Consider the following 54,440-nt stretch of genomic DNA (forward strand, 5'->3'; position numbering starts at 1 on the left):
GGCAGCAGCGCGGGGGCGAGCGCGCGCGCGGTGCAGGGCGGCGCCTGGAACGCCAGCTCGCCGCCAGCGCTGCGCTCGATCTGCACCAGGCCGACGCCGCATTCCTGCACGATGCGCGCGCCCTTGGGCTGCATGCCCGCGTCGAGCAGGGCGTGCGCCGTGCCCAGGGTCGGGTGGCCGGCGAAAGGGAACTCCATCTCGGGCGAAAAGATCCGCACGCGGTAGTCGGCCGCCGGGTCGCGCGGCGCCAGCACGAAGGTGGTTTCCGACAGGCCCGTCCAGCGCGCGATGGCCTGCATCTGCGCGTCGCCCAGGCCATTCGCGTCGAGCACCACGGCCAGCGGGTTGCCCATGAATGGCACCTTGCTGAAGACATCGACTTGCCTGAATGGGCGTGCTTGCGGCATGGCGGCTCCTTGTTCTGGTGTCAGGCCTGGCATCAGGCTTCGCGCATGCGGCGCAGCGACAGGCGGTTCAGGTACCAGGTCAGCAGCACGGCGGCCACCGTCAGGCCCGTGACGAGGCCGATCCAGAAACCGGCAGCGGCCATGGGCTCGGCCGGCGACCAGGGGAAGCCGGCCGGCGCCAGTCCCAGCACATAGCCGATCGGCAGCGAGAAGCCCCAGAAGGCCAGCAGCTGGATCAGCATCGGCTGGCGCGTCACCTTGTAGCCGCGGATCGCGCACGACGTCGCCACCTGCGTGGCGTCGGACAGCTGGAACAGGGCGGCAAACAGCAGCAGCTGCGCGCACAGCGCCTGCACCTGCGGGTCGGACGTGTAGGCTTGCGCAATCTGGTGGCGGAAGACGGTGATGACGGTGGCCGAGACGATGGCCGCCGTCAGCGACATGGCCACGCCCACCCACGAAATGAAGCGGGCCTTGCGCAGGTTGGCTTCGCCCACCGCATGGCCCACGCGCGTGACCAGCGCGATGCCGAAAGTGAGGGGCACCATGAAGACGACGGACGAGAAATTGAGGGCGATCTGGTGCGCCGACACCTGGATCACGCCGAAGCGCGCCACCAGCAGGCTGATCACGCCAAAGGCGCTCACTTCGGCAAAGTAGGTCACGCCGATGGGCAGGCCCAGGCGCAGCATGGGGCCGATGGACGACAGCTGCGGCCATTCCCAGTGCGTGAACGGATACGTGGCGCGGTAGGCGGGGGCAATCTTGATCCACGCCAGCATGGCCAGCAGCATCATCCACACGCAGCAGGTGGTGGCCACGGCGCAGCCCACGCCGCCCATCTTCGGCATGCCCCAGTGGCCGTAGATCAGCAGGTAGTTGACGAGGATATTGAGGCCCAGCGCGGCCAGCGCGATGACCATCACGGGCTTGGTCTGGTTGATGCTGGTGCTGTAGCCGTACAGCGCGCGGTAGGCGGCGAACGGCGGCAGCGCGCAGCTGATGATGTGCACGAACAGCTTGGCCCTGGATGCCACGGCGGGCTCCAGCATCAGGTGGTCGAACACCAGCGCCGCCATGTTCGTCAGCAGGCAGGCCACCAGGCCGACGAACAGCGCCTTCCACAGCGACTGGCGCACGATGTGCGGCACCCGGTCGTGGCGCGCGGCGCCGATTTCATGCGCGACCAGCGTATTGATCGCCATCATGACACCGCTCACGGTGACCAGCACGATGGACCAGATGGCGGCGCCCAGCGACACGGCCGCCAGTTCCTCTGGAGACGTGTGGCCCGTCATCGCCACGTCGGCCGCGCCCATGCCGACGGTGGCCAGCTGGCCGATCAGGATGGGCCAGGCCAGCTTCCACAGCGAGGACACTTCAGTGCGGATGGCGGGCAGGGTGAACGAGGTAGTGTGTGGCATGGGCGGAAAGCTTGACTAAACACAAGATTCTACCGGCATTCGCCGTGCTTGTCCGCCGCTGGTCCCGGGTGCCTGGCCCCGGTAATCATTTGTTACAGCTAAGAATGCCAGTCGCGGATAGACTGCGCGCTCTATTTGGCAAGATGACCAAATAGTCACACCGTACCATCCTGACTATGGAGTAAGACCATGTTGAAGAAAGCCTTGAACTGCGCCCTGCTGCTGGGCGCCGCCATGACGGCCGAACTGGCCGCCGCCGGCGAACTGACCCTGTATTCGCGCGACGATTATATGGGCCGCTCGCAGACCGTGCGCGACGCCGTCGCCGACCTGGACGATGTCCGTTTCAACGACACGACGCAAAGCATCCGCGTGCGCTCGGGGCGCTGGGAGGCGTGCGAGGACGCCGATTTCCGCGGCGCCTGCTTCCTGCTCGAACCGGGCGACTACCCGTCGCTCGATGGCCGCGCCAACAAGATCACCTCGCTGCGCGAAGTGCGCGGCTGGGGCGGCGGCTACCCGGGACGTGACCGGGATTGGGGCCGCGACCGCGAACGCGAACGCGAGTGGGACGGGCACCGGGAGCGTGACCGCGAGCGCGGCCACCTGCCGGGCCGCGCGCTGGGCGGCGAACTGACCCTGTACACGCGCGACGATTTTGCCGGCCGCAGCCTGACCGTGCGCAATGGCGCGCCCGATCTGCGCGAACGCGACTTTAACGACACGGCGCAGAGCGTGCGCGTGCGCGCCGGGTACTGGGAAGTGTGCGAGGACGTGGACTTCCGCGGCCGTTGCCGCACCCTGGGGCCCGGCGAATACGCGAACCTGGAGCGCCTGAGCAACCGCATCTCTTCGGTGCGCGAAGTGCGCTGACGCTGGGCAGCGCGTCAGCCAAACGGCAATAACCGGCCCCCGCAGGGCTGGTTATTGCTTTTGGTAACAATTTGTTGTCCTTTTCCCATACTTTGTTACACCGTTTTTTCTACGGATGGCTACACTGGCATCAGTTGTCATGTCGATCACTTACTTTTGCCGCCACCGGAGACCGCCCCATGAATCGCCCGTTCGCTTTTGCCCTGCTGTGCGCCAGTTCGCTGTTTGTCCACCTCGCGGCGCAGGCCGGCGAGATCCGCCTGTACACCGACGATAATTTCAAGGGCAGGGTAGTGGTCTTGCGCGATACCACCGATGATCTGTCGCGCGTCAATTTCAACGACACCGCGTCGAGCATCCAGGTCGAGTCGGGCAGCTGGGAAGTGTGCACGAATTCCGATTTCAAGGGCGATTGCAAGACGCTGGAACGCGGCGACTACCGCTCGATGCCGGGCATGAACGACAAGATTTCATCCGTGCGCGAAATCGGCAGCGGCGGCAGCGGCAGCGGCAGCAGCGGCGGCCGGCGCGCGGCGCTGGAACTGTATGCGGACGGCGGCCAGCGCGGCGCGTCGGCCGGCATCAACGCGGACCGCGATGACCTGGTCGACATCAGCTTCAACGACCGCGCCAGCAGCGCGCGCATCGAATATGGCTACTGGCAGCTGTGCAGCGACTCCAACTACCGCGGCAGCTGCCGCGTGTTCGGGCCTGGCACCCACGACGACCTGGGCAGCCTGAGCGGGCGCGTGTCGTCCGCGCGCATGGTCGATCCGCGCGAAGAGAACCGTCCGCAAAACAACGAGGGACTGGTGGTGCTGTACGGCCGCGCGTTCCTGGATGGACCCGGGCTGCAGGTGAACCGCGACGTCAACGACCTGGTGCGCCTGAACTTCAACGACCAGGCCGCCTCCATGGCCATCAACGAAGGCACCTGGGAAGTGTGCACGGACTCGCAGTTCAACGGCACCTGCGAGCGCATGGGACCGGGCAGGTATGAAACCCTGGGCACGACGCTGGAAAAGCGCATTTCCTCGCTGCGCCGCCTGTACTGAGCGCGCGATCGGGCCTTCGCCGAGGCCTTGTATTTGTTACAATAACACCCTGGCGCAATCGCCAGGCGTATCATCACCAAAGAATGAAGAATGGAGTTAATCATGACGGGCCCTTTCAAACACGCGCTGGCATGCGCCGCGACCCTGCTGCTGTCACTGGCGGCCCACGCCGGTGCCCATGCGGGCGAAATCACCCTGTTCGAGGATGATAATTTCCGCGGCCGCGCCGTGACCCTGCGCGAGACGACGGACGACCTGTCGCGCATGGGCTTCAACGACAAGACATCGAGCATCATGGTGCGTTCGGGCACTTGGGACGTGTGCACGGATGCCGGCTTTCGCGGCAATTGCCGCACCCTGGGACCAGGCGAATACCGTTCGATGCCGGGCATGAACGACGCCATCAGCTCGGTGCGCGAATCGGGGCGCGGCGACGGCTACAATCCGGGACGCCCGGGGCGCGACCCGGATCGGGGTAACGGCGGCTATGGCCGCGGCGGCGTCCTGGAAGTGTATTCGGGCGCGGGCCAGAATGGCGGCTCGGCGCGCCTGAACCGCGACACGAACGATTTCGTCAGCATCGGTTTCAACGACCGCACCACCAGCATCGTCATCTACAACGGCTACTGGCAGCTGTGCAGCGACGCGAACTACGACGGCGTGTGCCGCATCTTCGGCCCCGGCCGCCACGACGACCTGGGACGCGGCCTCGATGGGCGCGTCTCGTCGGCGCGCATGGTGGACGAGCGCGAAGCGCGCCGCCAGCAGCAATACGAGCGGCCGCAGTACGAGCAGCCGCAATATCCGCAGTACCAGCAGCGCGGCGCCGTCCTGCTGTTCCCCGAAGCGGGCATGCGCGGCGAACCGCTGGCGCTGGACCGCAATGCGGAAGACCTGGTGCGCTATAACTTCAATGACCGCGCCTCGTCCATCGTCGTCAACGAGGGCCAGTGGGAAGTGTGCAGCGATTCGAACTTCCGCGGCCGCTGCGAAGTGATCGGGCCGGGCGAATACGGGCGCCTGAACGGCATGGAAAACCAGATTTCCTCGCTGCGCCGCGTGCGCTGATGCCGCCTTGACGCGGTACTGACAGGCCGCCTGCCGGGTTGATCCCGCCAGGCGGTTTTTACATTCCCTGCCGTGTGCTGACATTTGCTTTCCCTTTGTTACACTCGCCCCCTGCCGCCTGGACTACACTGGCGAAAATGTAATCAGTATTGGAGTTGTCATGGTTCGATCTTTCCGGCCCGCGCTGCTGTGCGCCGCCACCTTCCTCGCCCCCCTTGCCGCATCCGCGGGCGAAATCACCCTGTTCGAGGATGCCGGCTTCCGCGGCCGCCCGGTCACCCTGCGTTCCGATACGGGCGACCTGTCGCGCATGGGCTTTAACGACAAGACCTCCAGCATCATCGTGCGCTCGGGCACCTGGGAAGTGTGCAAGGACGCCAATTACCGTGGCAACTGCCGCGTGCTGCAGCCTGGCCGCTACGACACCATGCCGGGCATGAACGACGCCGTGTCTTCCGTGCGCGAAGTGGGCCGTCCGGGCCATGGCGGCGGCGATCACCGTCCGTATCCGCCCCGTCCTCCGCGTCCGGAGCCCGATCGTCCCTATCCCGGCTATCCAGGCCATGGCGGCGGCCACCGTCCCGACATGAACGGCGCCGTGCTGATGTTCCCCGATGCGGGCATGCGCGGCCGGCCCGTGCGCCTGGACCGCGAAGTGCGCGACTTGAGCCGCTATGGCTTCAACGACCGCGCCGAATCGATCGTCGTCAATTACGGCCGCTGGGAATTCTGCGTCGACGCGAACTTCCGTGGCCGCTGCATGGTGATGGGGCCAGGCAGCTACGGCCGCCTGCACGGCGGCTTCGACCGCCGCATTTCCTCGCTGCGCCGCGTGCGCTAGGCGTTTCCGCTTCCCTGCCGCCGCCCGCGCGACCCGAGTCCCGCGGGCGCTGTTGTATTGTGCGCACGCGCCATCGGCGCCAATTCGTGTACTCTTCCCACAGGCGGTTCAACCATGGGGAGCAAGCACGGTGGAATACAAGGACTACTACAAGGAACTTGGCGTCGAGAAGACGGCGACCGAGGCCGAGATCAAGAAGGCGTACCGCAAGCTGGTACGCAAATACCATCCCGACGTGAGCAAGGAGCCGGACGCCGACAAGCGCACCAAGGCCCTCAACGAAGCCTACGGCGTGCTGGGCGACGCGGAAAAGCGCGCCGCCTACGATGAACTGGGCCGCAACCAGGGGGCGCAGGGCCAGCCCTTCCGGCCGCCGCCGGACTGGGGTTCGGGCTACGAATCGTCGGGCGCCGACGACAGCGATTTCTTTGCCGACCTGTTTGCCCACGTGGGCGGACGCCGTCGCGCCAACAGCAGTTTCCAGATGCAGGGCGAGGACAGCCACGCCGCCATCACCATCGACCTGCAGGACAGCTACCAGGGCGCCAGGCGCCACATCGTCATGCGCGTGCCGGAGGCGGATGCCCAGGGCCACGTGGTGACGCGCGAGCGCACGCTGGAAGTGACGATACCGAAGGGCGTGACGGAAGGCCAGCAGCTGCGCATGAAGGGCCAGGGCCATCCGGGCAGCGGCGGCGCGCCGGCCGGCGACCTGTACCTGGAAATCCGCTTCCAGCCCGATGCGCGCTACAAGGTGGAAGGGCGCGACGTGTTCGAGACGGTGCCCGTCACGCCATGGGAGGCGGCGCTGGGCGGCGAGATCGACGTGCCCACGCCATCGGGCACGGTGGCCGTCACCGTGCCGCCCAATTCGCAGACGGGGCGCAAGCTGCGCCTGAAGGGGCGCGGCATTCCCGCCGCCCAGCCGGGCGACCTGTACCTGCTGCTGGAAGTGGTGCTGCCGCCGGCGAACGACGACAAGGCGCGCGAACTGTATGCAACCATGGCGCGCGAGATGGCTTTCAATCCGCGCCAGAAGCTGGGAGGGTAAATCATGACAAACAAGGTAATTGGCGAATTGCTCGAAGACCGTGCCCTGAGCCTGGAAGAACTGGCGCGCGCCTGCGCCGTGGAGCCGGACTGGGTGGTGCAGCATGTGCAGACAGGCGTGCTGCTGCAGAATGGCCCGCCGGCGGGACAACTGACGGCCTGGCGCTTCACCAGCCTGGACCTGGTGCGCGCGCGCCGCCTGCACGAAATCGAATCCGTGTTCGACGCGAACGCCGAACTGGCCGCGCTGGTGGTCGATCTGTCGGAAGAAGTGGCGCGCCTGCGCCGCCGCCTGCACGTGCTGGGCGTCGACTAGGCCTTATGCCGGCTCGCCGTGGCGCGCCACGGTGAGCCGGGAAATATAGAACTGCCCGTCGACGACCACCCGGTGCGGAATGCCGGCCACGTCGAAGCCGGGGCCGCCGTCCTCCATCCATTCCTGCGCCAGCGAATCGAACTGCTGCGGCGTCATGCGCAGCATCTGCGCCGTGATGACGAAGCGCGCGCCAGGTTTTTGTTTGTTGACGAAGTCGTCGATGCCGGCCATGGGAAATCTCTTCAAGGTTGTGTCTGAAATTGGGGTCAGACCCCCGGAAACGTTGGCCCTAAGCTTTACGTTGGCGGTGTTGAGGGTCTGACCCCAGCATTTGTTTGGGGTTTGTTGAGGCATGATACCCGCCCGTGCGCGATTCTAGAGGATCTGCACCAGCAGCGGCAGCTGCTCCGCAAAACGCTCCGTCAGCCATTTGCCCGCCTGGCCCGGCGGCGTGTCGGCGCGCTGGATCAGGTAAATCGGGTAATTCTCGCCCTTGTCGACGGCCAGCGGCAGGTGCACCAGGCGTCCGGCCTGCAGGTCGTCGCGCACCATCGCTTCGGGCATATTGCCCCAGCCCAGGCCCGCGCGCAGCAGCGCGTGCTTGGAACCGAGGTCGCCCAGGCGCCAGTTGCGCAATCCCAGCACGCCGAAATCCTGGCCCTGCGTCAGGTCGCTGCGGTCGCTGAGCACCAGCTGCACGTGTTCGCGCGCCACGTTCGATGCGATCGGTCCTTCCAGCTGCGCCAGCGCGTGGCTGGGGGCGGCCACGGGAATCAGGCGCACATGGCCCACGGCCAGGCGCTCGAAGACGCTGGCCGTGGCCGTCATCCAGCCACCGAGGCCGATGTGGCAGCTGCCATCCATTACCAGCTGCGCCACGGCGCCCATCGCTTCGATGCGCAGGCGCAGGGCGACGGTGGGAAACTGCGCCTGGAACGCCTCGAGCACGCGCACCAGCACGCAGGTGGGGAACATCACGTCGACCACCACCGATACTTCCGCCTCCAGCCCGCCGGCCAGCGCCTTGGCGCGCGCGCGCATGCCGTCGACTTTCAGGGCCACGGCGCGCGCATCGGCCAGCAGGGCCTTGCCCGCATCCGTCAAGGTGGGCTTGCGCTTGCCGCGGTCGAGCAGCACCACGTTCAGCTGTTCCTCCAGGTTGGCGATGGTGTAGCTGATCACCGATTGCGTGCGGTGCAGCTGGCGCGCCGCGTGGGCGAAACCGCCCGCGTCGATGACGGCGACAAACACGCGCAACTGGTCGAGCGAAGGCTGGCCCGGTTCTCTCATGGCGACTCCATATCTAAAAATTCGATGCTAATCATTTATATTTACACGGTTTCATCGATGGTAGACCCGAACTATGCTGTGTGCAAGGGCTGCGATGCGGCCCATCCCCATCCCCGTTTTCACAGGAGCACTTCATGAGCAAGGTCTTATACATTAATAGCAGCGTGCGCAACAGCGGTTCCCTGTCGCGTCAATTGTCCGGCGAATTCGTCGCCAAACTGGCGGCGCAAGGGGCCAGCGTCATCGAACGCGACCTGGCCGCGCAGCCCGTGCCGCACCTGACGGAAGAGATGATGGGCGCCTTCTTCACGCCGGCCGACCAGCGCAGCGCGCAGGCGGCTGCGGCCGTGCAAGTGTCCGATACCCTGGTCGATGAATTGCTGGCGGCCGACGTGCTGGTGCTGGCCGCGCCCATGTACAACTTTTCCGTGCCTTCGACCCTGAAGGCGTGGATCGACCACGTGGCCCGCGTGGGACGCACCTTCCAGTACACGGCGACGGGCCCCGTTGGCCTGGCCACGGGCAAGAAGGCGGTTATCTTCACGGCCAGCGGCGGCGTGTACAGCGAGGGCCCCGGTGCCGCGTATGACTACCTGAGCACCTATCTGCGCACGGCGCTGGGCTTCATCGGCATCACCGAGATCGAGTTCGTGCAGGCCGAAGGCGTGGCCATGGGCGACGATGCCGTTGCCAGCGCGATCGCCAAGGGCCGCGCCTCGATCGAGGCCTTGGCCGCCTGAGTTTGCTTCAAGCCTAGTTCGGATGGGGGATTGCCAATCTGCCATGGTTGACATAAGCTTGCCGGCGGCGCGCCCCGTGCCAGCCCGGCGAGCGGTTCGCCATGAAAGTCCCCCATGCACAAGCTGGCAAGCGCAGTACTGTTCGGATGTTCCCTGTTGGCGGCAGGCATTGCGCAAGCGCAAACTGCGCCCGTGGCGCCGCCCCACGTGGGGCGCCACGCCTCCACGCCTGAAGACATCCGCGCCATCGAAAAAGTCGTCGCCGACTTCCAGGCGGCGCTGATCGCCAAGGATGTCAAACTGCTGTCGTCGCTGATGCTGCATACGAACATCCTGTTCGCCTCGCCCGCCGACGACGGTTTCATCAAGAAAATGCGCGACACGACGGATGTCCATTTCGACGGCGTCGCGCCGGCAGGCTACATTGCTTTCGCCAACTTCATCAAGCGCGAACCCCTGCGCACGGAAGAAAAATTCTACAACGTCAAGATCACCCAGGACCGCCATGTGGCATGGGTCAACTTCGACTACGAATTTCTCGTCGACAACAAACTGTCCAACTATGGCGTGGAAGCCTGGCAGATGGTCAAGCGCGACGGCGAATGGAAGATCCTCAGCGTCGTCTGGTCCATGCATCCCGCGTCCGAGGCGGGAAAATAGGGGCCAGCCACGCCGCGTCAGTCGCGCGGCAGCTCGCGGATTTCCACCGTGCCACCAGCGTTCAGTACGGGGTTGCCCACCAATAATTTTTTTGCATCGTCTATACTTTCAGCTTGCACATGTATATAGCCTGACAAGTGTGGCGTGACGGGCCTGGCCTGGCCCGACCGGTGCACGCAGATACCGGGCCCGATGGAACTGCCACCGCAGAAGCGGCCACTGGCCTTGAGCATGGCGAAGTAGTCTGCCCAGGCGGACGTGGCGATGTCCATCGGTACCTGCGTGTCGTCATGCATGAAGATGATGTAGTCATTCATCCTTTTTCTCCTGTGCCGCGTGATAAAAACAGAGAGCCGCATCGAGTATTCCGAGCAGGCGCGAGCGCATGGTTTCACCTTTTTACCGTGTCAGTCCGTAGAGACAAGCTGTCCGGCCATGTCATTTTTGGAGCGAACATCGTGCCGATAAAGTATGTTGATTTTTATGAGGTGAATTACACGGCGGAACCCTTGCGGGGCTGCAAGCTGTGGGGCGCCTACGTCGCCATCTATGCCCCGTCGCGCAACCCCATGCACCGGGTGAACCTGGTGAAGAAGCGCAGGGTCTCGGCCGATCACCAGTTTACATCGGAAGCGGACGCCGTGGCGGAAGCGGGCGAAGTGGCCGTCAAGCTGGTCGAGCGGCGCCGGCGCCGCTACGTCTTTCATCCCTGAAGCGCCGCGTGGCTTGTTCCGGCGCGAGTTATTGCGAATGAGCACGGTCCGGGCGTAGCCGGTGCGGGCGCACCGGCGCTGTTGCCCGTATCATGCAGGATATCACCACGCCTGAGGACCGCCATGAAACGCCAGTTGCACCTGCTCGTCATCGACCCGCAAAACGATTTTTGCGACTTGCCTGCCGCCTGGCTGCCGCCAGATGCCGCGCCGGCGCTGGCCGTGCCCGGCGCCCACGCCGACATGCTGCGCGTGGCAGAGCTGATCCGGGAAGGGGGCGGCGGCTTGACGCAGATCAGCGTGACGCTCGACGCCCATCACCGTTACGACATCGCCCACCCCGCCTTCTGGCGCACGGGCGATGGCGGCCCCGTCGCACCGTTTACGCAGATCGCTGCGCAGCAGGTGCGCGACGGCCTGTTCCTGCCCGCCGCCAGCGGCGCCTTGCCGCGCGCGCTGGCCTACCTGGATGCCTTGCAGCAAGCAGGGCGCTACCAGCTGATGGTGTGGCCCGTGCACTGCGAGATCGGCAGCTGGGGGCAGAATATCCATGCGGCCGTGCGCGCCGCCTACAACGGCTGGGAAGTGGCGCGGCTGCAAGTGGTCGCCAAGCTGAGCAAGGGTTCGAATCCCTGGACCGAGCATTATTCGGCCGTCATGGCGGAAGTGCCCGACCCGCAGGACGCGGCCACCCAGCTGAACCTGGACTTCCTTGCCACCCTGTTGCCGGCACAGCAGATTTATATCGCCGGCGAGGCGGGCAGCCATTGCGTGAAAGCCAGCACGGAACACATCGCCGACTACCTGCAGGCGCAGCAGGGACCGCAGGCGCTGGCGCGGCTGGTGCTGCTGACGGATTGCATGAGTCCCGTCACGGGCTTCGACGCGCAGCAACGCGACTTTCTTGCTGCCATGAAAGCGCGCGGCGCGCGGCTGGCCACGTCCGCCGACGTCTTGCCCGAACTGCGGGCGAACGCGATTGCCTGAGCCATAGTCGATCATGTCCTGCTGAAATGCTTGCGGTGGCGTACTATTCTGGCTTCAGGAAGTTGGAGAAAACACACATGACCCCGATAGTGCGCAGTTTGCTGGAAACCGATCTGTATAAATTTACAATGTGGCAAGCATTGCTGCACGGTCATCCGAACACCCATACCGAATACGAATTTGTCTGCCGCAACGCGACCGCCTTTCCCCTGGCCGAACTGAAGGGCGAACTGGAAGAGCAGCTCGACCATTTATGTTCGATGTCGTTTGCCGACGACGAGCTGGCCTATTTGCGCACCCTGCGCTTCATGAAGAGCGATTTCGTCGACTTTCTGACGGTGTTCCGCTTCCAGCGCAAGTTCATCGAAGTCAGCACGGACGGCGGCACCTTGCTCGTGCACGCGGCCGGGCCGCAGGTGCATGTGATGGGCTTTGAGATTTTCGTGTTGTACATCATCAATGAATTGTATTTCCGCCGTTTCGACCGCGATGCGGCCATGCGCGAAGGGCGCCACCGCCTGGGCTTGAAAGTGGCGGCCGTCAAGGAATTCGGCAAGCTGCCGCGGCGCAAGCATCCATTTGAATTTTCCGATTTCGGCGTGCGCCGGCGTTTTTCCGGCGCCTGGCACGACGAGGTGGTGCAGCGCCTGGCGCGCGAAGTGCCCGAGTATTTCAAGGGCACGTCGAATGTGTACCTGGCGAAAAAGCTGGGCATCGTGCCGATCGGCACCATGGCGCATGAATACATGCAGTCGTTCCAGTCGTTTGGCGTGCGCCTGCGCGACTTCCAGAAGGCGGCGCTGGAGGACTGGGTGCAGGAATACCGGGGCGACCTGGGCATCGCCCTGACGGACGTGGTGGGCATGGATGCGTTCCTGGCCGATTTCGACCTGTATTTCGCCAAGCTGTTCGACGGCTTGCGCCACGATTCGGGCGACCCCGTCGAGTGGGGCGAAAAGGCGCTGGCCCATTACGCGGCCCTGCGCATCGACGCCAATACCAAGCGCCTCGTGTTTTCGGACGGGCTGGACCTGGACAAGGCGTTCGCCCTGTACCAGCACTTTGCCGACCGCATCATGACGGGCTTCGGCATCGGCACCAATTTCACCAACGACGTCGGTTTGACGCCGCTCAACATTGTCATGAAACTGGTGCGCTGCAATGGCCAGTCCGTGGCGAAATTGTCGGATTCGCCGGGCAAGACCCTGTGCAAGGATGAAACCTTCCTCGCATATCTGCGGCAGGTGTTTCACCATCCCGCCGTCCAGGCACCGGTCTAAGCAGGTCCGATCAGCGCGGCAAGGCCGCGCGTAATCGGACTAGCTGAGCGGACACAGCACATCACCTGGTGGCCGGCAAGGCGGACGGGAATGCAGTGGCATGTCCCGCCATGTGTGCCGGGTTCACCGCAGCAGCCGTCTTAAAACCCCGTCACCACCGTGTTCATGTGCTCGACCTGGGGCGGGGCGGCGAAGAATTCGCCCACCAGGGCGCGCCAGGCCTGGAAGTCGTCGCTGCCGCGGAAATGCACGGTGTGGTCTTCCAGGGTGCTCCAGCCCACGACGAGGCGGTAGGCGTCGCCGTTTTCGATCGAGCGTTCCAGGCGCATCGATTCGCAGCCCCGCGCGCGCTGGAACAGGGGCACGGCCTGCGTCACGGCCGCCTCGAAGGCAGCATGCGTGGCCGATTTGATCTGGATATGGGCAATTTCAAAAATCATGGCAAGTTCCACTGTGGAATGAAGGAAGCCTGATCTTGCCATAATTCGGCCGCGCGGGGGAGAGCGCCTCAGCCGGCGAGCGCCGCGGCGCCGGCGCGCCGGCTGCCCGCGTGGCTGGCCGTGCGCTGTTCGATATCGCAGCCGTGACACGCTTGCACGATGGCGTGCGCCCGTTCCCGTTCCTGTGCATTGCCGATGGCGACGACGAGGCGGAACATGCCGCGCCACGCGGCCTTGCCCTGTACGGGGACGGCTTCATCGTCGACCGTATCGAGCTGCACGGCGTGCGCGGAAAAACCGTCGTCCAGCAGGGCGCTGCGGGCCTGCTGCGCATAGGCAAAATGGTCGAAGATACGGATCAGGGCAGGCGCAGCGAGGGGGCTGGTGGAAGGGCTCATGGCCAGGCTTTCAGGTAGGGGCATCCGAGTTGGACCTGCGAGCCTGTAAAAAATTCTGCCTCAGCCTGTAAAATCCTCGATCAAGGCGCAAAAGTTTGATAAATATCCAGTATGGCTGCCAAGTCGCGCTAAGATACGCCTTGCGGTGCGTCTTGCTGGCAGGGACGCGGGATCAATCTTTCATAGGAGAACTAAATGGCAGCGAAGAAAATTCTGTTTTTGACCGGCGATTTTGCAGAAGATTATGAAACGATGGTGCCGTTCCAGGCCCTGCTGATGCTGGGCCATACCGTGCATGCCGTGTGCCCCGGCAAGAAAAGCGGCGAGACGATCAAGACGGCCATCCACGATTTCGAGGGCGACCAGACCTACACGGAAAAACCGGGCCATTTGTTCGCCCTGAACGCCAGCTTCGACGAGATCGACCCGGCCCACTATGACGCCGTGATGATCGCCGGCGGCCGCGCGCCCGAATACCTGCGCCTGAACGAGAAAGTCATCGCCGCCGTGCGCCATTTTGCCGACGCGGGCAAGCCTGTCGCGGCCGTCTGCCACGGCGCGCAATTGCTGGCCGCCGCCGACGTCATCCGCGGCAAGCGCATTTCCGCCTATCCCGCCTGCGCGCCGGAAGTGAAACTGGCGGGCGGCACGTATGCCGACATTGCCGTCACGGACGCCGTCACGGATGGCCAGTTCGTCACGGCGCCCGCCTGGCCCGCGCATCCGGCCTGGCTGGCGCAGTTCGTCAAGCTGCTGGGCACCGAGATTCATTTGTAACCTTTACCAGCCCGGCAGGCCGCAGCGCTTGCCGGGCGCACCACTTTTCAGATTCGAGTTCTTCATGCATGCGCCGCGCAGTCAACCTTCCCGCAAACAACTTCCAGCATCGCGCTGGCGCCAGCGCCGGCTGGCGCAAGCCGCATCGGGCCTGAGCGCCGCGCAGGAACGCCAGCTGGCCACCCTGCATGACATTTCCACCCTGCTGGCGGGACAGCACGCCATCGATGCGCTGTGCCGCGGCTTCCTGCGCCACGTGATGCAGTTCGCGCAGGCGGAAGGGGGCACCGTGCGCATCCTCGATCCGCAGCAGGACACCGTGCACATCATCGTGCACGAAGGCATTTCCGACGCCATGGTGGAAGAGGAGCACTGCATCCGCAACAACGATTGCCTGTGCGGCGCGGCCGTGGCGCAAGGCGTGATCCAGATCCGCGATTTCCGCCAGGCCGATGCCTTGCAGCGCTACCGTTGCCAGGACGAAGGGTTCATCGCCATCGCCGTCTTTCCCATCCTCGCGCGCGAACAGGTGGTGGGCAGCTTTTCGCTGCACTTTGCGCGGCCGCAAGCGGCCCACGCGCAGCAGCAGGGCTGGCTGGAAACCCTGGGCCAGAGCCTGGGCATCGCCATCGAAAACCAGCGCCTGATCGCGCGCGAGAAGGAATTTGCCGTGGCGCGCGAACGCAGCCTGCTGGCCGAAGGCTTGCACGACAGCATCGCGCAAAGCCTCAATTTCATCAGCCTGCAAGTGCAGATGCTCGACGATTCCGTGCGCCGGGGCCAGCTCGACGAAGCGGCCGAAGTGCTGCCGCTGATGCGCATGGGCGTCGAGCAAAGCTACCAGGACGTGCGCGAATTGCTGGTCAATTTCCGCACGCGCTGGCATGGCAGCGACCTGGAAAGCAAGCTGTCGGAAGTGCTGGCCAAGTTCGAGCTGCAGACGGGCGTCGTCGGCACCCTGGACATGAGCGGCAACGGCGCGCCGCTGGCGCCCGAGCAGCAGTTGCAGATCCTGTTCATCGTGCAGGAAGCGCTGTCGAATATCCGCAAGCACGCGCAAGCCGGCAACGTGGCGCTGCGCGTGGAAAACGGGCGCGATTTCGCGCTGCAGGTGCGCGACGATGGCGAAGGCTTTGCCGCCAACCTGCGCGACAAGAAAACGGAATTGCAGATCGGCTTGCGTATCATGCAAGAAAGAGCCGAGCGGCTCGGTGCGCAATTTGCCATCGACAGCACGCCCGGCGGCGGCACGACGATCTCGCTGGCCTTGCCGGCAGCGCGGCGCCAGGCCGCGTAACAGTGAATTATTCCTATCAGGCAGAAGAAACAAATACGTGAACGCTCCAATCAAAATCCTGCTGGTCGACGACCACACCTTGCTGCGCAGCGGCGTCAAGCTGCTGCTGCAGCGCAATCCTCTGTTCCAGGTGGTGGGCGAGGCATCGAACGGCCTCGACGGCGTGCGCCTGACGGCCGAACTGCGGCCCGACGTGGTGCTGATGGACTTGAACATGCCCGGCGTGTCCGGCGTCGAGGCGCTGCAGCTGATCTTGCAGGACATGCCGCAGATGGTGGTGCTGATGCTGACCGTGTCGGAAAACGCGGCCGACCTGGGCGCGGCCCTGCGCGCGGGCGCGCGCGGCTACTTGCTGAAGAATATCGAAGCCGAGCAGCTGGGCCAGGCCATTTGCCGCGCCGCCGCCGGCGAGTCCGTGATCGCCGACGCCATGACGGCCAAGCTGGTGTCGCAGTTCCGCGCGGGGCAGAACGCACCGCAGGCCGACTACGACAAACTGACGCCGCGCGAGCGCGAAGCGATGGCCTGCCTGGCACGGGGCCAGAGCAACAAGGAAATCGCGCGCCAGCTGGACGTGGCGGAAAGCACGGTGAAAATCCACGTGCAAAACATCCTCAAAAAGCTTAAGCTCAGCAGCCGCGTGCAGATCGCCGTGTATGCCGTCGAGCGTGAGTTAGGCAAATAAAGATCAAGCAAAGCGCAAAAACCGTGCTAAAAAGCCACAAGGAATGCGCGATTGTTTGATCTGCATGGCGTTCCGGCCTAGACAACCCTAGTTCCTTTGACGTATGGCCTTGACCGTGCCTGCGCATTACACTCTTAGTCATTCGCTAATCTAATAAGAGAGTGTCATGCATAAGGTCAACGTCGATGGCTTGCTATCGAGCCAGGCTCTGTTCCGCCATATTTCCCCTTCGCAATTAGAGCAATTGCGCCAGGATGTCGTGCGTGTTGAAGTGGAAAAAGGCAAAGTGCTGTTCCGCAAGGGCGAAGTGGCGGAAGGCGCCTACGTGGTGGTTTTCGGCCTCGTCAAGCTGAGCGTGTTTTCCATGGAAGGCACGGACAAGGTACTGGAACTGATCCGTCCGGGCCAGAGCTTCGGCGAAGCCATGATTTTCCTCGATGAACCGTATCCGTTCTGCGCCGAGGCGCTCGAGCACTGCCTGCTGCTGCGCATCCCGCCGCACGCACTGCTGCGCCTGCTGGACCAGTCGCCCCGTATCGCGCGCCAGATGATGAACAGCCTGTCGCACCACCTGATGGGCTTTATCCGCAACGTGGAGCGTTGCTCCGTGCAGAACGCCACCCAGCGCGTGGTCGAGTATCTGCTGCAGGCCTCGGACCAGCAGCGCTCGAACGAAGTCAAGCTGGACCTGAAGAAAAGCCTGCTGGCCTCGTTCCTGAACCTGGCGCCCGCCACCCTGTCGCGCGTGCTGCACCAGCTGACGGACTTGCACCTGATTAAAGTCAGCGGTTCGCTGATCCAGATCCAGCCCGACGCGCTCAAAACCTACCGTCATGGTTCCGCCACGGCCATGCTGAACTAAGCTTTTTCAGCAGGCAAGGTCAGCCGCCAGAACAGCAGGGCGAGCAAGCTGACCGCCGCGCCCAGCGCGCATACCCCATGCCAGCCCGCCAGCGCATACACGCTGGTGGCGGCAATCGCTCCCGCACCGCTACCCACCGCATAAAACAGCATATAGCACGCCACCAGGCGGCTGTGCGCATCGCTGTCCTGTTTGAAAATCAGGCTCTGGTTGGTCACGTGAATGGCCTGGCCCGCCAGGTCCAGCGCGATGATGCCGACGATCAAGGGCCACAGGGCCGCGCCCGCAAAGCCGAGCGGCAGCCACGCAGCCAGCAACAGCAGCAGGGCCGCGCCCGTCGTCCATTGCGCGCGTCCAGCGTCGGCCAGCGCCCCGGCGCGCGCCGCACCCAGCGCCCCCACCACGCCCACGAGGCCGAACGCGCCGATGGCCGCATGGCTGTAGCCTTGCGCCGTCAGGGGCAGCACCAGGGCGCTCCAGAAAATATTGAACACGGCAAACATCAGCAGGGCCAGCATGCCGCGCACGCGCAGCACCTTGTTGTGCCTCAGCATGGCCAGCATCGAGGCGAGCAGGGCGCCATACGCCAGCTGCCGGCTGGCCGGCTGCGCGGGCGGCAGCTTGCGCCACAGCAGCAACAGCAGGGCGCACGCCATGGCCGCCGAGACAAAATACACGGCGCGCCAGTCGGCCGCATCGGCCACCACGCCGGACAGGGTGCGCGCCAGCAGCAAGCCGATCACCACGCCACCCTGCGCCATGCCGACGACTCTTCCCCGCTCGTGGCTGGCCGCCGCGCTGGCCGCGTAGGCGATCAAGCCCTGCGTCATGGCCGTGCCCAGCAAGCCGACCAGGAGCATGCCGCCCAGCAAGGCGGCCGTGGAGCGGGCGCATCCCAGCGCGGCCAGGGTGAGGGCCAGCAAGCCCAGCTGGATCAAGGTCAGGCGGCGCCGGTTCAGCATGTCGCCCAGGGGCACCAGCAGCAGCAGGGCCAGCGCGCAGCCCATCTGCGTGGCCGTGACGACCATGCCGCTGGCCGCCTCCGGCATGCCGAATTCGTGCGCCAGGGTGGCCAGCAAGGGCTGGGCGTAATACACATTGGCCACGCTGAGGCCGGCCGCCGTGGCGAACAGCCAGACGAGGGAGGGGGCAAGTGTCGCTTGGCTGGGGAGGGGAGTCGTGTCGCGCATGGTCATTTATGTGGTTTCAAATTAAAACTAGTTGGAGTCTACGCGGAGAAGTTTTAAAATGCAACCAGTCAATCCTGGAGCATGCCCGTGGCCAAACGCAAGAGCCTGAAAACCGACCCCTGTCCCGTGGCGCGCGCGCTCGACGCGATCGGCGAGCGCTGGTCGCTGCTGATCGTGCGCGACGCCTTCGACGGCATGCGCAGGTTCGGCGAGTTCCAGAAAAGCCTGGGCGTGGCGAAGAACATCCTGGCGGACCGCCTGCATACCCTGGTGGAAGAGGGAATTTTTACGGTCGCGCCCGCCTCGGACGGCACGGCCTACCAGGAATACGTGCTGACGGCCAAGGGGCTGGCGCTGTTTCCCGTCGTGGTGGGCTTGCGCCAGTGGAGCGAGGCGCAGCTGTTCGCGCCAGGCGAGGCCCATTCCACCCTGCGGCAGCGCGGTTCCGGCTTGTCCGTGCGCCGCATGCAGGTGTTGGCGCCCGATGGCAGCGTGCTGCAGGCGGGCGATACCGTCGTGCACAAGGTGTCGCCGCAATGAAACGCGTCGCTGTGCTGGGCGGGGGCATTACGGGCGTGACGACGGCGTATGCGCTGGCGAAACGGGGCGTGGACGTGACCCTGATCGAGCGCCACCGCTATGCGGCCATGGAAACGTCGTATGCAAATGGCGGGCAATTGTCGGCCTCGCACGCGGAAGTGTGGAACCACAAGGCGACGATATGGAATGCGCTGAAATGGATGGCGCGGCGCGATGCGCCCCTGCTGCTGCATCCCTGGCCCAGCTGGCACAAGCTGAGCTGGTTTGCGGAATTTCTCGCCGCCATGCCCGACTACGAGCGCAACACCATCGCCACGGCGCGCATGGCGATTGCCGCGCGCGAACACCTGTTTGCGTGGGCGCAAGCAGAAAACATAGCCTTCGATCACCGCCGCGCCGGCATCCTGCACGTCTACCGCGAGCGTGCCGGCTTCGAGCGGGCGGCCCGCGTGTCGCGCCTGCTGGCGCAAGGGGGCTTGCAGCGGCGCGCCGTGACGCTGGCGGAAATGCGCGCCATCGAGCCGGCCTTGCAGGGCGACTTTTACGGCGGTTATTACACGGACAGCGATTCCACGGGCGACATCCACAAATTCACCAGCGGCCTGGCCGACGCCTGCATGCGCCTGGGCGTGGCGTGCCGCTATGGCGCGCAGGTGACGGCGCTGGCGCGCGAACACGGCAAGGTGCGCGTCGCCACGGGCGAGGACAGCACCCTGTTCGACGCCGTCGTCGTGTGCGCGGGCACGGCCAGCCGCGCCCTGGCCGCATCCTTGGGCGACCATGTGAATGTGTATCCCGTGAAAGGGTATTCGATCACCGTGCAGCTCGATGACCTAGCCAGCCGGGCGGCGGCACCGTCCGTCAGCCTGCTCGACGACGCAACCAAGCTGGTCAGCAGCCGCCTGGGCGAGGACAGGCTGAGGGTGGCGGGCACGGCGGAATTCAATGGCGTCGATTACGACATCCGCGCCGACCGCATCCGTCCGCTGGTGCGCTGGGTGGAGCGGTGTTTTCCTGGTGTCAATACGCGCCAGGTGATCCCGTGGGCGGGCTTGCGTCCCATGCTGCCGGCCATGCTGCCGAAAGTGGGGGCGGGCAAGGCGCCCGGCGTGTACTACAACACGGGCCATGGCCACCTGGGCTGGACCCTGGCGGCCGCGACGGCCGAGCTGGTGGCGCAGCAGCTTGCGGCCGCGGCGCAGGACTGAGCCATGCCCAGCATCGCCATGCTCATCTTTCCTGGCGTGCAGGCGCGCCACTTCGGCTGCGCCCTTGAGGAAAGTCAAACATGCACATCGCACTGGACGCCGAGCGGGTCGGTCCCGCCTATACTGAAGACGGCATGCTGCTGGCGCGCCGCGAGACGCGCGAAGCACTCGCCGCCATTGCCGCGCGCATCCGGCCCGGTATGCTGGAAGAAGATGACGTGGCGATGGCGAAACAAGTACTGCTGGACATGGGGCTGGCACCCCATGCGCGTGCGCTTTGGGCGCAACACGCTCAAACCGATGCAGCGCGCATCCGAGCCGGGCGTGGTCTTGCATGAGCACGATATTTTCTTCCTCGATATCGCGCCCCGCATACAGGCATGGGAAGGCGATGGCGGCGCCAGGTTTACGGTGGGCGCCAGCGGGCAACAGGCGGACCATGCGCGCTGCACGCGCGATGCGCAATACCTGTTCCACCGGGTGCGCGCCGTGTGGCAGCGCGAGCGGCTGACAGGGCAGGCCCGGTACACCTGCGCGTAGCAGGAGGCGCGCAAGCTGGGATGCATTTGAACTTTGACCTGGGCGGGCATCGCGTGCCCGATTTCCCGCAGGCCACGATTTACGCGGGCGCGCTGGCCGACGCGGATTTTTCGCCATCGCCCATGCGCTGGACCCTGGAAATCCATGTGCGCCATCCGACCTTGCCGTATGGCGCGTTTTTCGAGGACATGCTGCCCGGCGACCGCTACCATGCCTGAAGCAGCGCCTAGTTCTTCGGCAATAGATCGCTGAGCGCGGCGCGGCCCTTGACGGAGAGGAAGGGGCCGACCTTGTTGTAGGGCAGCAGGAAGTCGTTTTCGCAGCCGCTGCCGTTGGCATCTTCCCAGAACGACACGCCGTCCGGCTTCAGTGACAGGTGGAAACGGCCACGGCCGTCGTAATCCGTGCCCTTGCACTCGGCGTCGATGGTGACGCCCTTGAACAGGGCCTGGCGCAGGCGGTCAGGCAATTCGGCCTTGTCGTCGCCATCGCTGGCGCTGGCGCCAAACCAGTTCCACACGTCCGTTTCCTGCCCCGTTTTGACGTCCCAGGTGCGGAACTTGATGGAGATGCCGCTGGCGCCATAGCCTGCCGCCCAGCGGTAGAACTTGATCGTTACCCAGCGCGGCGACCAGTAGGTCGGCTCCGCATACACTTCGTCTTCCGTCGTGAAGCCGTTGCGGCCCAGGTATTCGCGGCGCGTGGCATAGAAGTCGGCCAGGTCTTTTTTATTTTTTGCCAGCACGGCGCGCAGCTGCGCGTTGATTTTTGTCACGCCATCGCCGGGCGCGATCAATTCCACCGTGATGGTGTCGCCCACTTGCAGATTGCGGTATTGCCTGCCTTCGAAGGCGATGGGCTTGCTCACCTTGGTGCTGGGAAAGTCTTCCAGCGCCAGGTTGTAGGCATCGCTGGCGCAGGATGGGTGCTCGCGGTCGCCCGCCGCTTCCAGCAGGGTCAGGGCCAGGGGCAGGGTCTTGCCGCTTTTCGGGTCTGTCCAGGTGCCGGTGACTTTGCCATCTTGCGGCGCATTCAAGGACCAGGTGCCCGTCGTGTCGCCCTTGGCGTCGAGTTCCTGCCACAGAATTTTACCGTCCGGCTTGGCCAGCATGATGGGCGTCCTGTAGCGCGTGTAGTAATAGCTGCCGCTGCGGTCCGCCCCCTGCGTGGGGCTGGGCTGGTTGAAGCAAGCCACGATAGTGGCCTTGCCCACGGTGCCCTGCCACACCCCTTGCACGGGCGGCTCGGCCGCCATGGCGGCATGCAGGGCGGGCAGGGTCAGGCAAGCAAGCAGAAAGCGGCGCATCGGTTTTTCCTCTCGTGGGCGAAGGCCGATTCTACATGGCCCCGCCCGCGAGATGCCACACGTCAACTTTTACGCTGGCCTTTCCTGCGCCACCACGGCCATCGCCGCGCCCAGGTACTGCAGCATGGCGGCGTCGACAAAGCTGCCCTCCATCAAGCGCGGTTCCTGCTGGTGCGCCTGGCGGAACTTCAGCTGCGTGGCCGGGTCCGTGCCCGCATACGAGCGGAACAGGTCCAGCCACTGCCGCGCCAGCTGCAGCACGGCCGGGTCGGTGGGCGGCGTGCGCGCATCGATGGCGGCGCGCACGGCCGCGATCAAGGCCGGCCACTCGCCCGAGCGCCTGCCGTAGTTGGCCACCAGGTGCGCGTATTCCTGTTCATTGAGGAAAGGCTGGTACAGCGCGATGCGCGAGGCATTGAAGGCGGCGATGATGAACTGCATCAAGTCCCCATCGATGCTGGTCGTGGCCTGCATGGCGGGCTCCTGCGCGTGCATGCTGTTCAGGCGCGCGAACAGGCCCGGGTGGGCGCCCGTGTCGCGCACCAGCTTGACCATCCATTCCGTGGCCAGGGCTTGCGCGCGTGCATCGCCGGCGCCGGCGCCGGCGTCCTTGACGGCGCGCACCCGCGCTACCAGTTCCTTCCATTCCTGTTCCACGGCCGCATCGGACAGCAGCGGGATCTGTTGCAGTTCTTCGGGGGTAAAGTATTTGTCGTACATGGTCATCAACTCCATTGTGGTGAGCCACTCGGCCAGTTCCGGCGCCTGTCCCTGCGCCAGTTGTGCCTGCAAGCTGCGCAGGCGTTCGCGCAGGGTGGAAGCCTGCGCGATCTGGCGTTCCAGCATGGCGATCTGCTGCGCCACGATGGCGCTCAAGGGCAGATCCGGGCCGGCGAGTGCGTTGGCGATATCGGCCAGCGACAGCCCGAACTTGCGCAGCGCCATGATCCGGTGCAGCCGGTCCATGTCGCTGTGCTGGTACAGGCGGTAGCCAGCTTGCGTGCGCGCCGAGGGCGAGAGCAGGCCGATGCTGTCGTAGTGGTGCAGGGTGCGGATGCTCAGGCCCGTGAGCCTGGCCAGTTCACCGATTTTCAACAGCATGGGATACTCCTTTCCGGGTGCGTGCAAGCAGAATCGCGCCTGACGTAGCGTCAGGGTCAAGCGGAATTTTCAACTGCATCAACTGATCGTCAGCCGCTGCCGCAGTTCCTGCAGCAAGGTGCCTGTTTTCGGCGTCAGCTGGCGCGCCAGCGGCCACGCCAGGTACAGGGGCAAGCCCTGCGTGGCCAGTGCCGGCAGCACCGCCACGATGGCGCCCGTGGCCAGGTGCTCGTGCACCAGCCAGGTGGCCAGCTGCGCCACGCCCAGGCCGGCCAGCACGGCGGCCGTGCGCGCTTCCGCGTCGCCCACCGTCATGCGGGGAGAGGCCAGGCGGTACTCGATCTGCCCGCCGCTGTCCCCGTCCCGGAACAGCCACGGCATGGGCGAACCGTCGCCGCGTCCGTAGGCGATGCAGTCGTGGCCATCGAGCTGCGCGATGGACGCGGGCGTGCCGCGCCGCGCCAGGTAGGCGGGCGCCGCGCACAGGATCAGCTGTTCGTCGCCCAGGTGCATCTGCCCCAGCGCGGCGGGCCAGTGCGAGGGCGCGCCGATGCGCACGGCGATATCGATGCGCTCCTCGAACAGGTCGACGAAGCGGTCGCTGAAGGCGATCGACGGCTGCAGGCGCGGATACTGCGCGCACAGCGCCAGCAGCGCCGGCATCACGCGCAGGCGGCCATACGAGGCGGGTACGCCGATGCGCACCTTGCCCGCCAGTGCCGTCGCGTGCTCGCCCAGCACGTCTTCCGCGTCCGCCAGTTCCTGCAGCACGCGCTTGCAGGTGGCGTAGTAGGCGCGGCCCGCGTCGCTCAGTTTCAGCCGGCGCGTGCTGCGCTCGAACAGCAGCACGCCCAGCCGTTCTTCCAGCCGCGCCACGCTCTTGCTGACGGCCGAGCTGCTCAGGTGCAGGCGCTCGGCCGCCTTGGTAAAGCTGCCCGCGTCGGCCGTGGCGAGGAAGGGTGTGAGGCCCTTTAAATGTTCCGATGAAAACATGATCCGCGAATATTATTCATGAATAGAGTGAAATAGTATCGCGGATAAGAATTGATGTCGCGGATATGATGGTTTTTTCTTTTGGAGCTTGTATCCCATGCAAAAACACGCCCTCATCATCGGCGCCAGCGGCGTCATCGGCAGCAAGCTGGCCAGCCATTTGCTGGCGCAAGGCTGGCAGGTCACTGGCGTCTCGCGGGGCCGCACGCCCGTGCCCGCCGGCTGCGCTTGCCTGCAGCTCGACGCGACCGATGGCGCGGCCGTCGCCGCCGGCCTGGCGGGCCTCGATGCCAGCCACGTCTTTTTTACAGCCTGGGCGCGGCAGGAAAACGAGCAGGACAACATTCGCGTCAATGGCGCGATGGTGGCCAATGTGCTGGCCGCGCTGGGACCCTCGGGCCAGCTGCGCCACGCGGCGCTGGTGACGGGCCTCAAGCATTATCTGGGACCGTTCGACGCGTATGGCCAGGGCGCCGTGCCCGTCACGCCGTTCCGCGAAGAGCAGGGCCGCCAGGCTGTCGAGAATTTTTACTATGCCCAGGAAGACCGGCTGTTTGAAGCGGCCGCGCAATATGGTTTTACGTGGAGCGTGCACCGCCCGCACACCATCATCGGCTATGCGCTGGGCAATGCCATGAATATGGGATTAACTTTGGCCGTGTATGCGCAGCTGTGCAAGGCCAGCGGCCAGCCCTTCGTGTTTCCCGGTTCGCCCGCGCAGTGGCACGGCCTGTCCGACATGACGGACGCGGGCCAGATCGCGCGCCACCTGGCGTGGGCGGCGGACAGCCCCGCCGCGCGCAACGGGGACTTCAATATCGTCAATGGCGACGTGTTCCGCTGGAAGTGGCTGTGGCCCCGCCTGGCCGCGTACTTTGGTATCGAGGCGGCGGACCTGCCCGGGACGATGGCGCCGCTGGCCGGCCGCATGCAGGACGCGCCCGCCCAATGGCGCGCCATCGCGCAGCAGCATGGTCTGGCGGAGCCTGACATCGGCCGCCTCGCTTCCTGGTGGCATACGGATGCCGACCTGGGGCGGCCGATGGAAGTGATGACGGACATGGGCAAGAGCCGCAAGGCCGGCTTCCTCGACTACCAGGATACGCCGGACGCCTTCTTCCATCTGTTCGAGCAGTTGAAGGCGCAACGCATCATTCCGCGCTGACGCGTTCGGCCGCGGCAGGCGGCGCTGCTGCTGCTGCTGCTGCTGCTGCTGCTGCCGCATTCGCCCTGTGCTGCCGCGCCCGCTGCCACTCCAGGCCCGGGCGGTCGACGCGGAACTGCAGCAGCCGTCCCTGCACCACTTCCGTCACGTAGGCCGTGCGGCCATCGGGGCCGCCGAAGGTGATGTTGCTGGGCTTGGCGCCGGGCACGCTGATCTCGCGCAGGATGCGTCCCTGCGGCGACAATTTGACGACGCTGCCCTTGCCGTAGCGCGTCACGTACAGGTTGCCGTCGACGTCCACGCGCATGCCGTCCATGCCGAAATCGTCGAACTTGATCAGCAGGCGCTTGCCGCTCAGGCTGCCATCGGCGGCGATGTCATACATCCAGATATTGCGCTGCACGCTTTCATTCACGTACAAAATCTTGCCGTCGGGGCTGACCTCGATGCCGTTGGCCGTGCCCATGGTGTCGAGCGCCAGGGTCACCGTGCCATCTTGCGCGATGCGCCACACGCGGCCCGTGTTTTCCTTCCAGTTCGGGTCGCTCGCATACAGCACGTCATCGGCCGTGATGGCGATATCGTTCGGCTGCGTCATGCGCGGCTCGCGCGCGTGGACGGTGAGCGCGCGCGTGGCCGGGTCCACCAGGTAAATCGCGTGCTCCATGTAGTCGGCCAGGTACATCTGGCCGCGGCTGCCGAAGCGGATGCCGTTGGCGATGCTGGTGCCGGGCAGGGTCAGGTACACCTCGCCCATGCCGCCAGGACTGACCTTGCCGATGGTTTGCTGGCGCGCAAAGTTGACGGCATAGATATTGCCATCCGCATCGACGGCCGGGCCTTCGATGCCCTTGGTGAACGAGTGCGCGGGCGTGAGGGTGGTGGCGAGGAACAGCGCTTCGTGCGCGGGCGGGCTGGCGCAGGCGGACAGGTTGGCCAGCGCGGCGGCCAGCACGACGGTGCGCAGCCAGGGCAGGGTGGTTCGGGAATCGGGCATCGTTGATCTCTGTGTGGCAAAGGTGGCGTATGTTACCCGACGCGCGCGGACGCAGGCGCCGCTCTATGTCTCACCTCAGGCCGCCACCACGACCAGGTCGGGGAAGTCGTCCTGCCAACCGCCCCATTCGTCTTGCAGGTGGGCGTGCATGCCGGCGCGCTCTTGCGCCTGCTCAAACGTGTCCGCGCTGGCCAGCAGAAAATGGGCGATGGCGCGCAGGGTGGCCGGGTCGGCCTGTATCGTCACGTCGGAGCAGGGCAGCGCTTGCTCGGACGGCGTATCTTGCAAGTAGCAATGCAGGGAAAGGTGCGTGTTCATGGGTCAATTGTTGACGTACGCGCCCAGCATGGCGTGCGCGTTCAGCGCGGCGCGGGCGGCGTCCAGTTCTTCGGCAGGCAGGTACCAGAAGGTCAAGCCGGCATGGTCTTCACAGTGGCCATACGCGTGCATCGCGTCGCGCAGCGCTTGCCGGCGCTCGGGCGGCAGCGCATCGAGTCTGGCTTGCGTGAAACCATTGATGGGATATACATCGCGCAGGTGCGAATCTTGCAGCCCGCGCCGCTTGATGGCGGACCAGTTATTTGCGGGGCAAGGAATGCCAAAGGTCATCGGATGGGCCTCATCGAGCTGCCGGTAGCCGAGTGCGTAGCCGGTGCCATAGCCCTGCGTTTCAGCGTAGCAGTACACATATTCGCAATGCTCGAACAGGCCGGGTATGGCCTGCGCAGCGTCGAACAACGGCGCCAGCGCAAGCTTGCTGGCGCGTATGGACAGAATCAGCGACGAGTCCGATGAGTACATGGCATGCGCGTCGCAGTTGACAGCCTCGTAGGCTTCGTCGGGCGGCACGAGACGGGGCGAAAGCAGTCCGATGCTGTTGGTCTCTGGCGCGAACAGCATCTTCTCGTAATTTCGCTGTGAGTACTTGACGATCTTGCCGCGCTTGTTGCCGTAGCGCTCGACGGGTTCGCCGATGTGTGCGAACCAGGCGAACAGCTGGGCGCTGGCCGCGGCGGCAATGAAGGGGGTATTTTTCTTGAATTCACCTACCAGAAAGTGATATTGATCCATGTGTCGCCAAAGTGAATGGGTAGCGCGCATGATGCCACGCACGGAATCCTGTGGCTAGCGCGCACGCGAGGAATCGTGCTGGCCACGCTGCAAGGTGGACGTGCTGCAAGCGATGCGGGACGGCAGGGCAGGAAAAATGCACGACAGGACGGCGCAATGGCCGGCTTGAAGCGTATGATGGAAGCACGGATGTGGTTGCCGCAAGGCAGTGCGACCGGCATGGCATGCCGCGCCGGCTGGACGTCTTGCCGGATTCTTTCGTGGTTTTGGCAGCACTTTGGCAGCAGCAACGACGAGGAGACATCATGGACAAACCCGAATTCATCCTGGCCGCCAAGGCCATGGAAACCCTTGAGATGTATCAGACGTTTTACGGCAACTCCAGCGAGTACCAGGCGCACCAGCAGGAAGTCTTGAAGCTGCTGCGCCACAAGGGCGCCTCCCTGCTGGTGTCCGAACATGGCCCGGCCAAGTTCTTGCTGGCATTTGCCGATGCGCTGGAAGCGGCGGGCTTGCCGGGCGAGTATGTGCCGTTGAGCCGGCGGTAGGGATGCCGAGGCTGGCGCCGTTTGACGGCGCCAGAGAACGGCGACCTGACAAATCGCACCCGCAATGCTTTTTCCGCTGCGCAGGTTAATGCCGAGGTGGCACGCGTACCCGTCTCGATCGAGGGTGCAGGCGATATTTTCCTTGATGCGCTCACGGTAGCCTTTATCCAGGCTGCAGCGGTCTTTCGAATCGGGAGCCATGGACTCAAACATGTCCTTGGCAACGGCACCTGTGACCATGAAAGAAATCTTGCGGTCATGCGCTGCAGGAGGCTGTAGCTCGTCCAAGGCATTCGAATAGATCAGATAAGTACCGTTGAGTGGCCGGTATTCGCCCCAATTGCTGTTGCCACCGGCATAAGCCAGTGAAACGATGGTAAGGGCGCTCAAGGCCATGGCCCATGGTGTTTTCGTATCAGGCGCTCAGTTCCAGGCTTATGGTGCCGATCCAAAATTTTCTACTACCGGCCGCTCGCCATTCGCGCTCTACGTACAGGAGCGCCATCATCATGTTGGGGGCGCTGGCATTGTTTCGCATTCCGTTCCGTCTGGAATTGCGGTATCGCAAACAATTGCAAACTGCAGCCGGGCTTGCCGATGCCATGGCGGGGCAGGAGCGCCGCATGCTCGTCAGCGTAGCGGGAAGCAGCGGCGTTGCATGGGCGCGGGCAGTGCAAAGCTGATGTTTGCCTCTTGCTTGTGATGATGTGTGAGTTTTTTTGGCATCTGTTTGGTGCACACTTTGCCGGATATCAAACGGGGAGTTGATCTATGATCAGGTCGCTTAGCTTGCCGCTACGCTGGTCGGGAGCAGGTTTTCGTGGCTTTTCCTTGCTGCCGCTGGCCATCTCATTTGTCGTACTGGTTTGCCTGTCGCTGCTGGCGATCCAGTTATGGATGACGTTGCGGGCGCGGGAAGTGCAACTGAATGAGGCCGCGCGCGAAAGCTCCAATCTGGCGCACTCTGTTGCCCAGCATGCGTATGACACGATCAAAGAGGCGGATACGGTGCTGGTCGGCCTGGTGGAGCGCGTGGAAAATGACGGTGTCTCGGATACGCAACTGGCCCGTATCCATCAATTGCTGGTTACCCGCGTAGCCGAGTTGCCTCAGCTGCATGGCATCTTCATCTATGCCAAAGATGGCAGGTGGCTGGTGAATTCCCAGAAAGCGCTGTTGACCAATCTGAATAATTCCGATCGGGATTATTTCATTTACCACCGAACGCATGATGATCGGGGGCCCTATATCGGGCCTCCCGTGCGCAGCAAGTCAACGGGAGACTGGATCGTTACCGTATCGCGGCGGATCAATTTGCCCGATGGAAGTTTCGGCGGCGTGGCACTGGCAACCATCAACATGAATTATTTCAGGCTGTTTTATGAGCGTTTTTCGATAGGCAAGCACGGCGCCATTTTCATTGCGAGTGGTAACGGGATTTTGTTATTGCGCCGGCCGTTCGATGAGAGCTTGCTGGGACGCGATATTTCCATGTTTCCGGTGTTTCATGACTACTTGTCGAAGAGTCCGGTTGGCACCGCCATGATCAAGTCGGGCGTCGACGGGGTGACGCGCATCAACAGCTATCGCAGAATCAAGGAATACCCCTTGGTCGTGTCTGCCGCATTCTCGCAGGATGAAGTGCTGGCCGAATGGCGTCTTGACGCGGTCTTGCAAAATGCGGTGGGCGGGGTACTGGTGCTGTTGCTTGCCTTGATAGGCTATCGCGTGGTGCGGCAAATCGGTTTGCGGGTGAAGAGCGAGGCAGGATTGCTGGAGGCACGCAACGAGCTGGAGTTGATCAATGAAACCCTGGCCCGTCTGGCCAACCAGGATGGGCTGACCGGGCTGGCGAACCGGCGCCATTTCGACCAGTCGCTGCTTGCCGAGTTCAGCCGGGCCCAGCGTGAAAAATGTGCGTTGGCACTGGTCTTGATCGATGTCGATTTTTTTAAACAATACAACGATATTTACGGACATGTGGCCGGTGACGAGTGCCTGAGAAAAATTGGCAAAGTGGTGGCCTACAGCATGCGCCGGCCGGGAGACCTTGCCGCGCGCTATGGCGGCGAGGAAATGGTCATTTTATTGCCCGCTACGGAGCTTGCCGGTGCGCTGGCGGTGGCGGAAGGGGTGCGTGATGCCGTGCAATCGCTGGGTGTCGAGCATCGAGGCAATCCTCTTGGCGTGGTGACGGCCAGTGTGGGCGTGGCGGCCTTCATGCCGGTGCATCTGGAGAACCAGGCCGTTGAACTGGTTGAACTTGCTGATACGGCCCTGTACAAGGCCAAGGCATCTGGGCGCAATAAGGTCTGCTCCGAGTCTCCGTGCGAGAGTGTTCGGCAGGCTGCGGGTGTTTATGCGTTCCGATAGGCATGCTGGAATGCCGGCGGGACGGCATCCGGCTTGCCCTGCGCAGCGGGGGCGCCAATCAAGGTGGAGTGAACATGACTGAACACGCAAGATGCGCCACCCTGGAGCGCGCGATAGCCATCGCCGCAGCCGTCCATGCGGGCCAGACGGACAAGGGCGGCGCCGTACATACGCCACCCCTTGCGCGTCATGCGGCGCGTCGCCCCCGGCGCTCAGCAGATTGTCGCCGTATTGCATGATGTGGAGGAGGACAGCGCTGGAAAAGTCACTTTCGACGACCTGGCGCGCGAAAGATTCTCAACTGAAGTAATCGATGGCGTGCGCCCCGTGACCAAGATTGACGGCGAGTCGTACGAGGCGTTCCCCACCCGCGCGGCGTTGAATCCGGTCGGCAAGGCGGTCAAGCTGGCTGATCTGGCTGAAAATAGCGACTTGTCGAGAATGGCGGAGCCGACGCAGACGGATTTGGCGCGGCTGGAGAAGTATTGGAGGGCAATCGGGTATTTAAGGGGGGAAGTGATCTTTTGACTTCAAAGTGGTGCGGCGCGTCCCTGTGCTGGGGCAGTGCCATAGCTTCAATTCGGTCGATGTCGTCGTTAGAAAAAACGCCCGCGGCGCAAAATTTGCTTGTCGCGCAATTTGACGGATGAGGAAATTCTATCTGCCGCGACCCTGTCTCGATAGCCTGCTCTGGAGCGGAAGCGGACGGAGCCGATTGGCGCTCTGAATCGCCTCCAGTAGCTTGAGACCGCGATTCTCAGCGCGGGAATTTATACCGTACCAGCAGCGAAGGTCCTTTGCCGCCTGGGGGAGTCAGCAGTATCTCGTCACCCGGCTGCATCTCCTCATACATCACCGTGCAACAGGTCGGCATCGAGTGGCCGCGCGCGGGATAAATGCCTACGTCAGTGTGCAGGGCCGCAGCGCGTACGTCCACGCTGGTCTTGCCGGCCTTTCCTTCTTCTTGCAGCAGCTTGCGCAGAGCGGTGACGAAGTCCCCTTTGCTGAGCCTGGCAGGTGCCTGGGTGGCTTGCGGGCGAGCGGTTGTGTCGTTTTTCATGGCAGTTTTCTTCAGTGTATACATTCCGCCACTATATCATTGGGCATTAATGTTGCAGTCAGCTAGGCGATGGGCGAGGGTCATGGGCGAGGGTCAGGTCTGCCATTCGGACACGCGATGGGCGAGGGTCAGGTCTGCCATTCGGACACGGCCTGAGCCGTTAACGTTGTCGTTAGGAAAAACCGCCTGCGGCGCAAGAGCTAGTCAGAAGAATCGGAGGGGGTTGCGCTTGCAAGCGATGGGCGAGGGTCAGGTCTGCCATTCGGACACGGCCTGAGCCGTTAACGTTGTCGTTAGGAAAAACCGCCTGCAGCGCAAGAGCTAGTCAGAAGAATCGGAGGGGGTTGCGCTTGCAAGCGCAACCCGGTTTTGCGGCGCCGAGCTGCGCTCGCCGCAGTCCCGCAAAACCCCCGCGTCCGTACCGGACGCGGATGCGCTGCCAGCGTTCTGCATGCACGGAACAAATAAAAAGGGCCTCCCCGTCGAAACGGGGAAGCCCTTTTTATTTGTTCGGTGGTGGAGACGGCGGGAATCGAACCCGCGTCCGCAAGCACTCCACAGACAGTTCTACATACTTAGCACTATCATTTAATTTAACTCAGCCAGCACGGATGTGCACGTTATGGGCAAGCGAGTTACCTATTATTTAGTCGGACGCTAAGTAACCCAGCATACGACGAGTCCCTGTAAATGACTCTAGAGCTTTTGACGGCCCACCCCAGGGACGAGGTGTTCTAGAGCTAACAGCGATTAAGCTGCCAGTGCGTACGAGTTATCGTTTGCAGTTAAGTTTTTTCAGGTTGTATTTACGAGGTAGCCCGCCCTCGGTATGCCCTGCGCTGCTTTGCAACCCACGTCGAAACCAGGTCGTCCCCACAGAACCTTCATTGTAGCGCAATCTTCACACTCTTGCATGATGCATTCGTAGGGCGGCGCGACAAGTGCGGCGCGTGCGGACTTACGCCGCCAGATGCCTGTCCTGCGCCGCCTTCACTACGCCTGTCACCAGCTCGAGCAAGGCTTGCGGCGTGTCCAGCAGGTGATCGGCGTTCCAGTGCTGCGGTTCGACGGCACCGCAGTAGCCCCAGGCGCAGGCCACCGTGCGCATGCCGGCGGCGCGGCCGGCCTGGATGTCGCGCAGGTCGTCGCCCACGTACCAGCAGTCCTGCGGCGCCAGGTCCAGGCGGCGCGCCGCTTCCAGCAGGGGAGCGGGGTGCGGTTTCGGGTGGGGCATGGTGTCGCCCGAGATCACGCAGCCGGCCGCGCCCAGGCCGATCTGGCCCACCAGCGGGTCGGTGAAGCGGGCGGCCTTGTTGGTGACCACGCCCCAGGCCAGGCCCAGCGCCTGCAGGCCGTCGAGCATGGCGGGGATGCCGTCGAACAAGCGGCTTTCCACGGCCAGCGCCGCTTCGTAATTGTTCAGGAAGCCGTCCTTCAGGGCTTCGTAGCCGCTTTCGCCCGGGGCGATGCCGTAGGACGCGCCTATCATGCCGCGCGCGCCGGCCGAGGCGGTGGGGCGCAGGATCTCATACGGGGTGGGCGCCAGGCCGGCGCGTGCGCGCAGCAGATTGATGGCCGCCGCCAGGTCGGGCGCGGTGTCGGCCAGGGTGCCGTCGAGGTCGAACAGGATGGCGCGCGGGGCTGGCAGAGGGGCTGTAATCATGGCGGGCAAAGTGTGTCAAGTAGGAATGAAAAATGGCGGCCGCAGCCGCCTTGTATTGTGCGTGATGGTTACAGCGGCCGGGTGCAGGCCACCAGATAATTGACGCTGGTATCGCTATTAAGTGAGTAAATCTTGGTCAGCGGATTGTAGCCCATGCCGCGCATGCTGTTGACGTCCAGGCCGGCGCTGCGCACGTATTGCGACAGTTCGGCGGGAGTGATGAACTTGTCATAGTCGTGCGTGCCTTTCGGCAGCAGGCGCAGCAGGTATTCGGCGCCCAGAATGGCGAACAGATACGCTTTCGGGTTGCGGTTCAGGGTCGACAGGAAGACGTGGCCGCCCGGTTTCACCAGCGCGGCGCAGGCTTGCACGATGGCGGCGGGGTCCGGCACGTGCTCGAGCATTTCCATGCAGGTCACGACGTCGTATTGGCCAGCCTCTTCCTCGGCCATGGCTTCGGCGGCGATCAGCTTGTAGCGCACCTTGGCGCCCGATTCCAGGCTATGCAGGTCGGCCACTTTCAGGGCCTTGTCGGACAGGTCGATGCCCGTCACGTCGGCGCCCTTGCGGGCCATCGATTCGGCCAGGATGCCGCCGCCGCAGCCGATGTCGATCACGCGCTTGCCGGCCAGCGGCACTTTCGCGTTGATCCATTCCAGGCGCAGGGGGTTAATTTCGTGCAGGGGACGAAACTCGGAAGTGGGGTCCCACCAGCGGTGGGCCAGCTCACTGAATTTTTGGATTTCAAGAGGGTCGGCGTTCATAGGTCGAATAATAGCGGCAATTTTACAATTGGGCAGCAACGGACGAAAAAAAACCCCGCCGTGGCGGGGTTTTTTCATGCTGGCCTTGACTTGCGCGATGACTTGCGGCAAGTCGCAGGTTAGCGGTTCAGCGATTACTTGTTGCGGGTACCAACAACTTCGATTTCCACGCGACGGTTTTTCGCACGGCCTTCGGCAGTTTTGTTGTCAGCAACAGGTTGTTTCTCGCCTTTGCCTTCGGTGTACACGCGGTTGCTTTCAACGCCTTTGGAGACCAGGTAGGCTTTGACAGCATCAGCACGACGTACCGACAGTTTTTGGTTGTAAGCATCGGTGCCGACGGAGTCGGTGTGACCCACGGCGATGATGACTTCCAGGTTGATGCCGCCCAGTTGTGCGGACAGCTCGTCCAGCTTGGCTTTGCCTTCTGGCTTCAGCGTAGCTTTGTCGAAATCGAAGAATGCATCAGCAGCGAAGCTGACTTTTTCCGAGGTAGGAGCAACGACGACTGGCACTGGAGCAACAACGACTGGTGCCGGTGCTGGTACGACTGGTGCTGGCGGTGCTACGCATTTGCCGTCTTGCAGGGTTTCTGGCTCTACGCACAGTGGCACGTCGCAACCTGGCACCGCGTCAGCAGGTGTCCAGTAGCCGGTACGCCAGCACAGACCGAATGGGTCACGCACGATGACGCCGCGAGCATCTTGCACGTAAGCGCTTTTTGGGCTTGGTGCCTTGATGTCAGTGGTAACTGGCGCGAACGGTGGGGAGGTTGGGGTTTGGGCCGAAGCCGAGCCAGCAATCACTGCGGATGCAGCGAAAAACAGCGTTACAAATTTATTCATTCTTTTTTCCTTTCGGGGGGTGATATCCGCAGAACAACACTGCGCTACTGGTGCTACGTGCCAAGATTTTATCATGTAGACCATATGCGCTCGTTTCAGATTGCGAAACTAGCAATTAACTTCCCAGTCATTTTGCCACACGCATCAGGGGCGCACGACCGTGGTTAAATCAAAGCTTGCCCGATTTTAGACCGTGCGTTGTTTTTGCGCAACGAAAATGCCCATTTGTAACGCGGCTGTAACAATTGATCGCTTTTTTTGCCTCTTTTCAGGGCAGGTGTCTTGAACTGGTATTGCCATTGTGCATTATCGGCAGGCTGGTGTGCACGCCCACGGTGCAAACTGACAATATTGTCGGCATGGCCAATTTATACAGGGAGCTGGGCGCGCATGCTAAAATCGTGCGCTTGACTGTTAAGAGTGTCGGGCAAATGCCCACGGCGGCACGGCATGGCCAGGACGTACCCCTGCGGTACGCGTACTGGCCGTACCGCCAGCCCGCCGATTTGCAGGCACTCTGCGACATGGAGGCCGGGCCGCGCCAGCAGCGCGCGGCGCGGCGTCCACGACGACAGCCGCCTAGGATATGCAGTATTGCGTCATACATTGCGTAACAGATAAGTTAACCACAGCCTGAGATCAGTCGAACCGCCAATGGATCAATTCGCAAAAGAAACAATTCCTATTTCCCTCGAAGAAGAGATGCGCAAGAGCTACCTCGATTACGCCATGAGCGTGATCGTCGGTCGCGCCTTGCCCGATGCGCGTGATGGCTTGAAGCCAGTACACCGCCGCGTCTTGTTCGCGATGCATGAAATGAATAACGTGTGGAACCGCCCTTACGTCAAGTGCGCCCGCGTGGTCGGCGAAACCATGGGTAAATACCATCCCCACGGCGATGCCTCGATCTACGACACCTTGGTGCGCATGGCGCAAGATTTTTCGCTGCGCTACATGCTCGTCGATGGCCAGGGCAACTTCGGTTCCGTCGACGGCGATGGCGCCGCGGCGATGCGTTACACCGAGTGCCGCCTGGACAAGATCGCCAGCGAGCTGCTGGCCGATATCGACAAGGATACCGTCGACTTCCAGCCCAACTACGATGGCAAGGAAAAGGAACCGACGGTCTTGCCGACGCGTATCCCGAACCTGCTGATCAACGGCTCGTCCGGTATCGCCGTCGGCATGGCGACGAACATTCCGCCACACAACATCACGGAAGTCATCGACGGCGCGCTGCACGTGCTGCGCAACCCCGATTGCACGATCGATGAATTGATCGAGCTGATCCCGGCGCCCGATTTCCCGACGGCCGGCATCATCTATGGCGTGTCCGGCGTGCGCGACGGCTATCGTACGGGCCGCGGCCGCGTCGTCATGCGCGCCAAGACCCACTTCGAAGAGTACGGCAAGGATGGCGGCCGCATCGCCATCATCGTCGACGAGCTGCCATTCCAGGTCAACAAGAAATCCTTGCTGGAACGCATCGCCGAAAACGTGCGCGACAAGAAGCTCGACGGCATTTCCGACATCCGCGACGAATCCGACAAGTCGGGCATGCGCGTGGTGATCGAGCTGAAACGGGGCGAAGTGCCGGAAGTGGTGCTCAACAACTTGTACAAGCAGACCCAGTTGCAGGACACTTTCGGCATGAACATGGTGGCCCTGGTCGACGGCCAGCCGAAGCTGCTGAACCTCAAGCAGATGCTGCAATGCTTCCTGTCGCACCGCCGCGAAGTGGTCACGCGCCGCACCGTGTTCGAACTGCGCAAGGCGCGCGAACGCGGTCACGTACTGGAAGGCCTGGCAGTCGCGCTGGCCAACATCGATGACTTCATCGCCATCATCAAGGCCGCGCCGACGCCGCCGATCGCCAAGGTCGAGCTGATGGCCAAGGCCTGGGATTCGTCCGTCGTGCGCGAAATGCTGGCCCGCACGGGCGACGGCACGACGCCGGGCGGCGTGGACGCCTACCGTCCGGAAAACCTGCCGAAGCACTACGGCATGCAGATGGATGGCCTGTACAAGCTGTCGGACGACCAGGCGCAGGAAATTCTGCAGATGCGCCTGCAGCGCCTAACCGGCCTGGAACAGGACAAGATCGTCAACGAGTACAAGGACGTTATGGCACATATCGCCGACCTGCTCGACATCCTGGCCAAGCCGGAACGCGTCACCGTCATCATCACCGATGAAATGACGGCGGCGAAGAACGAATACGGCGCCGGCAACAAGGATGTGCGCCGCTCGCAGATCGAACTCAATGCCACCGACCTGGAAACGGAAGACCTGATCACGCCGCAGGACATGGTCGTGACCCTGTCGCACACCGGCTACATGAAGGCGCAGCCGATCACCGAATACCGCGCGCAGAAGCGCGGCGGCCGCGGCAAGCAGGCGATGGCGACGAAAGAGGAAGACTGGATCGACCAGCTGTTCATCGCCAACACGCACGACTACATCCTGTGCTTCTCGGATCGCGGCCGCATGTACTGGCTGAAGGTGTGGGAAGTGCCGCAAGGCTCGCGCAATTCGCGCGGCAAGCCGATCGTCAACATGTTCCCGCTGCAGGACAACGAAAAGATCACCGTGATCCTGCCGCTGTCGGGCGAGAACCGCACCTTCCCGGAAGACCATTACGTGTTCATGTCGACCAGCCTCGGTACCGTCAAGAAGACGCCGCTGAAGGACTTCAGCAATCCACGCAAAGCCGGCATCATCGCGGTCGACCTGGACGACGGCGACTTCCTGATCGGCGCGGCGCTGACCGATGGCCAGCACGACGTGATGCTGTTCTCCGATTCGGGCAAGGCAGTGCGCTTCGACGAAAACGACGTGCGTCCGATGGGCCGCACGGCGCGCGGCGTGCGCGGCATGAACCTGGAAGAAGGCCAGCACGTGATCGCCTTGCTGGTGGCCGAGAACGAGCAGCAGTCGGTGCTGACGGCCACGGAAAACGGCTACGGCAAGCGTACGCCGATCACCGAGTACACGCGCCATGGCCGCGGCACGAAAGGCATGATCGCCATCCAGACCAGCGAGCGCAACGGTAAGGTGGTTGCCGCGACCCTGGTCGATACCAGCGATGAAATCATGCTGATCACCACCGGTGGCGTGCTGATCCGCACCCGCGTGTCGGAAATCCGCGAGATGGGCCGCGCGACGCAGGGCGTGACCCTGATCGCCGTGGAAGACGGCACCAAGCTGTCCGGCCTGCAGCGCGTGGTGGAGACGGATATCGACGAAGTCGAGCTGACGACGGAGGCGGGCGCGGATGCCGCGCCGGCGGCGGCTGAACCAGCCGATCCTGTCGACCCGGCGCAGCCGGAGTAAGATGATTGGGGCTCTTTCGGGAGCCCCAATTGCTATTGGCGCGCCAGTTGCGGCGCCAGCCTGCGTTTTTCAGATGTTCCCCGCTTTTGTAAAGTCCCGCATGCCATGAGAAAAATCGTCGCCACCTTCTTCGCCGCGTTTTCGCTGGCCTTCCTTGCGACCCTGCCGGCCCTGGCCCAGAACGCGCAAGCCACGCCCGCCCGCCAGGCCGCGCCCAGCCCCGCCATGAAAGTGGCCGTGCGGCGCATGCTCGAGGCGATGCAATTCCCGCAGCTCACGCGCAGCATCTTCGACCAGATGCTGCAATCGGTGCCCGCCATGATCCGCCAGTCGGCGCAGCAGCAGATCAGCAGCAACCCGAACCTGGACGAGCAGCGCAAGGCGCGCGCGCTGGCCAGCGCCGAGGAAGAAATCCCCGTCGCCATCGCCACCCTGACGCAGGTGCTGGCAGACCCGACCCTGATCGACGAACTGGCCGCCGAAATGGTGCCCCTGTACGCGCGCTTTTACACGGTGCCCGAAGTCGAGCAGCTGACGACCTTCTACAAGACGCCGCTGGGGCGCAAGATGCTGGCGACCATGCCGCAGCTGTCGGCCGAGTCGATGGCCATCAGCCAGCGCGTGCTGATCCCGCGCGTGAATGCCGTGCTTGACCAGGTCATGCGGGCGGCCACGCAGTCGCCCCAATAATTCCCATTTTTGCCAAGGATAGCCTCGTGACCCATATCTATAACTTCTCCGCCGGACCGGCCGTACTGCCCAAGGAAGTGCTGGCGCAAGCGGCCGCGGAAATGCAGGACTGGCATGGCAGCGGCATGTCGGTGATGGAAATGAGCCACCGTGGTCCTGAATTCATCTCCATCTACCAGCAGGCAGTGGCCGACCTGCGCGAGCTGCTGGCCGTGCCCGCCAACTACAAGATCCTGTTCCTGCAGGGCGGCGGCCTGGGCGAGAACGCCATCATTCCCATGAACCTGGCGGGCCTGGCCGCGCAGCAGCCGGCCACCGTGGACTTCGTGCATACGGGCTCCTGGTCCGGCAAGTCGATCCAGGAAGCGGCCAAGTATGCCAGCGTCAACGTGGCCGCGTCGTCCAGGGCGGCCCGTTTCACGGGCGTGCCGCCGGTCGCCGAATGGAAGCTGACGCCGGGCGCCGCCTACCTGCACATCTGCACCAATGAAACCATCGACGGCGTGGAATTCCAGCAGGCGCCGGAGGTGCCGGCAGGCACGACCATCGTGGCCGACATGTCCTCGCACATTTTGTCGCGCGTCATTGATGTGTCGCAATACGGCGTGATCTTTGGCGGCGCGCAGAAAAACATCGGCCCGGCCGGCCTGACGGTCGTCATCGTGCGCGAAGACTTGCTGGGCAAGGCGCTGCCGATCTGCCCGTCCGCTTTCGACTGGACCATCGTGGCCGAACATGAGTCGATGTACAACACGCCGCCCACCTACGGCATCTATATCGCCGGCCTGGTTTTCCAGTGGCTGAAACGGCAAGGTGGCGTTGCAGCCATGGAACAGCGTAATATTGAGAAAGCGGCGCTGCTGTACGCGGCGCTCGATGCGGACGACTTTTACCAGAACCGGGTCGAACCGGCCTACCGCTCGCGCATGACCATCCCGTTCTATCTGCGCGACGAAAGTCTGAACGACGCATTCCTGGCCGGCGCCAAGCAGCGCGGCCTGCTGCAACTGAAGGGCCACAAGTCCGTCGGCGGCATGCGTGCATCGATTTATAACGCGATGCCGATCGAAGGCGTGCAAGCCTTAGTGAATTATCTGAACGAGTTTGCCGGACGCTAGAATGCCTGCCAAAAAGTCCAGGGCGTTGTTGCATTGCCTTGTCGTACATTCGTACTGTCAGCGGCAACGCGCCTAGCCCTGATCATTTTGTCCGGCATTCTCATGAGTAAGCGCGCCGGCCCGCCGCCGGCGCAGGCCGCGCGGCCATGATTGAAGTACAGCTGACGAAACAAACCAACCATGACCGATAAATTGAAACCGCTGCGCGAACAGATCGATGCGATCGACGCGCAAATCCTCGACCTGCTGAACCGCCGCGCGCAAATCGCCCAGCAAGTGGGCCACGTGAAAGCCGAGACGCAGGCGCCCGTGTTCCGTCCCGAACGCGAGGCGCAGGTGCTGCGCGGCGTGGCCGAGCGCAATCCCGGCCCCATGGGCGACCGCGAAGTGCAGACCATCTTCCGCGAAATCATGTCGTCCTGCCGCTCGCTGGAAAAGAGGGTCACCGTCGCCTATCTGGGCCCGGCCGGCACCTTCAGCGAGCAGGCCGTGTACCAGCAGTTCGGCAGCGCCGTCGAAGGCTTGCCGTGCGCGTCCATCGATGAAGTGTTCCGCTCCGCCGAAGCGGGGACGGCCGATTTCGGCGTGGTGCCGATCGAGAATTCCTCGGAAGGCGCCGTCAACCGCACGCTCGATATGATGCTGCAGACCAGTCTCATCATCAGCGGCGAAGTGGCCATCGCCGTGCACCACAGCCTGATGACGAAGAGCGGCAACATGGATGGCGTCACGTCCATCTGCGCCCATTCGCAGGCGCTGGCCCAGTGCCAGGTCTGGCTGAACCAGAACTACCCGCACATCGAGCGCCGCGCCGTGGCGTCGAATGCCGAGGCGGCCCGCCTGGCCGGCGAAGACGGCACGGTGGCGGCGATTGCCAGCGAACTGGCGGGCGCGCAGTACAAGCTGGGCGTGGTCAAGGGCCATATCCAGGACGACCCGCACAACCGCACGCGCTTTGCCGTCGTGGGGACCTTGCAGACGGCGCCGTCGGGCAAGGACCAGACCTCGCTGGTGCTGGCCGTGCCGAACAAGGCGGGCGCCGTGTACCAGCTGCTCGCGCCGCTGGCGAAACACGGCGTGTCGATGACGCGCTTCGAGTCGCGTCCGGCGCGCATGGGCAGCTGGGAGTATTATTTCTATGTCGATGTGGAAGGTCACGTGCACGATGCAGCCGTCGCCCAGGCGCTGGCCGAGTTGCAGGGCAACGCGGCGTTTTTCAAGGTGCTGGGGTCGTATCCTGTCAGTCTGTGACGTCGACGGTGGTGTCGGATTACGGCCTGCGGCCTGATCCGGCCTACAATAAGCCGTAGTTTGGGTTCGCGCAGCGTAACCCGACAACAGCCACCAGCCTAATCATTCACCAACTTTTAAAGAACACCATGTCTAAAAATATCGGTCCAGAATACGTCCGCGCCATCGCCCCTTACCAGAGCGGCAAACCGATCGCGGAAGTCGCGCGCGAATTCGGCCTCGACGAGGCAGCCATCGTCAAGCTGGCGTCGAATGAAAACCCGTACGGCATGCCGGAATCGGCCAAGCAGGCGATGATCGCCGCCATCGATGACCTGGGCCGCTACCCGGACGCCAACGGCTTCGACCTGAAAGCCGTGCTGTCGAAGCGCTATGACGTGCCGGCCGACTGGATCACCCTGGGCAACGGCAGCAACGACATCCTGGAAATCGCCGCGCACGCGTTTGTCGAACACGGCCAGTCCGTGGTGTATTCGCAGTACTCGTTTGCCGTGTACGCGCTGGCCACGCAAGGCCTGGGCGCGCGCCACATCGTCGTGCCGGCGCAAGCCTATGGCCATGACCTGGACGCGATGGCGGCGGCAATTGCCGACGACACGCGCCTGGTCTTCATCGCCAATCCGAACAACCCGACCGGCACCTTCCTGACGGCGGCGCAGCTGGAAGCGTTCCTGCAGAAAGTGCCGCAGCACGTGGTGGTGGTGCTGGACGAAGCCTACAACGAGTTCCTGTCGGTCGACGACCAGTACGAATCGACGGCCTGGGTGCGCCAGTATCCGAACCTGGTGGTCTCGCGCACCCTGTCGAAGGCCTACGGCCTGGCCGGCCTGCGCGTCGGCTTTGCCATCGCCCAGCCGGCGTTGACGGACCTGATGAACCGCATCCGCCAGCCGTTCAATGTGAACTCGCTGGCGCAGGCAGCAGCGATCGCGGCCCTGAACGACAAGGACTTCCTCGAGCAAAGCGCGCGCAACAACGCGGCCGGCTACCAGCAGTTCACGCAAGCGTTCACGCAACTGGGCCTGGAATACGTGCCGTCGCACGGCAATTTCGTGCTGGTGAAAGTGGGCGACGACGACGGCGCCGGCGCGCGCGTCAACCTGGCGCTGCTGAAACAGGGCGTGATCGTGCGCCCCGTGGGCAGCTATGGCTTGCCGCAATGGCTGCGCATCTCCATCGGCCTGCCGCAGGAAAACGCCATCTTCATCGCCGCGCTGACGAAAGCGCTGGCCTGACGATATGACGACGCCTGCACTGAAAAAAATCGTCATCTTCGGCGTAGGCCTGATCGGCGGCTCGTTCGCGCGCGCCTTGAAGCATGCTGGCGCGGTGCAAACCGTGGTCGGCATGGGCCGCTCGCCAGCGTCGATGGCGCGCGCGCTGGAGCTGGGCATCATCGACGAAATCGGCGGCGACATGGCCGCGGCGCTTGCGGGCGCCGACCTGGTGCTGCTGGCCGCGCCCGTGGCGCAGACGGGCGCCATCCTGGCGTCCATCGCGCCGCACCTGCAGCCGGCTACCATCGTCACCGATGCGGGCAGCACGAAAAGCGACGTGGTGGCGGCCGCGCGCGCGGCGCTCGGCGGCAAGGCGGGGCAGTTCGTGCCCGGCCACCCGATCGCGGGACGCGAGACGAATGGCCCCGATGCGGCCATCATCGACCTGTATCGGGGCAAGAAAGTGGTGCTCACGCCGCTGGCGGAAAATGGCGCGGCCGATGTGGCGCGGGTAGCGGCCGCGTGGCGTGCCTGCGGCGCCATCCTGCACACCTTGAGCCCCGAAGAACATGACAAGGTGTTTGCCGCCGTCAGCCATTTGCCGCACCTGCTGGCCTTTGCGCTGGTCGACGACATCGCCAGGAAGCCGCACGCGGGCCTGCTGTTCCAGTATGCGGCCAGCGGCTTTCGCGACTTTACGCGCATCGCCGGCTCGTCGCCGGAAATGTGGCGCGACATCAGCCTGGCCAACCAGCCGGCGCTGCTGCACGAACTGGATGCCTACCTGGCGCAGTTGACGGCCTTGCGTGCCCACCTGGCTGCGAACGACGGCGCCGCCATCGAGGGCGTGTATGCGAACGCCCAGCACGCGCGCCAGCAATGGATCGAGGCGATCGAAACGGCGGAAGCGCCCGCGCCCACACAATAATTGAAGGATTCCAGCATGACCCAGACCAAGCAATATCCCCACCATATCGACTTGACGCCCGTGATGCATGCCGAAGGCACGGTGCGCCTGCCCGGCTCGAAAAGCATTTCCAACCGCGTGCTGCTGCTGGCCGCGCTGGCCAAGGGCACGACGAAGATCATCGACCTGCTGGCCTCCGACGACACTTTCGTCATGCTCACGGCATTGACCTCGCTGGGCGTCAAATGGACGCAGGATGAATTGACGGGCGACCCGGCCACGGCGCACCAGGTGCACCACGTGGAAGGCTGCGGCGGCGTCTTCCCGCACCACGAGGCGGACCTGTTCATGGGCAATGCCGGCACGGCCATCCGTCCGCTGACGGCGGCGCTGGCCGTCATCGGCGGCGACTACACCCTGCACGGGGTGTCGCGCATGCACGAGCGTCCCATCGGCGACCTGGTTGACGCGCTGAACGCCGTCGGCACGCAGATCGAGTACACGGGCGAGCAGGGTTTCCCGCCGCTGCGCATCCGCCGCGGCCACATTGCAGCCCAGCGCATCGCCGTGCGCGGCAACGTGTCGAGCCAGTTCCTGACGGCCCTCCTGATGGTGGCGCCGCTGATGGCGCGCGGCCATGCCGTGACCATCGACGTCACGGGCGAGCTGATCTCGAAGCCGTACATCGAGATCACCCTGAACCTGATGCGCCGTTTCGGCGTGACGGTCGAACATGACGGCTGGCAGTCGTTCACCGTGCAGCCGGGCCAGCAGTACCAGAGCCCGGGCACCATCCACGTCGAGGGCGACGCTTCGTCGGCCTCCTACTTCCTGGCGGCCGGCGCCATCGGCGGCGGTCCCGTGCGCGTGGAAGGCGTGGGGCGCGACAGCATCCAGGGCGACGTGCGCTTCGTCGAAGCCTTGCAGCAGATGGGCGCGACCATCACCATGGGCGAAAACTGGATCGAAGCCCGCTCGAACGGCGTGCTGAAAGCCGTCGACATGGATTTCAACCACATCCCCGACGCGGCCATGACGATCGCCGTGGCCGCCCTGTATGCGGACGGCACTTCGACCCTGCGCAATATCGCCAGCTGGCGGGTCAAGGAAACGGACCGCCTGGCCGCCATGGCAACGGAGTTGCGCAAGCTGGGCGCGGAAGTGGACGAGGGCGCGGACTACCTGCGCGTGACGCCGCCGGCGCAGATTCTGGCTGCCACCATCGATACGTATGACGACCACCGCATGGCCATGTGCTTTTCGCTGGCCTCGCTGGATGGCGCGGCGCGGCGCGGCAATGAAATGCGCATCAACGACCCGAAATGCGTGGCCAAGACCTTCCCCGAGTATTTCGCCGCGTTTGCGGGGATTGCGAAGGACACCTTAATTTAATTGATACATAATAATTGATCCATAACCCAATGCCGACCTCCAATATTCCAGTCATCGCCATCGACGGCCCCACCGCTTCCGGCAAGGGCACGGTGGCGCACCGCGTGGCCGACAAGCTGGGCTTTCATTACCTGGACTCGGGCGCGCTGTACCGCCTGACGGCCCTGACGGCGCTGCGCCGCGGCACGGACTTGCGCGACGAGCACGCGCTGGCCAAGCTGGCCGAGCACTTGCCCTGCCATTTCGCGGGCGGCGAGATCCTGCTGGCGCAGGAAAACGTCACCGAGCTGATCCGTGCCGAAGAAGTGGGCAATACGGCGTCGAAAATTGCCGTATTGCCAACCTTGCGCCATGCGCTGGTGGGCTTGCAGCTGGGGTTTCGCAAGACGCCGGGCCTGGTGGCGGACGGACGCGACATGGGCACGGTGATCTTCCCGCACGCCCCGCTGAAGGTGTTCCTCACGGCCAGCGTCGAGGCGCGCGCGCAACGGCGCTACAAGCAATTGATAGACAAGGGGTTTTCTGCTAATATGGAAGACCTTCTGATGGATTTGCAGGCGCGGGACGAACGTGATACTCACCGTGCGATTGCGCCGCTGGTCCCCGCGGAAGGGGCGCATGTCCTCGATACCTCGGCAATGACGGCGGATGAAGCCGTTGAAACCGTGTTGAAATGGTATGCCGCTGCAACAAAATAGCGCGAGCTATGTGGTGCCCGTTGACGGCTCCTGGCCTGTCCGGGTGTGTCAAAAACCTAACCCAGTTTAAGTCGCATCGTGCGATCTCTGCTGGATAACCTGTGTGAACCCTATGTCTACTGTTACAACTAACGAATCTACCGGTATGGAAAGTTTTGCTGCGCTCTTCGAGGAATCGTTGTCGCGTCAAGATATGCGCTCCGGCGAAGTTATTTCCGCTGAAGTCGTGCGCCTCGACCACAATTTCGTGATCGTGAACGCTGGCCTCAAATCCGAAGCATTCATCCCTGTCGAAGAATTCAAGAACGACCACGGCGAACTGGAAGTCAAAGTTGGTGACTTCGTTTCCGTGGCGATCGAATCGCTGGAAAACGGTTTCGGCGATACCATCCTGTCGCGCGATAAAGCCAAGCGTCTGGCTTCGTGGCTGGCTCTGGAAAAAGCGATGGAATCGGGCGAAATCGTCGTCGGTACCGTCAATGGTAAAGTCAAAGGCGGTCTGACCGTGTTGACCAACGGCATCCGCGCGTTCCTGCCGGGCTCGCTGGTTGATACCCGTCCTGTCAAAGACACCACCCCATTCGAAGGCAAAACCCTCGAATTCAAAGTGATCAAGCTGGATCGCAAGCGTAACAACGTGGTTCTGTCCCGCCGCGCCGTCATCGAAGCTTCGATGGGCGAAGAGCGTCAGAAACTGATGGAAACGCTGAAAGAAGGCACGGTCGTGACCGGCGTCGTCAAAAATATCACCGACTACGGCGCGTTCGTGGATCTGGGCGGTATCGATGGCCTGCTGCACATCACCGATCTGGCATGGCGCCGTGTACGTCACCCGTCGGAAGTTCTGACGGTTGGCCAGGAAATCACCGCCAAAGTCCTGAAATACGATCAAGAGAAAAACCGTGTTTCGCTGGGCGTGAAACAACTGGGCGACGATCCTTGGACCGGTCTGTCCCGTCGTTACCCACAAAGCACCCGTCTGTTCGGTAAAGTAACGAACCTGACCGACTACGGCGCGTTCGTTGAAGTGGAACAGGGTATCGAAGGTCTGGTACACGTTTCCGAAATGGACTGGACGAACAAAAACGTTGCTCCTAACAAAGTTGTCCAACTGGGCGACGAAGTAGAAGTGATGGTTCTGGAAATCGACGAAGAGCGTCGTCGTATTTCGCTGGGCATGAAACAGTGCAAAGCCAATCCATGGGACGACTTCGGTGTTACCCATAAGAAAGGTGACAAAGTCCGCGGCGCGATCAAATCGATCACCGACTTCGGCGTGTTCATCGGCCTGGCCGGCAACATCGACGGTCTGGTGCACCTGTCCGACCTGTCCTGGACCGAAACCGGCGAAGAAGCCGTGCGTCGCTTCAAGAAAGGTGACGAACTGGAAGCCATCGTTCTGGCTATCGACGTTGAGCGCGAGCGCGTTTCCCTGGGCGTCAAGCAACTGGAAGGTGACCCATTCAACAACTTCGCAGCCATGAACGACAAGGGCTCGCTGGTAACCGGTACCGTTAAATCGGTTGAGCCTAAAGGCGCCGTGATCCAACTGTCCGAAGAAGTCGAAGGCTACCTGCGCGCTTCCGAAATCTCGCGCGACCGCGTTGAAGATGCTGGTACGCACCTGAAAGTCGGCGACACCGTCGAAGCCATGGTGTTGAACATCGACCGCAAAGCCCGTGGTATCCAACTGTCGATCAAAGCGAAAGACAACGTTGAAACCCAGGAAGCCATGCAGAAGATGGCAGCGACCGACAACAACGCAGCTTCGGGCACCACCAGCCTGGGCGCCTTGTTGAAAGCTAAGTTCGATAACAAGAACTAAGACTGCGGATACGGCAGATGACAAAGTCCGAGCTGATCAACCGCCTCGCTGAGCGTTATTCTCAGCTGGTGGCGAAAGATGCGGAGTATGCCGTCAAGACCATTCTCGATGCGATGACCAACGCCCTGGCGACGGGCCAGCGTATCGAGATCCGCGGTTTTGGCAGTTTTGCCCTGAACAGCAGGCCCCCGCGCATCGGCCGCAACCCGAAATCCGGCGACAAGGTGATGGTGCCCGAAAAACGGGTGCCCCACTTCAAACCGGGCAAACAGTTGCGCGAGCGGGTGGACGCGATGGTCGGACAACCGATCATCGAGGATTAATCGTCTGCTGGAAGGCGACATAGAAAGCGGCGTCCTTGGATGCCGCTTTTTTTTGTTAATATGCTGTAGAGCACTGATCAAACCTACTGCGCGTCGCGCTTTGCGGCCGGCGATGCTCACCGTACTTCAGTACGGTTGCGCTTCTCGGCCACAAATCACTGCCGCTCGCTACGGTTTGATCAGCGCCCTACGTTTGTGTCATGTGGCACGGGCATTTTTTTGTTCACTCTGGACCTTTCGATGAAAATCATCTCCACCATCGTTGGCTGTGTTCTCTTCGTTCTGTTCTTCAGTTTTGCGCTGAAGAATGCGCAGGTTGTCGACCTGCATGTGTTCCTCAATTATGAAATTCGCGGCCCCCTGGTCCTGATGCTGCTGGGCTTTTTTGTCGCCGGCGCCAGCCTGGGCGTCCTGGCCCTGACGCCGACCGTGTTCCGTCACCGCCGCGAAGCAACCAAGCAAAAAACCACCATTGCAGCGCTGCAGACCGTTGGCGTGGCCAGCAATGTCCAGCCGCAACCGGACAGCGTGAGCGCGCAGTAAGCAGCGCCGTCGCTCCTATCTCTCTTACTCGAATAAAAACAATCGCATGGAATTTGAACTCTGGTGGCTCTTGGGTATCCCGGTGTTTTTCGCGCTGGGCTGGATTGCCGCGCGCGTTGACATTCATCAACTGGTGTCCGAATCGCGCAGCCTGCCGCGCAATTACTTCAAGGGCTTGAATTTCCTGCTCAATGAACAGCATGACAAGGCCATCGATGCCTTCATCGAAGTCGTCAAGCTGGACCCGGAATCGGCCGATATGCACTTTGCGCTGGGCAATCTGTTCCGCCGCCGCGGCGAAACGGAACGCGCCATCCGCGTGCACCAGAATTTGCTGGCGCGTCCGGACCTGCCGCTGGAGCAGCAGGGCCACGCCGCCTACGAACTGGGCATGGATTACCTGAAGGCGGGCTTGCTGGACCGCGCCGAAGAAACCTTCAACAGCCTGGTCGACACGCAATATGCGGCCCAGGCGCGCCGCGCGCTGCTGGAAATCTACCAGCGCGAAAAGGAATGGCCACGCGCCATCGAAGCGGCCGTGGGCTTGCAGGAATCGGGCGCCGGTGCGCGCCAGAAGGAAATCGCCCAGTTCTATTGCGAACTGGCGCATGACGCGCTGGTACACATGAAGCCGGACGAAGCCATGCCGCTGCTGGAAAAAGCCCTGCAGACGGACCGCAAGAGCGTGCGCGCCACCATCCTGACGGGCGACGTGCTGCTGGCGCGCGGCGACGTGGAAGGCGCGCTGACCACCTGGCGCCGCGTGGAGCAGCAGAGCGTGCCGCACGTGGCCCTGGTGGCGCAGCGCCTGATGGATGGCTACACCAGGGTGGGGCGTGCGCAGGAAGGCGTCAACCTGCTGCGTTCCTACCTGGAAGAGGCGTCGTCGATCGACCTGATCGAAGTCGTCTTCAAGGCCGTCATCGAACTCGACGGCGTGGAAGCGGCAAAGCAGCTGGTCAGCGCCGAGCTGCGCCGCACGCCCACCCTGCTGGGCCTCGATAAACTGCTGGAAGCGCGCATGATGGATGCGCCGGCTGCCATCTGGTCCGAGCTGTCGATGGTGAAAAACCTCGTGCACGGCTACACGCAGAAGCTGGCCCGCTACCAGTGCAGCCACTGCGGCTTCAAGGCGCGCCAGTTCTACTGGCACTGCCCGGGCTGCAACAAGTGGGAAACGTATCCGCCGCGCCGCACCGAGGAACTCAACGTCATGAATTAGTCGTGCCCACCACAGGGCCCATGGCTGCGTTGCAGCGCCTCGCCGTACTATTCGTACTGTCCTCGGCGCCGCGCCTTGCCCCGAACCCCGTGCTGTGCACTTGCAAGTCAGATAGATATATTACAAATACGGCACAACCATGAAAATCACCATTATCGGCACCGGCTATGTTGGCCTCGTGACCGGCGCCTGCCTGGCGGAACTGGGCAATGACGTCTTTTGCCTCGACCTGGACGCACAAAAGGTGGCGCTGCTCAACAGCGGCGGCATCCCCATCCACGAACCGGGCCTGGAAGAAGTCGTGGCGCGCAACCGCGCCGCCGGCCGCATGACCTTTTCCACGGACGTGGAAGCGGCCGCCAACCATGGCGTGATGCAATTCATCGCCGTCGGCACGCCGCCCGACGAAGACGGTTCAGCCGACCTGCAATACGTGCTGGCCGCTGCCCGCGGCATCGGCAAATACATGACGGACTTCAAGGTCATCGTCGACAAGTCGACCGTGCCCGTCGGTACGGCGGAAAAAGTGCGCGCCGCCATCCAGGGCGAACTGGACGCGCGCGGCGTGGCCGCCGCGTTCTCGGTGGCGTCGAACCCGGAATTCCTCAAGGAAGGCGCGGCCGTCGAAGACTTCATGCGCCCCGACCGCATCGTCATCGGCTGCGATAGCACGCCCGACGGCGAGCGCGCGCGCGAATTGCTGAAAAGCCTGTACGCGCCGTTCAACCGCAACCACGAGCGCACCCACTGGATGGACGTGCGTTCGGCCGAATTCACGAAGTATGCGGCCAATGCCATGCTGGCCACGCGTATCTCGTTCATGAATGAACTGGCGAACCTGGCCGACAAGGTGGGCGTCGACATCGAGGCCGTGCGCCACGGCATCGGTTCCGACCCGCGCATCGGCCACAGTTTCCTGTACGCGGGCTGCGGCTACGGCGGTTCCTGTTTCCCGAAAGACGTGCAGGCGCTCGAGCGCACGGCGCGCGGCCATGGCCAGGAACTGCTGATCCTGCGCGCCGTCGAAGCCGTCAATGACCGGCAGAAACAGGTGCTGGGTGGCAAAGTGGTCACGCGCTTCGGCGAGGATCTGACGGGCCGGCATTTTGCCGTGTGGGGCCTGGCTTTCAAGCCGAATACGGACGACATGCGCGAAGCGTCGGCCCGCGTGCTGCTGGCGGACTTGCTGGCACGGGGCGCCACGGTGGCCGTCTACGATCCGGTCGCCATGGCCGAGGCGCGCCGCGTGCTGCAACTGGATCTGACGCCGGAACAATTGGCGAAAGTGCGCTTTGCCGACAGTCCACTCGACGCGCTGACGGACGCCGATGCGCTGGCCATCGTGACCGAGTGGAAAGCTTTCCGCAGTCCCGACTTCGCGCAGATCAAGGCGCGCCTGAAGCAGGCCGTGATCTTTGACGGCCGCAACCTGTTCGAGCCGGCCGTCATGGCGGGGACGGGCATCGAATACCACGGGATCGGTCGCTCGATCCTGACGCGCGCATGAGCGCCCACGAGGTGGTCGCCTTGACGGCGCCGGCCGCACTGGCCCAGGTACGCCTGCTGGTGGTGGGCGATGTCATGCTGGACCGTTACTGGTTTGGCGACGTCAGCCGTATTTCGCCGGAAGCGCCCGTGCCCATCGTGCGCATCGAGAAGCGCGAAGAGCGCCTGGGCGGCGCGGCCAACGTGGCGCGCAACGCGGCCGCGCTGGGCGCGAAGACGAGCTTGCTGGGCGTGGTCGGCGATGACGAGGCGGGCAGCCAGGTCGAGCGCCTGCTCGAAGGCGGCGGCATCCACAGCTATCTGCAGCGCGATGCGGCCATTTCCACCATCATCAAGCTGCGCGTGATCGGCCGCCAGCAGCAAATGCTGCGCATCGACTTCGAGGATGCGCCCAGCGATGAAGTGCTGCGCGACAAGCTGGCGCAGTTTAATGCCCTCTTGCCGCATTACGACGTGGTGATCCTGTCGGACTACGCCAAGGGCAGCCTGGTGAATGTGGCCGAGATGATCAAGGCTGCCAGGGCCGCCGGCAAGATCGTCATGGTCGACCCGAAAGGCGATGATTTCAGCCGCTATGCGGGTGCGTCAGTGCTCACTCCGAACAAGTCGGAACTGCGCCGCGTGGTGGGCAACTGGAGCACGGAAGAGCAATTGACCGAACGCGCGCAGCAGATGCGCGCGCAACTGGGTCTGGACGCCTTGCTGCTGACCCGTTCGGAAGAGGGCATGAGTCTGTACACGGCCGACGCCGTGCTGCACATGCCCACCGATGCGCGCGAAGTGTTCGACGTTTCGGGCGCCGGCGACACGGTGATCGCCACCATGGCGGCCATGCTGGGCGCCGGCATGGACCTGGGCGACGCCGTGCGCACGGCCAACCGGGCCGGCGGCATCGTCGTCGGCAAGCTGGGCACGGCCACCGTCACCCGCGACGAGCTGTTCCCCCAGTAAGATGTCGTCTCGCCTGCGCCAGCCGTTTGATCTGGCGCAGGTCTTCCCGCCGTTCCGCTGTCCCGTCTTGTCAACCGTATCACGCCACAGCCGTTAAAGCCGTTAAGGCGCTGTTCCTCCTTTGCGTTCGAGTCATCTTGAAACCACATCACGGAGAGATACCCATGTTCAAAAAAATACTGCTGGCCATCGCCACCCTGATCGCAACGATGGGCTTTGCCTTTGCCCAGGTCGATGTCAACAAGGCGGACCAGGCGGCACTCGACAGCGTCAAGGGCATCGGGCCCGTCACGTCGAAGGCCATCGTCGATGAACGCGCCAAGGGCGGCGCCTTCAAGGATTGGGCCGATTTCGAAAGCCGCGTGAAGGGCATCGGTCCGAAAAGTTCCGTGAAACTGTCGGAAGCGGGCTTGCAGGTGAATGGCCAGGCCAAGGCCGGCGCGCCGGCGGCGCCGGCGGCGAAAGCTGCTCCGGCAAAAAAGGAAGCTGCTGTGAAGGAAGTTGCAGCGAAAGAAGCCGCACCGAAGCCAGCTGCTGCGACCGACACCGCTGCGGCGCCAGCCAAGACAGCCGCTGAAACGAAGAAAGAAGCTGCTGCAGCGAAGAAAGAAGCGAAGGCTGCCGCTGCTGCTGCCAAGAAAGAAGCTGCCGCCGCCAAGGCCGTTCCGGCTGCCGCCCCCGCCGCTGCCGCCGATGCTGCGCCCGTGAAAACGGCTGCCGAAACGAAGAAGGAAGCCGCGGCTGCGAAGAAAGCGGCAACGGCTGCCAAGAAAGAAGCCAAGGCTGCGGAAGCGGCTGCGAAGAAGGAAGCGAAACTGGCCGCAGCAGATGCAAAGAAGGCTGAAGCCGAGAAAAAGTAAGCGTGTTGCTGTAAAGCGTGTTGCGTGGTGGTGCCGCGCAGCACGACAGGAAAACCCCGCGCGGTACCGGCCGCGCGGGGTTTTTTTATTCGCTGCTGCCGTGCCGGAATGGCGCCGCCAGCTGTCCCGCCAGCGTCTTCGGCATGGGCGCTTCGATACCGCAGGCATCGGGCCAGGTGCGCGGCAGGTGATGGGTGCCGAACAGGCGGTCCAGTACGGGTAAGGTGGCGGCGTAGTTGCGGTTGATGTGTTCGAATTTGCTGTGATGCCAGTGGTGGAAGGCGGGTGTGGCGACCAGCCATTCCAGCGGGCCGAAGCGCCAGCGCAGGTTGGCGTGGATAAAGAAGCCCCAGACGGTGCCGACCAGCAGCAAGAGCACGGGCGCGGCACTGCCGGCCGCGCCGGGGCTTGCCAGGCCCAGCAGATACAAGGGCGTCAGGCCGAACAGGCGCGTGACGACCATGTCGACGGGATGGGTGCGCGTATTGGCCAGGAAATACAGCTGTTCCGTGCTGTGATGCACGGCGTGGTAGCGCCACAGCCAGGGGATTTCATGGCTGAGCCTATGCCCCCAGTAAGTACCGACTTCGCCGATCAGCAAGCCCAGCAGGAGCTTGGCCCACAGGGGCAGGGCCGCCAGCGTGGCGGGAATGGCGTCGGGCAGCAAGCGTTGTCCCGCGACGGCGATCAGGGCCAGCGGCGCGGCCAGCAGCACGGCCGGCAGCAGGCTGCTGATGAAATAGAAGCCCAGGTCGCTGAACAGTTCCGTGCGCGAGCGCCCCCCGTGGCGCGCGCCAAAGAAACGCTCGAGCGGCACGAAGACACCGGCCAGCAGCACCAGCCACAGGCCCAGGCGCAGCACGTCGACGACGATGGCGGGAAGATGCATTTGCAGGGTGTGCAGCAGGCTCATGGCAGGAATGTGGTCGGGCGGTGAGAACTCCGGCTCCGGAAACGCCGGTTCGTATCTGCTGGCGCGCCAAGGCGTAACAAAACTGTAGCGAGCGGATGCGCGGCGTGGCCGAGAAGCGCAGCTGTACAAAAGTACAGCGAGCATCGCAGGTCACGCCCCGCGCCGCGCAGTAGGTTTTGTTAGCCTTTGCGGCGGCGCGCCATGAAACCGAGCAAGCCCAGGCCGCCGATCAGCATGCCCCAGGTCGACGGTTCCGGCACGGCCGACACCAGCGACACGCCGTCGAGCAGCATGAACGGTGGCGCGCCCGTCGGGCTGCCCTTGGCCATGAACGACAGCAATTCGCTGCTGTCCGTGGCCGTGAAGGTCATGCTGGCCTGGTGCCAGCCCGTGAAGCCCTGGCTGGCGTTGGCCAGCGATGCCGTCTGCTGCTTGCTGTTGCCCAGCGACACGTCCCAGTAATTGACGGGGTTATCGCCCTTGAAGCCCACTTGCTGGGCGGCGCCATACGAAAAGCTCAGGGTGTAGGCCTGGCCGGGGACCAGGCCGCTCACTTGCTGCGTCACGGGGCCAGGGAAATAATCCCAGTCCGCCGCCAGCACATTGCCGCCCGTGGGGCTGGCGCCCAGGCCGTTTTTCGGTCCCGCGCCGCTGTACGAGTTCGGGCCCCACAAGGCCAGCGCCGTCGCCGCGTTGGTATCGTCGATGTTATTGCCGTTGAGTACGAAGTTATAGCCCTTGCTGGACCAGTCGGTCAGGTAGGTGCGGTCGGCGCGTGCGTACGTGCCTTCGTTCAGCTGTTTCGAGGTGCCATTGCTGGTCAGTTCAAAATCGCCATTCTTGACCAGGTTGGTCGTGGCGGCGTGGGCGGCGGTGACGCACAGGGTAGCGGCGGCCAGCGCCAGCAAAGCAGAGATTTTACGCATGATGCAAGCTCCAGAAGTGACAGGATAGTGTGGCAGTCTGTCGGCGAGCTTTTGGCCAACGTGGGATTCAATCGCGGAAGAGGCGAGCAAGGTACTCGCGGGACAGCTGAGGTGTCCCGTTGACGCGATTATAGCAGTATTTGGCAAAATGGCATGTGACATGCTTTGAAAACAACAGATATTTTCGAGTGGCAATCTCGTCAGGGTTGAGTTTTTTGTATGCCATGCGCGGCTACAG

At 63.4% G+C, this 54,440-nt stretch carries 61 protein-coding genes and 1 other RNA gene (1 of these 62 running past the window's edge); 40 read left to right on the forward strand and 22 right to left on the reverse strand.

Features of this window, described 5'->3' with window-relative positions; genetic code table 11:
- Together GCN74_RS18715 and GCN74_RS18720 are read right to left on the reverse strand one after the other, a co-directional pair.
- Positions 1-407, reverse strand: a 407-nt coding sequence (locus GCN74_RS18715) for a PhzF family phenazine biosynthesis protein (protein WP_152258071.1), incomplete at its 3' end; no start/stop codon positions are given.
- Positions 408-439: 32 nt separating this feature from the next.
- Complete coding sequence (locus GCN74_RS18720; RefSeq protein ID WP_152258072.1) at positions 440-1,831, reverse strand: MATE family efflux transporter; 1,392 nt, start codon at positions 1,829-1,831, stop codon at positions 440-442.
- A gap of 189 nt (positions 1,832-2,020) precedes the next feature.
- Between GCN74_RS18720 and GCN74_RS18725 the strand changes: the two genes are divergently transcribed.
- The 6 genes from GCN74_RS18725 to GCN74_RS18750 all read left to right on the forward strand — a co-directional run bounded on the left by GCN74_RS18725 (position 2,021) and on the right by GCN74_RS18750 (position 7,034).
- The gene (locus GCN74_RS18725) at positions 2,021-2,704 is read left to right on the forward strand and encodes a beta/gamma crystallin-related protein (protein ID WP_152258073.1); all 684 of its coding nucleotides are present in this window, start codon (positions 2,021-2,023) and stop codon (positions 2,702-2,704) included.
- 179 nt (positions 2,705-2,883) lie between these two features.
- Positions 2,884-3,759: a beta/gamma crystallin-related protein gene (locus GCN74_RS18730; protein ID WP_152258074.1), complete on the forward strand. Its 876-nt coding sequence runs from the start codon at positions 2,884-2,886 to the stop codon at positions 3,757-3,759.
- A gap of 102 nt (positions 3,760-3,861) precedes the next feature.
- Positions 3,862-4,827 carry a beta/gamma crystallin-related protein gene (locus tag GCN74_RS18735; protein WP_193317152.1) on the forward strand — a complete coding sequence of 322 codons (966 nt, stop codon included), beginning with the start codon at positions 3,862-3,864 and terminating at the stop codon, positions 4,825-4,827.
- A gap of 160 nt (positions 4,828-4,987) precedes the next feature.
- Positions 4,988-5,668: a beta/gamma crystallin-related protein gene (locus tag GCN74_RS18740; RefSeq protein WP_152258076.1), complete on the forward strand. Its 681-nt coding sequence runs from the start codon at positions 4,988-4,990 to the stop codon at positions 5,666-5,668.
- Between the two features lie 130 nt (positions 5,669-5,798).
- Entirely contained in the window at positions 5,799-6,719 is a 921-nt protein-coding gene (locus GCN74_RS18745) for a DnaJ C-terminal domain-containing protein (protein ID WP_152258077.1), read from the forward strand.
- Between the two features lie 3 nt (positions 6,720-6,722).
- A complete protein-coding gene (locus GCN74_RS18750; RefSeq protein ID WP_099665182.1) occupies positions 6,723-7,034 on the forward strand; it encodes a MerR family transcriptional regulator in 312 nt (103 codons plus the stop codon).
- A gap of 3 nt (positions 7,035-7,037) precedes the next feature.
- Here the strand turns inward: GCN74_RS18750 and GCN74_RS18755 are convergent, their stop codons facing one another.
- Together GCN74_RS18755 and GCN74_RS18760 are read right to left on the reverse strand one after the other, a co-directional pair.
- Positions 7,038-7,265, reverse strand: a complete 228-nt coding sequence (locus GCN74_RS18755) for a hypothetical protein (protein WP_152258078.1) — start codon at positions 7,263-7,265, stop codon at positions 7,038-7,040.
- Between the two features lie 144 nt (positions 7,266-7,409).
- The gene (locus tag GCN74_RS18760) at positions 7,410-8,324 is read right to left on the reverse strand and encodes a LysR family transcriptional regulator (RefSeq protein ID WP_152258079.1); all 915 of its coding nucleotides are present in this window, start codon (positions 8,322-8,324) and stop codon (positions 7,410-7,412) included.
- Positions 8,325-8,458: 134 nt separating this feature from the next.
- Here GCN74_RS18760 and GCN74_RS18765 point away from each other — a divergent pair, with 134 nt between their 5' ends.
- Together GCN74_RS18765 and GCN74_RS18770 are read left to right on the forward strand one after the other, a co-directional pair.
- Positions 8,459-9,064 carry an FMN-dependent NADH-azoreductase gene (locus GCN74_RS18765; protein WP_152258080.1) on the forward strand — a complete coding sequence of 202 codons (606 nt, stop codon included), beginning with the start codon at positions 8,459-8,461 and terminating at the stop codon, positions 9,062-9,064.
- Positions 9,065-9,178: 114 nt separating this feature from the next.
- Positions 9,179-9,724, forward strand: a complete 546-nt coding sequence (locus GCN74_RS18770; protein WP_152258081.1) for a nuclear transport factor 2 family protein — start codon at positions 9,179-9,181, stop codon at positions 9,722-9,724.
- Positions 9,725-9,741: 17 nt separating this feature from the next.
- On the opposite strand, the gene GCN74_RS18775 is transcribed toward GCN74_RS18770, so the two are convergent.
- A complete protein-coding gene (locus GCN74_RS18775) occupies positions 9,742-10,041 on the reverse strand; it encodes a hypothetical protein (RefSeq protein WP_152258082.1) in 300 nt (99 codons plus the stop codon).
- 141 nt (positions 10,042-10,182) lie between these two features.
- Between GCN74_RS18775 and GCN74_RS18780 the strand changes: the two genes are divergently transcribed.
- From GCN74_RS18780 to pncB, 3 genes are all read left to right on the forward strand, one after another.
- Entirely contained in the window at positions 10,183-10,437 is a 255-nt protein-coding gene (locus GCN74_RS18780) for a hypothetical protein (RefSeq protein ID WP_152258083.1), read from the forward strand.
- A 123-nt stretch (positions 10,438-10,560) separates the two neighbouring features.
- Positions 10,561-11,424 (forward strand): cysteine hydrolase, encoded by an 864-nt coding sequence (locus GCN74_RS18785; RefSeq protein WP_152258084.1) that lies wholly within the window; start codon positions 10,561-10,563, stop codon positions 11,422-11,424.
- Between the two features lie 77 nt (positions 11,425-11,501).
- Positions 11,502-12,704: a nicotinate phosphoribosyltransferase gene (gene pncB / locus GCN74_RS18790; RefSeq protein ID WP_152258085.1), complete on the forward strand. Its 1,203-nt coding sequence runs from the start codon at positions 11,502-11,504 to the stop codon at positions 12,702-12,704.
- A 140-nt stretch (positions 12,705-12,844) separates the two neighbouring features.
- Here the strand turns inward: pncB and GCN74_RS18795 are convergent, their stop codons facing one another.
- Together GCN74_RS18795 and GCN74_RS18800 are read right to left on the reverse strand one after the other, a co-directional pair.
- Entirely contained in the window at positions 12,845-13,144 is a 300-nt protein-coding gene (locus GCN74_RS18795) for an antibiotic biosynthesis monooxygenase family protein (RefSeq protein ID WP_152258086.1), read from the reverse strand.
- Between the two features lie 68 nt (positions 13,145-13,212).
- Positions 13,213-13,542 carry a hypothetical protein gene (locus GCN74_RS18800; RefSeq protein WP_152258087.1) on the reverse strand — a complete coding sequence of 110 codons (330 nt, stop codon included), beginning with the start codon at positions 13,540-13,542 and terminating at the stop codon, positions 13,213-13,215.
- A 195-nt stretch (positions 13,543-13,737) separates the two neighbouring features.
- On the opposite strand from GCN74_RS18800, the gene GCN74_RS18805 reads away from it, so the two are divergent.
- The 4 genes from GCN74_RS18805 to GCN74_RS18820 all read left to right on the forward strand — a co-directional run bounded on the left by GCN74_RS18805 (position 13,738) and on the right by GCN74_RS18820 (position 17,163).
- The gene (locus GCN74_RS18805; protein WP_152258088.1) at positions 13,738-14,319 is read left to right on the forward strand and encodes a DJ-1/PfpI family protein; all 582 of its coding nucleotides are present in this window, start codon (positions 13,738-13,740) and stop codon (positions 14,317-14,319) included.
- 64 nt (positions 14,320-14,383) lie between these two features.
- Entirely contained in the window at positions 14,384-15,616 is a 1,233-nt protein-coding gene (locus GCN74_RS18810) for a GAF domain-containing sensor histidine kinase (protein ID WP_152258089.1), read from the forward strand.
- Between the two features lie 37 nt (positions 15,617-15,653).
- Positions 15,654-16,301, forward strand: a complete 648-nt coding sequence (locus GCN74_RS18815) for a response regulator (RefSeq protein ID WP_152258090.1) — start codon at positions 15,654-15,656, stop codon at positions 16,299-16,301.
- 166 nt (positions 16,302-16,467) lie between these two features.
- Positions 16,468-17,163, forward strand: coding sequence for a Crp/Fnr family transcriptional regulator (locus GCN74_RS18820; RefSeq protein WP_034759676.1), 696 nt, complete (start codon positions 16,468-16,470; stop codon positions 17,161-17,163).
- Here GCN74_RS18820 and GCN74_RS18825 read toward each other — a convergent pair.
- The gene (locus tag GCN74_RS18825; protein WP_226939114.1) at positions 17,160-18,353 is read right to left on the reverse strand and encodes an MFS transporter; all 1,194 of its coding nucleotides are present in this window, start codon (positions 18,351-18,353) and stop codon (positions 17,160-17,162) included. The genes GCN74_RS18820 and GCN74_RS18825 overlap by 4 nt on opposite strands.
- An 87-nt stretch (positions 18,354-18,440) precedes the next feature.
- On the opposite strand from GCN74_RS18825, the gene GCN74_RS18830 reads away from it, so the two are divergent.
- From GCN74_RS18830 to GCN74_RS29665, 5 genes are all read left to right on the forward strand, one after another.
- Entirely contained in the window at positions 18,441-18,893 is a 453-nt protein-coding gene (locus GCN74_RS18830; protein WP_152258092.1) for a winged helix-turn-helix transcriptional regulator, read from the forward strand.
- Entirely contained in the window at positions 18,890-20,101 is a 1,212-nt protein-coding gene (locus tag GCN74_RS18835) for a D-amino acid dehydrogenase (RefSeq protein ID WP_152258093.1), read from the forward strand. The genes GCN74_RS18830 and GCN74_RS18835 overlap by 4 nt, the downstream gene beginning before the upstream one ends.
- Positions 20,102-20,181: 80 nt before the next feature.
- The gene (locus GCN74_RS29655) at positions 20,182-20,439 is read left to right on the forward strand and encodes a hypothetical protein (protein ID WP_319633473.1); all 258 of its coding nucleotides are present in this window, start codon (positions 20,182-20,184) and stop codon (positions 20,437-20,439) included.
- Positions 20,432-20,641 (forward strand): hypothetical protein, encoded by a 210-nt coding sequence (locus GCN74_RS29660; protein WP_319633474.1) that lies wholly within the window; start codon positions 20,432-20,434, stop codon positions 20,639-20,641. Before GCN74_RS29655 ends, GCN74_RS29660 begins: the two co-directional genes overlap by 8 nt.
- Before the next feature lie 20 nt (positions 20,642-20,661).
- Positions 20,662-20,859: a hypothetical protein gene (locus tag GCN74_RS29665; RefSeq protein WP_319633475.1), complete on the forward strand. Its 198-nt coding sequence runs from the start codon at positions 20,662-20,664 to the stop codon at positions 20,857-20,859.
- Positions 20,860-20,867: 8 nt separating this feature from the next.
- On the opposite strand, the gene GCN74_RS18845 is transcribed toward GCN74_RS29665, so the two are convergent.
- The 3 genes from GCN74_RS18845 to GCN74_RS18855 all read right to left on the reverse strand — a co-directional run bounded on the left by GCN74_RS18845 (position 20,868) and on the right by GCN74_RS18855 (position 24,041).
- Entirely contained in the window at positions 20,868-21,947 is a 1,080-nt protein-coding gene (locus GCN74_RS18845; protein ID WP_152258094.1) for a hypothetical protein, read from the reverse strand.
- A gap of 69 nt (positions 21,948-22,016) precedes the next feature.
- Positions 22,017-23,048, reverse strand: a complete 1,032-nt coding sequence (locus tag GCN74_RS18850; RefSeq protein WP_152258095.1) for a MerR family transcriptional regulator — start codon at positions 23,046-23,048, stop codon at positions 22,017-22,019.
- Positions 23,049-23,126: 78 nt separating this feature from the next.
- A complete protein-coding gene (locus GCN74_RS18855; protein WP_152258096.1) occupies positions 23,127-24,041 on the reverse strand; it encodes a LysR family transcriptional regulator in 915 nt (304 codons plus the stop codon).
- Positions 24,042-24,138: 97 nt separating this feature from the next.
- Between GCN74_RS18855 and GCN74_RS18860 the strand changes: the two genes are divergently transcribed.
- Positions 24,139-25,206, forward strand: a complete 1,068-nt coding sequence (locus GCN74_RS18860) for an SDR family oxidoreductase (protein WP_152258097.1) — start codon at positions 24,139-24,141, stop codon at positions 25,204-25,206.
- Here GCN74_RS18860 and GCN74_RS18865 read toward each other — a convergent pair.
- The 3 genes from GCN74_RS18865 to GCN74_RS18875 all read right to left on the reverse strand — a co-directional run bounded on the left by GCN74_RS18865 (position 25,193) and on the right by GCN74_RS18875 (position 27,316).
- Positions 25,193-26,203 (reverse strand): SMP-30/gluconolactonase/LRE family protein, encoded by a 1,011-nt coding sequence (locus GCN74_RS18865; RefSeq protein WP_226939115.1) that lies wholly within the window; start codon positions 26,201-26,203, stop codon positions 25,193-25,195. The genes GCN74_RS18860 and GCN74_RS18865 overlap by 14 nt on opposite strands.
- A 75-nt stretch (positions 26,204-26,278) precedes the next feature.
- Positions 26,279-26,521 carry a hypothetical protein gene (locus GCN74_RS18870; protein WP_152258098.1) on the reverse strand — a complete coding sequence of 81 codons (243 nt, stop codon included), beginning with the start codon at positions 26,519-26,521 and terminating at the stop codon, positions 26,279-26,281.
- A 3-nt stretch (positions 26,522-26,524) separates the two neighbouring features.
- Positions 26,525-27,316: a hypothetical protein gene (locus GCN74_RS18875; protein ID WP_152258099.1), complete on the reverse strand. Its 792-nt coding sequence runs from the start codon at positions 27,314-27,316 to the stop codon at positions 26,525-26,527.
- Positions 27,317-27,579: 263 nt separating this feature from the next.
- Here GCN74_RS18875 and GCN74_RS18880 point away from each other — a divergent pair, with 263 nt between their 5' ends.
- The 4 genes from GCN74_RS18880 (at position 27,580) to GCN74_RS18895 (ending at position 30,723) form a co-directional block, all read left to right on the forward strand.
- Positions 27,580-27,822, forward strand: a complete 243-nt coding sequence (locus tag GCN74_RS18880) for a hypothetical protein (RefSeq protein ID WP_152258100.1) — start codon at positions 27,580-27,582, stop codon at positions 27,820-27,822.
- A 401-nt stretch (positions 27,823-28,223) separates the two neighbouring features.
- Positions 28,224-28,505 (forward strand): hypothetical protein, encoded by a 282-nt coding sequence (locus GCN74_RS18885; RefSeq protein WP_152258101.1) that lies wholly within the window; start codon positions 28,224-28,226, stop codon positions 28,503-28,505.
- A gap of 88 nt (positions 28,506-28,593) precedes the next feature.
- Positions 28,594-30,195 (forward strand): sensor domain-containing diguanylate cyclase, encoded by a 1,602-nt coding sequence (locus GCN74_RS18890; RefSeq protein WP_152258102.1) that lies wholly within the window; start codon positions 28,594-28,596, stop codon positions 30,193-30,195.
- A 189-nt stretch (positions 30,196-30,384) separates the two neighbouring features.
- Positions 30,385-30,723, forward strand: a complete 339-nt coding sequence (locus tag GCN74_RS18895) for a guanosine-3',5'-bis(diphosphate) 3'-pyrophosphohydrolase (RefSeq protein WP_226939116.1) — start codon at positions 30,385-30,387, stop codon at positions 30,721-30,723.
- Between the two features lie 229 nt (positions 30,724-30,952).
- On the opposite strand, the gene GCN74_RS18900 is transcribed toward GCN74_RS18895, so the two are convergent.
- The 5 genes from GCN74_RS18900 to ompA form a co-directional block, all read right to left on the reverse strand.
- Positions 30,953-31,255 (reverse strand): HNH endonuclease, encoded by a 303-nt coding sequence (locus GCN74_RS18900; RefSeq protein ID WP_152258103.1) that lies wholly within the window; start codon positions 31,253-31,255, stop codon positions 30,953-30,955.
- 514 nt (positions 31,256-31,769) lie between these two features.
- Positions 31,770-32,130, reverse strand: a transfer-messenger RNA (tmRNA) gene (ssrA, locus tag GCN74_RS18905).
- Between the two features lie 83 nt (positions 32,131-32,213).
- A complete protein-coding gene (locus tag GCN74_RS18910) occupies positions 32,214-32,918 on the reverse strand; it encodes an HAD family hydrolase (protein ID WP_152258104.1) in 705 nt (234 codons plus the stop codon).
- 68 nt (positions 32,919-32,986) lie between these two features.
- Complete coding sequence (gene ubiG / locus GCN74_RS18915) at positions 32,987-33,682, reverse strand: bifunctional 2-polyprenyl-6-hydroxyphenol methylase/3-demethylubiquinol 3-O-methyltransferase UbiG (RefSeq protein WP_152258105.1); 696 nt, start codon at positions 33,680-33,682, stop codon at positions 32,987-32,989.
- Positions 33,683-33,816: 134 nt separating this feature from the next.
- A complete protein-coding gene (ompA, locus tag GCN74_RS18920) occupies positions 33,817-34,527 on the reverse strand; it encodes an outer membrane protein OmpA (protein ID WP_152258106.1) in 711 nt (236 codons plus the stop codon).
- Positions 34,528-35,181: 654 nt separating this feature from the next.
- Between ompA and gyrA the strand changes: the two genes are divergently transcribed.
- The 15 genes from gyrA to GCN74_RS18995 all read left to right on the forward strand — a co-directional run bounded on the left by gyrA (position 35,182) and on the right by GCN74_RS18995 (position 52,363).
- The gene (gene gyrA, locus GCN74_RS18925) at positions 35,182-37,860 is read left to right on the forward strand and encodes a DNA gyrase subunit A (protein WP_152258107.1); all 2,679 of its coding nucleotides are present in this window, start codon (positions 35,182-35,184) and stop codon (positions 37,858-37,860) included.
- A gap of 105 nt (positions 37,861-37,965) precedes the next feature.
- Entirely contained in the window at positions 37,966-38,550 is a 585-nt protein-coding gene (locus GCN74_RS18930; protein WP_152258108.1) for a DUF2059 domain-containing protein, read from the forward strand.
- 26 nt (positions 38,551-38,576) lie between these two features.
- Positions 38,577-39,668, forward strand: coding sequence for a 3-phosphoserine/phosphohydroxythreonine transaminase (serC, locus tag GCN74_RS18935; RefSeq protein ID WP_152258109.1), 1,092 nt, complete (start codon positions 38,577-38,579; stop codon positions 39,666-39,668).
- A gap of 180 nt (positions 39,669-39,848) precedes the next feature.
- Positions 39,849-40,919, forward strand: coding sequence for a prephenate dehydratase (gene pheA / locus GCN74_RS18940; protein WP_152258110.1), 1,071 nt, complete (start codon positions 39,849-39,851; stop codon positions 40,917-40,919).
- A 128-nt stretch (positions 40,920-41,047) separates the two neighbouring features.
- A complete protein-coding gene (hisC, locus tag GCN74_RS18945; RefSeq protein ID WP_152258111.1) occupies positions 41,048-42,154 on the forward strand; it encodes a histidinol-phosphate transaminase in 1,107 nt (368 codons plus the stop codon).
- A gap of 4 nt (positions 42,155-42,158) precedes the next feature.
- Positions 42,159-43,064, forward strand: a complete 906-nt coding sequence (locus GCN74_RS18950) for a prephenate dehydrogenase (RefSeq protein WP_152258112.1) — start codon at positions 42,159-42,161, stop codon at positions 43,062-43,064.
- A gap of 15 nt (positions 43,065-43,079) precedes the next feature.
- A complete protein-coding gene (aroA, locus tag GCN74_RS18955) occupies positions 43,080-44,435 on the forward strand; it encodes a 3-phosphoshikimate 1-carboxyvinyltransferase (protein WP_152258113.1) in 1,356 nt (451 codons plus the stop codon).
- A gap of 29 nt (positions 44,436-44,464) precedes the next feature.
- Positions 44,465-45,133, forward strand: coding sequence for a (d)CMP kinase (gene cmk, locus GCN74_RS18960; protein ID WP_152258114.1), 669 nt, complete (start codon positions 44,465-44,467; stop codon positions 45,131-45,133).
- A 112-nt stretch (positions 45,134-45,245) separates the two neighbouring features.
- Complete coding sequence (gene rpsA, locus GCN74_RS18965) at positions 45,246-46,958, forward strand: 30S ribosomal protein S1 (RefSeq protein ID WP_071650172.1); 1,713 nt, start codon at positions 45,246-45,248, stop codon at positions 46,956-46,958.
- A gap of 17 nt (positions 46,959-46,975) precedes the next feature.
- Positions 46,976-47,281, forward strand: coding sequence for an integration host factor subunit beta (locus tag GCN74_RS18970; RefSeq protein WP_008446215.1), 306 nt, complete (start codon positions 46,976-46,978; stop codon positions 47,279-47,281).
- Positions 47,282-47,521: 240 nt separating this feature from the next.
- Positions 47,522-47,824 (forward strand): lipopolysaccharide assembly LapA domain-containing protein, encoded by a 303-nt coding sequence (locus GCN74_RS18975; RefSeq protein ID WP_034751796.1) that lies wholly within the window; start codon positions 47,522-47,524, stop codon positions 47,822-47,824.
- Between the two features lie 46 nt (positions 47,825-47,870).
- The gene (gene lapB / locus GCN74_RS18980; protein ID WP_152258115.1) at positions 47,871-49,046 is read left to right on the forward strand and encodes a lipopolysaccharide assembly protein LapB; all 1,176 of its coding nucleotides are present in this window, start codon (positions 47,871-47,873) and stop codon (positions 49,044-49,046) included.
- A gap of 139 nt (positions 49,047-49,185) precedes the next feature.
- Positions 49,186-50,553, forward strand: a complete 1,368-nt coding sequence (locus GCN74_RS18985; protein WP_152258116.1) for a UDP-glucose dehydrogenase family protein — start codon at positions 49,186-49,188, stop codon at positions 50,551-50,553.
- Entirely contained in the window at positions 50,550-51,503 is a 954-nt protein-coding gene (gene rfaE1, locus GCN74_RS18990) for a D-glycero-beta-D-manno-heptose-7-phosphate kinase (RefSeq protein WP_152258117.1), read from the forward strand. Before GCN74_RS18985 ends, rfaE1 begins: the two co-directional genes overlap by 4 nt.
- A 26-nt stretch (positions 51,504-51,529) precedes the next feature.
- Positions 51,530-52,363 carry a ComEA family DNA-binding protein gene (locus GCN74_RS18995; RefSeq protein ID WP_226939117.1) on the forward strand — a complete coding sequence of 278 codons (834 nt, stop codon included), beginning with the start codon at positions 51,530-51,532 and terminating at the stop codon, positions 52,361-52,363.
- Between the two features lie 85 nt (positions 52,364-52,448).
- Here the strand turns inward: GCN74_RS18995 and GCN74_RS19000 are convergent, their stop codons facing one another.
- From GCN74_RS19000 to GCN74_RS19010, 3 genes are all read right to left on the reverse strand, one after another.
- Positions 52,449-53,276, reverse strand: coding sequence for a sterol desaturase family protein (locus tag GCN74_RS19000; protein ID WP_226939118.1), 828 nt, complete (start codon positions 53,274-53,276; stop codon positions 52,449-52,451).
- Positions 53,277-53,455: 179 nt separating this feature from the next.
- The gene (locus GCN74_RS19005) at positions 53,456-54,202 is read right to left on the reverse strand and encodes a PEPxxWA-CTERM sorting domain-containing protein (protein WP_152258118.1); all 747 of its coding nucleotides are present in this window, start codon (positions 54,200-54,202) and stop codon (positions 53,456-53,458) included.
- Positions 54,203-54,434: 232 nt separating this feature from the next.
- Positions 54,435-54,440, reverse strand: partial view of a phospholipase D family protein gene (locus tag GCN74_RS19010; RefSeq protein WP_152258119.1) — the 3' portion only. Its footprint extends 1,569 nt past the window's final position; 6 of the gene's 1,575 nt are visible here — the last part of the coding sequence; its start codon lies beyond the right edge, outside the window — the gene reads right to left on this strand; the stop codon is at positions 54,435-54,437.

Origin of the sequence: Janthinobacterium sp. FT14W (assembly GCF_009208755.1) — a bacterium.
GTDB lineage: Bacteria > Pseudomonadota > Gammaproteobacteria > Burkholderiales > Burkholderiaceae_D > Janthinobacterium > Janthinobacterium violaceinigrum.

Bases quoted from the DNA above. Each gene is read 5' to 3' on its own strand.
- GCN74_RS18750 (WP_099665182.1), top strand. From the start codon at position 6,723: ATGACAAACAAGGTAATTGGCGAATTGCTCGAAGACCGTGCCCTGAGC.
- GCN74_RS18890 (WP_152258102.1), top strand. From the start codon at position 28,594: ATGATCAGGTCGCTTAGCTTGCCGCTACGCTGGTCGGGAGCAGGTTTT.
- GCN74_RS29665 (WP_319633475.1), top strand. From the start codon at position 20,662: ATGCATTTGAACTTTGACCTGGGCGGGCATCGCGTGCCCGATTTCCCG.
- GCN74_RS18900 (WP_152258103.1), bottom strand. From the start codon at position 31,255: ATGAAAAACGACACAACCGCTCGCCCGCAAGCCACCCAGGCACCTGCC.
- GCN74_RS18885 (WP_152258101.1), top strand. From the start codon at position 28,224: ATGGTGTTTTCGTATCAGGCGCTCAGTTCCAGGCTTATGGTGCCGATC.
- ompA (WP_152258106.1), bottom strand. From the start codon at position 34,527: ATGAATAAATTTGTAACGCTGTTTTTCGCTGCATCCGCAGTGATTGCT.
- GCN74_RS18805 (WP_152258088.1), top strand. From the start codon at position 13,738: ATGGCAGCGAAGAAAATTCTGTTTTTGACCGGCGATTTTGCAGAAGAT.
- GCN74_RS18910 (WP_152258104.1), bottom strand. From the start codon at position 32,918: ATGATTACAGCCCCTCTGCCAGCCCCGCGCGCCATCCTGTTCGACCTC.
- GCN74_RS18725 (WP_152258073.1), top strand. From the start codon at position 2,021: ATGTTGAAGAAAGCCTTGAACTGCGCCCTGCTGCTGGGCGCCGCCATG.
- cmk (WP_152258114.1), top strand. From the start codon at position 44,465: ATGCCGACCTCCAATATTCCAGTCATCGCCATCGACGGCCCCACCGCT.
- GCN74_RS18855 (WP_152258096.1), bottom strand. From the start codon at position 24,041: ATGTTTTCATCGGAACATTTAAAGGGCCTCACACCCTTCCTCGCCACG.
- GCN74_RS18800 (WP_152258087.1), bottom strand. From the start codon at position 13,542: ATGAGCCCTTCCACCAGCCCCCTCGCTGCGCCTGCCCTGATCCGTATC.
- GCN74_RS18880 (WP_152258100.1), top strand. From the start codon at position 27,580: ATGGACAAACCCGAATTCATCCTGGCCGCCAAGGCCATGGAAACCCTT.
- GCN74_RS18770 (WP_152258081.1), top strand. From the start codon at position 9,179: ATGCACAAGCTGGCAAGCGCAGTACTGTTCGGATGTTCCCTGTTGGCG.
- aroA (WP_152258113.1), top strand. From the start codon at position 43,080: ATGACCCAGACCAAGCAATATCCCCACCATATCGACTTGACGCCCGTG.
- rfaE1 (WP_152258117.1), top strand. From the start codon at position 50,550: ATGAGCGCCCACGAGGTGGTCGCCTTGACGGCGCCGGCCGCACTGGCC.
- GCN74_RS18860 (WP_152258097.1), top strand. From the start codon at position 24,139: ATGCAAAAACACGCCCTCATCATCGGCGCCAGCGGCGTCATCGGCAGC.
- GCN74_RS19000 (WP_226939118.1), bottom strand. From the start codon at position 53,276: ATGAGCCTGCTGCACACCCTGCAAATGCATCTTCCCGCCATCGTCGTC.
- GCN74_RS18810 (WP_152258089.1), top strand. From the start codon at position 14,384: ATGCATGCGCCGCGCAGTCAACCTTCCCGCAAACAACTTCCAGCATCG.
- GCN74_RS18950 (WP_152258112.1), top strand. From the start codon at position 42,159: ATGACGACGCCTGCACTGAAAAAAATCGTCATCTTCGGCGTAGGCCTG.
- pncB (WP_152258085.1), top strand. From the start codon at position 11,502: ATGACCCCGATAGTGCGCAGTTTGCTGGAAACCGATCTGTATAAATTT.
- hisC (WP_152258111.1), top strand. From the start codon at position 41,048: ATGTCTAAAAATATCGGTCCAGAATACGTCCGCGCCATCGCCCCTTAC.
- GCN74_RS18895 (WP_226939116.1), top strand. From the start codon at position 30,385: ATGCGGCGCGTCGCCCCCGGCGCTCAGCAGATTGTCGCCGTATTGCAT.
- GCN74_RS18845 (WP_152258094.1), bottom strand. From the start codon at position 21,947: ATGCGCCGCTTTCTGCTTGCTTGCCTGACCCTGCCCGCCCTGCATGCC.
- GCN74_RS18730 (WP_152258074.1), top strand. From the start codon at position 2,884: ATGAATCGCCCGTTCGCTTTTGCCCTGCTGTGCGCCAGTTCGCTGTTT.
- gyrA (WP_152258107.1), top strand. From the start codon at position 35,182: ATGGATCAATTCGCAAAAGAAACAATTCCTATTTCCCTCGAAGAAGAG.
- GCN74_RS18930 (WP_152258108.1), top strand. From the start codon at position 37,966: ATGAGAAAAATCGTCGCCACCTTCTTCGCCGCGTTTTCGCTGGCCTTC.
- GCN74_RS19005 (WP_152258118.1), bottom strand. From the start codon at position 54,202: ATGCGTAAAATCTCTGCTTTGCTGGCGCTGGCCGCCGCTACCCTGTGC.
- GCN74_RS18755 (WP_152258078.1), bottom strand. From the start codon at position 7,265: ATGGCCGGCATCGACGACTTCGTCAACAAACAAAAACCTGGCGCGCGC.
- GCN74_RS18735 (WP_193317152.1), top strand. From the start codon at position 3,862: ATGACGGGCCCTTTCAAACACGCGCTGGCATGCGCCGCGACCCTGCTG.
- GCN74_RS18785 (WP_152258084.1), top strand. From the start codon at position 10,561: ATGAAACGCCAGTTGCACCTGCTCGTCATCGACCCGCAAAACGATTTT.
- pheA (WP_152258110.1), top strand. From the start codon at position 39,849: ATGACCGATAAATTGAAACCGCTGCGCGAACAGATCGATGCGATCGAC.
- GCN74_RS18720 (WP_152258072.1), bottom strand. From the start codon at position 1,831: ATGCCACACACTACCTCGTTCACCCTGCCCGCCATCCGCACTGAAGTG.
- GCN74_RS18970 (WP_008446215.1), top strand. From the start codon at position 46,976: ATGACAAAGTCCGAGCTGATCAACCGCCTCGCTGAGCGTTATTCTCAG.
- ubiG (WP_152258105.1), bottom strand. From the start codon at position 33,682: ATGAACGCCGACCCTCTTGAAATCCAAAAATTCAGTGAGCTGGCCCAC.
- GCN74_RS18740 (WP_152258076.1), top strand. From the start codon at position 4,988: ATGGTTCGATCTTTCCGGCCCGCGCTGCTGTGCGCCGCCACCTTCCTC.
- lapB (WP_152258115.1), top strand. From the start codon at position 47,871: ATGGAATTTGAACTCTGGTGGCTCTTGGGTATCCCGGTGTTTTTCGCG.
- GCN74_RS18825 (WP_226939114.1), bottom strand. From the start codon at position 18,353: ATGCGCGACACGACTCCCCTCCCCAGCCAAGCGACACTTGCCCCCTCC.
- GCN74_RS29655 (WP_319633473.1), top strand. From the start codon at position 20,182: ATGCACATCGCACTGGACGCCGAGCGGGTCGGTCCCGCCTATACTGAA.
- GCN74_RS18835 (WP_152258093.1), top strand. From the start codon at position 18,890: ATGAAACGCGTCGCTGTGCTGGGCGGGGGCATTACGGGCGTGACGACG.
- GCN74_RS18865 (WP_226939115.1), bottom strand. From the start codon at position 26,203: ATGCCCGATTCCCGAACCACCCTGCCCTGGCTGCGCACCGTCGTGCTG.
- GCN74_RS18985 (WP_152258116.1), top strand. From the start codon at position 49,186: ATGAAAATCACCATTATCGGCACCGGCTATGTTGGCCTCGTGACCGGC.
- GCN74_RS18850 (WP_152258095.1), bottom strand. From the start codon at position 23,048: ATGCTGTTGAAAATCGGTGAACTGGCCAGGCTCACGGGCCTGAGCATC.
- GCN74_RS18795 (WP_152258086.1), bottom strand. From the start codon at position 13,144: ATGATTTTTGAAATTGCCCATATCCAGATCAAATCGGCCACGCATGCT.
- GCN74_RS18820 (WP_034759676.1), top strand. From the start codon at position 16,468: ATGCATAAGGTCAACGTCGATGGCTTGCTATCGAGCCAGGCTCTGTTC.
- GCN74_RS18975 (WP_034751796.1), top strand. From the start codon at position 47,522: ATGAAAATCATCTCCACCATCGTTGGCTGTGTTCTCTTCGTTCTGTTC.
- GCN74_RS18765 (WP_152258080.1), top strand. From the start codon at position 8,459: ATGAGCAAGGTCTTATACATTAATAGCAGCGTGCGCAACAGCGGTTCC.
- GCN74_RS18870 (WP_152258098.1), bottom strand. From the start codon at position 26,521: ATGAACACGCACCTTTCCCTGCATTGCTACTTGCAAGATACGCCGTCC.
- rpsA (WP_071650172.1), top strand. From the start codon at position 45,246: ATGTCTACTGTTACAACTAACGAATCTACCGGTATGGAAAGTTTTGCT.
- GCN74_RS18760 (WP_152258079.1), bottom strand. From the start codon at position 8,324: ATGAGAGAACCGGGCCAGCCTTCGCTCGACCAGTTGCGCGTGTTTGTC.
- GCN74_RS18775 (WP_152258082.1), bottom strand. From the start codon at position 10,041: ATGAATGACTACATCATCTTCATGCATGACGACACGCAGGTACCGATG.